Genomic DNA, 51,639 nt, shown 5'->3' on the forward strand with positions numbered 1-51,639 from the left:
GCTTTACATGATCGCCGATCGCGAGACTCGTGGCATGACAGTGCGTTCCGGTGTGGGGCTGTTTGGATCGGTGCGGGTCGGTGGCCGCGATGGGGATGAGTCCTACTCGGTCGGTGCGGTGGGCCATTGGGCGTCGGCGGGGATCGGTGGAAGTCGGCGCAGTGCTCGGATGGCTCGTCGGGCGAGCGGTAGGGCCATCGTCAGAACGGCGATGACTTCCGTTGCTGCGATCGTGACGAGTGTGGTGCGTTGTGTCTGGTCGATGTAGTCAGGCAGGGTGACGATTCGTAGGGCGAGGGTGGTCGCGGCGAGCAGGGTGAGCGCCAGTGACCACGGCAGCGTGCGAGCTGGCTGCCTGGGTGCCCGTCCGGCCAGCTGGACCGCGATGGCGGCGGCGACTATGGCGCAGGACAGGCCAGGCCAGTCCAGCAGCCTCGGTGCCTGGCTGGTGGTCTGGATGGCGAACAGCGGCAGGGGAACGAGCAGGATGCCGATCGGTATCGCGAGGAGCCAGGGGCGGCGCGGCACCGGTGGGGCGTCGCGGTGAAAGGCCGCCATGGCGAGTACCAGGACGACGTCGGTGAGCCGCAGCGCCCAGGGCGTCACGGATAGCGGTGCGTCACTGGCGGCCTGCTCGACGGCGGTGGTGACGGCGGGGGGCACGATGGCGAGCAGGGCGACGGCCTGGGCCACGCGGCGGTGTCCGAGGACGAGCGCGATGTAGGCCGGCAGCCAGGCGTAGCCGGCCAGGCTCCACGCGGTGTGCCAGATACTCCCCGACGGCGTGAGCGTCCACTCGGGTGCGGGCGTCGGCAGCCAGGCGATCTTCCCGGACAGCCACAGTGTGACGGCGACGCTGGCGGTGACCATGACGGCGTGGGTCAGCATCGCCATCAGGGTCGCCAATCGCACGGCTTGTCCCCAGGCGTAGGAACGGGCTGGCGCGTCGGGGCCCCCGAGACGCAACCGGACAGCCAGGGACACGATGCTGGCGATCTCCGCCAGGCTCGGCCGGCCGTAGTCTGCGATGTACGCGGCGGTTTCCGGGTCATCGTTGTCCATGCTGTCCAGGAAGGCGGCGACCATGTCGTCTTCCCATTGCTGCCGATAGGCGGCGGGCAGCAGCCGCAGCACGAGGCGGTAGCGCTCTTCGAGCCGGCTCATGACGGCGCCGGCCCCGTGATCGGGTTCCGCTGGCTACCTAGCCGGGTCGAGGCGAGACGCGCGTTCGCGGCCAGCCGTTGCGCCTCCGCGGCGAGGGCGTCGCGGCCCCGCTCAGTCAATCGGTAGTACCGGCGTAACCGCCCTTGCCATGCCTCCTCGCGGTCCAGCTCGACCAAGCCGTCGCCGACGAGCCGGTCCAAAGCCCCGTACAGGGAGCCGATCTTCAGCTGCACCCGCCCTCGCGACAGCTCTGCCACGTCCGCGACGATCCCGTAGCCGTGGCGTGGGGCGTCGATCAGCGCGGTGAGGATGAAGAAGGCGGGTTCCGTCATCACCCTAGAAGTCATCCACCGAATATAGTGGATGACAAGATATAGTGCGAGCATGGATCTCGATGGCTGGCGTGTAAGGATGCTTCCGTTCGTTCTCGGTTGCAGGCGAGGGCGTGTCCCGGCCATGAGGAAGAATGCGCCAGTGAACGATTACCGGCTGCGCCGCCTTTCAACGTCTGACGGCGACCTAGAGCTTGCCGGACCGCCGGCTGCTCTTCGTGCCCTCGCCCGGCTGCTCCGCGAGCCTCGGGAGCGGGTGGAAGCTCAGGTTTCGGGCGGAGTTGTCGTTCAGGAGCGGACAGCAGGACCGCTGACCGTCAGCCTTCGAGGCGAAGCAATGTTGCATCTTTCCGGCGGTCATCGGTATCTCGGCATCCTTTGGGACGCCCTCGACGGTGTGGCTGAGCAAGCCGAAAGCGCTGAGGATCGCGGAGTTCACCGGCATCAGCACATCGAGTACCTTCCGGATGATGAATACCGATCGCCGGAGTCTGTCCCTCTGGTCATCGTGTCCGATTGGCCAGAGGCGGCATAGCGGACGAGCGGTGACCGCAGTCTCGGACCATCGCGCCTCCCTCAGTACCGCGCGGCGAACGCCCTCACATCATGCAGGGACAGACGACGGCCGAGGCACCGACCAAAAGCTTGACACAAACCGACTTACGCTGATGTGCGGACGTTGCGGAAACTCGCAGACCGGTCGAATGTGCTCAGGATCGGTTGGCGCTGGTCGCGGACGAGCCGTAGCAGCAGCCGCCGCCGTTCGCGGAACACTCGCAGCGGATCTGGGCGCAGCTGCGGCGTGGTTACGCGTGGCCACCTATGGTCACGGTGCCGATGGTCGGCTGTGGTCTGCCTTCCAGGATCTCCCCGATGCGTTCCACCTGGTCGTCGAGATCCCGGCGCTCGGCGACGGTGAGCGGGGTAAGCGGTTCGATTGTGATGTGCAGCTTGCGTCCGGAGCGGTGGTAGTGCCAGATCCCGGCGACGGTGCCGTCGATGAGCAGTACCGGGAAGTTGCCGGCCTGGCCGCCGGAGAGCGCGCGTTGCGCGGCGGGGCCGGGGAAGAGCTGCTCACGCGGGTGGCAGCCGACGGTGTAGGCGTCGAAGTATGGCAGTAGCCGCACCCCGTGCGGTGGCACGGCTGCGGGCGCGGTGTCGCCGGCCAGGATCCAGGCGACGGTGCCGGCGATGTCGACCTGTTGCAGTTCGCCGGTGAGGGAGTCGAACAACTGGGTCGCCCAGCGGCGAGGCGCGGACAGCCACTGCGCGAACTGCTGCGGTGTGGCCGGCCCGTACGCGTGCAGGTAGCGCCGGACCAGGCCAGCGAGGGCGTCAGGTGCCGGGGCGGGCTGGAAGCCAGGCAGCGACCGCTGCGGGCTGGTGTAGGTGACCTTCCGTCCGCGGTTCGGGCCGAAACACAGTGCTCCGCAGTGTGCGGCCAGGTGCATCGCCTGCCGCCAGCGCGGCCACATGGCCCCGAACGCCGGCACCACGGGGTCGGCGGCCCAGGGGCCGGTGCGGGCGGCCACCTCCGCGGTGAGTTCGTCGATGGTCAGTTCCGCGTCGGCCAGTGCTTCCGCGATGGCCGCGACGACCTCGTCGGTCTGGTCTGGGGTCAGCCGTGCGTCGGCGGGCATGCTGTTCGGAGATGGTGGCAAGGCGCCGAGCGCGCCGGCCCACAGTGGCAGGTCACGGGTCGGTAGCAGGTGCACGGTACCGCGCGGGCCGAACGTCTTGATCAGGCTGCGTTCGTTCCACAGCGCGTTGCGGATGTCGTTGCGGGTGGCGCCGGCTACGCGCAGTCCGATGGACACCTCGGCGGCGGAGAGCACCTGGGCGTGTGCGCCGCACATGGCGGCAACGGCATCGGCTGGTCGGCCGAGTACCGGGGTGGACAGCGCGTGCCGGTCGAGTCGCCGGCCCCATACATCGGGCCAGGACAGCCGAGGCAGCGCAGTGGAACGGTTGGTCATCGAGCACCTCTCCCGGTGTCGTGGTTCGTGTGGGCGCTCACGCAATTCGCGGTCCGGGACTGTCCCGCCGGCCCGGATCAGGCGGTCCGGGTCGACGAGACGTCCGCCTTGTCTGGTTGCCGTCAGCGGAACCGGCGGAAGAACTCCCGCACGTCGCCGACCAGGAGGTCGGGTGCTTCCAGGGCGGCGAAGTGCCCGCCGCGATTGAATTCGGCCCAGTGCACCACGTTGTGGTCACGTTCGGCGAGGGGCCGGATGGTGATGTCGTTGGGGAACACCGCCACCCCGGTCGGTACTGATGAGCGTGGCTTGGCCTGGCCCCAGGTGCGGGCGTCCTCGTAGTAGATGCGGGCGGCGGATCCGGCGGTGCCGGTCAGCCAGTACATCGAAACGTCGGTGAGGATGAGGTCGCGGTCGACGGCGTCCTCGGGTAGGGCGGCGCTCGGGTCGGTCCATTCCTTGAACTTCTCGACGATCCACGCGAGTTGGCCGACGGGTGAGTCGGTGAGGGCGTAGGAGATCGTCCGCGGCCGGGTCGACTGGACGATGGCGTACCCGCTCATGTCCCGGCCCCAGGTCGTCATCAGCGCGAGGCGGGCCTGGTCGGCCTCGGTGAGGCCGACCAGCTCGGCCGGATCGCCGGAGGGAAAGGTGCCCAGGTTGTTGACGTGCACGCCGATCACGTGATCGGGGTCGATGCGGCCGAGTTCGGGGGAGACGATCGAGCCGGTATCGCCGCCCTGCGCGCCGTAGCGGTGGTAGCCGAGGCGGTTCATCAGTTCGGCCCAGGCGCGGGCCACCCGGTTGGTGTCCCAGCCAGGGCCGGCGAGCGGGCTGGAGAAGCCGAAGCCGGGCAGTGACGGGGCCACGACGTGGAAGGCGTCGGCGGGGTCACCGCCGTGTCGGGCGGGATCGGTCAGGGGGCCGATGGTCTTCATGAACTCCACGACCGAGCCGGGCCAGCCGTGGGTGAGGATGAGCGGCAGTGCGTCCGGCTCGGGCGAACGCACGTGCAGAAAGTGGATGTTCTGTCCGTCGATTGCCGTGGTGAACTGGGGAAATTCGTTCAGCCGTGCCTCGTGGGCGCGCCAGTCGTACTTGGCCTGCCAGTAGTCGGCCAGATCTTTCAGGTAGTCCAGCGGCACCCCGGCCTCCCAGCCGGCACCGGGCAGCTCGTCCGGCCAGCGGGTGTCGGCGAGCCGGTGGCGCAGGTCGTCCAGGCGGTCCTGGGGAATCTCGATCCGGAACGGGGTGATCTGTTCGCTCATGAACACCACGCTATCGGCGAGCTAGGACAGGTCCGGCCCTAGCTTGCTGGCAGACTTCGGGCATGTTGGAAACCTCCGCCCGGCTGCTGCGTCTGCTCTCCCTGCTGCAGACTCCCCGCGATTGGACCGGGACCGACCTGGCGCAACGTCTTGAGGTCGACGTGCGGACCGTGCGCCGCGACATCCAGAAACTGCGCGACCTCGGCTACCCGGTGCACGCCACCCCCGGCGCGGCCGGCTACCGACTCGGCGCCGGAACGAAGCTCCCGCCGCTGCTGCTCGATGACGAGGAGGCCGTGGCCGTCGCCATCGGGCTGCGTACCGCCGCCAGCGGCACGGTCACCGGCATCGAGGAAACCTCGCTACGCGCACTGGCCAAGCTCGAACAGGTACTGCCCTCGCGCGTACGCCGCCGTGTCAACCTGCTGCACTCGGTCACCGTCACGGTCCCCGCCACCGGCCCCACCGTGGACCCGGACGTGCTGACCGCCGTCGCCGCCGCCTGCCGCGAGCACCAACGGCTCCGCTTCGACTATCGCAGCCACGACGGCACCGACGCGGTACGCGACACCGAACCTCACCGGCTGGTCCACACCGGCCGACGCTGGTACCTGGTGGGCTGGGACACCGACCGGCGTGACTGGCGTACCTACCGGGTCGACCGGATCCGTCCCCGCATCCCGACCGGCCCTCGCTTCACACCCCGGCAGGCACCCGACGTCGACCTCGCCGGCTACCTGGCGCACGGTGTCTCCACCGCCCCCTACCGATACCAGGCCCGGATCACCCTCTATGCGGCCGCCGAGACGGCCGCCGAACGGGTCGCGCCCACCGTCGGTGTCATCGAAGCGGTCGACCCGCACACCTGTCTGCTGCACACCGGATCCAACTCCCTCAACGAAATCGCCGTCTACGTCGCATCGTTCGGCTTCCGCTTCCGAATCCACGAGCCACCCGAACTCATCGCGCACATCCAAGAGCTCGCTGCCCGACTCACCGACGCCGTCCGCTGACCGCCACACAACCCCACGGAACGGCCAGTCCCAGCGGCCTCGACCAGCTGCCGGCAACCTACTCAAATCGGCAGTTTCAACCGGCGGCCGACCGGCCTCGAGTCACGCTGCGTAACGCGGTCGGGTAGCCCCGATGCATTGCTGCACCGGGGCCCCCTCAGATCCGTACGTGCCACTCGTCGCGGCATACGGCTCAAGCAAGCCGGTGATAGCGATATGACAAGAAGCCAAGCGTGCTGGGCCTAGCGTAGTAGGCTGACGGGCATGGGCCGGTTCTCCGAGGATGAATTGCATGGGGTTGTCTCCAGGTATGAGGCGACGCGGGCGGCTGCGTTAACCGAACGGGACGAGCAGCTGCGGGCGTTTCATGCGGCCGGCTGGCGGCCGGTGGATCTACAGCGGGTCACCGGCTACAGCCGGGAGACGATCCGTCAGGCGCTACGACCGGAAGTCCGGCGGGCGACCAACATCAGCCGGCGCAGGACATCACCCCAGCCGCCGGCGGACTACCGGCCCTACAGCGACCGGAAGCCCTACATGGTGGCCGAGACCCTTGCCGCGCTGCACGGCCCCACCGAAGGCACGGTGACGCTTCCGCGTCACCTCGACTGGTCCGGGCACGCCGAGTACGACCTGAACCGGGCGGCACGCCTGGCCAGCATGTACAAGGTGGTGCTCACCGAAGCCAGTACCGTCGAGGATCTGAACACCTGGCTCGACGCCGACCTCCTCCGGCGGCTCTGGCCCACCCTCTGGCTGCCATCCCAGCTCCGCCGGCGCTGGGAGGACGCCTTTCCCGAACTCGCCGCAACCCGCAGCAACGCGGCATAACGGTGGACCCCTTCCACGAACGCCTCGCACGAACCGGGCTCGGCGCGGCCGATCGATACGGCTTCGCCCTGGCCGGCGGCTACGCGGTCCAGGCCGCCCGGCTTCTGGATCGGCCCAGCGAGGACGTCGACCTGTTCACCGCCTGGGATCGCCGCAACGAGTTCACCGCTGCGGTCGCCGCCGTCGTGCCCGCCTACCGAGACGACGGCCTGACCGTCGAGATCGAGCGGCAGTATGACACCTTCGCCCGGCTGTCCGTAACCGACGGCATGCGGGTCTCCAAGGTCGAACTCGGCGTGGACTGGCGCGCCAACGAACCGATCCTCATGGCGATCGGACCGGTACTCCACCCTGACGACGCGGTCGCGAACAAGATGAGCGCACTCTACGGGCGAGCGTTCGCTCGTGATTTCATCGACATCGACGCCACGCTCCGATCCGGCCGCTACACCCGCGACGCCCTCCTCACCCTCGCGCAGCGCGCCGACCGTGGCTTCGACCGACGCGTCTTCGCCGACGCCCTCGGACAAGCCACCATGCTCGACCCCGACGACTTCGCCCAGTACGGCGTCACCGGTCGAACGCTGGACAAGCTCCGGAGCCGATTCGCCGAATGGCGCCGTGAACTGCTTGGCGAAGAGCAACCCGCCGAGGATGATCCGGCTCCCGACTCGCCGCGGCGATAAGCCTGCATGGCCCGCAGCAGCGCTGTCTCGCAGCCGACCAGGTCGACCGCCCACACCACCTCGTCATCCGAACTGACGCGGCCGACCAGGTCCGCGATCGCCTGCTGATCGTTGGCTACTCGCGTCGACCACAGCACCCGCCCGGCCACGTCCGCTGCCGCTGCGTGGTGAGCCTGCTTGCCAGCGTCAACGCCTACCCATACCTGCGCCAAGCCGTCCTCCCGAAGCACCCAGATCCAGGTCACCTCGGACGACCCCGCCGGCAGTTCCTTAGCAAGCGACGACTCGCAGATCTCAATCAGCGGTCAAGGCGCCCTGGGCTGGCTGGGCGGCCGCTCGTCCATGGCCACCTGACGGCAAACGACCTTGAGCCACACCCAACCAACCCGGCGGCCCGGAACACCATCCAGACGCAGAAACCCTGAGGTACGACCTTGGCACCCTGGCCCTGGTCTGCTCGGCTTGCCTGGGTCGGTGGTAGACGGGATGGCAGCTCCCCCACCACCCACCCACCGCAACCGTTCGGCAACTCCATCCTGGAGTCGTCTGGCCCCGCCGGAGGCACAGCCCTAACCCCGCCCCTCCCTCACCTCTCACCCCTCCCACCACCTCCACCCCTCCCCCTCCCTGGGGCTCCAGCGGCCCCGCGCGAACCGTTCGGCAAACTCCGTCCGCCCATGGTGACCGCCTGCCTTCGTGGGTCTCTGGACTGTCGAGAACGGGTGAGAGCATGTCCGCCTGGCCCTGGTCGTTCTTCGGACTCGTCACCGGGTCACCTCACTGACCCAGGCTGACGCGCGGGGCGGGGCGTGGGTTTCGGGCCGGCTGACTTTCCGCCCCGGCGCTGTGGCGCCGGGGCGGTGGCTCCCGCAGGAGCCGTTTGCCGCGCCCCGGCCCGCCCCGCGCGGAGCGCCTTGATCCAGTACAGGCCAATTCGGCAACAGATCACCAGAAGCGCTCCGAGTCGACCAAGCCGACACGAACACAACACCCACCCCGGCCGTCGCCGTCCGCTGCCGCCTCGGGGATCGCTGTGGCTCGTCCGCGCGTGACGCTGGTTGCCTTGTCCGCTCCGCTCGTGGCCGCCCTGTCTAACCTTCTCCTTGATCGGCCCGCGGGCCCCTCCCGGCCTGTCCGCTCGGGAACCCACCTCCTTCACGCCATCCGCCACTACCGCGTCAGAACGCTTGCACGATCACTGCGTAGGGAAAGACCTGGTGACGTGTTGGTGGAACAACAGCGGGCGTGACGTGTGGCTCGCAAGAGTTCGGGTGCCTGGCTGCCCACTCAAGCAAAACGATGCTGGGGCCGGTCCGAGGACCGGCCCCAGCAGGGTCAGGCTGGCGGCGTCAGCTGCCGCAGTTCTCGTAGTAGTCCCGGATGCCCCAATAGTCTACCGAGCCGGACCTCACGTAACCCTCGTACTTTACGCAGCGGCCGGCCGCTTTGTACTTCACCGCGGCGTAGTACTTGTAGTTGCCTTGGTCATGCCAGTAGCCCGCTACGGCGTAGATAAATAGGTTCGCGCCCACCAGCGTTTCCGTGCCGACGTAGATCCGCTTGATCGTGGCGACGCAGTTTTCGCCGGTCGCGCTGTTGTATGTCAGGTAGACGTCGCCGATCGTCGCGGTGCCTTTCTTGATCGCCCGGTGCCCGTCGGTCACGACGGTCCAGGAGCCGCCGAAGTCGTTGGCGCAGGCGCTAGGCCCGGTGTAGGGGTTGGTTGCTGCCTGGGCCGGTGCGGCGGAGATCCCGACTACCACCGCAGTCGATGTGACCAGGACCGCTAGCCTTTGCGCAAACTTACGCATTTGCCCTCCTTTGTCTTAGGGATGCGGCTTCATGCTAGCTCTCCACTTTGGAAGCTGATCATGGGGGCCGTCCCCGCCAGCCGTGCCCAGCCCTGATCAGTCGCACCGGCCCGACGGCGTTGGCGAACCGCGAGGTCCAGGGGCACGTCGTCGCCAGGGCAGCTGGCTGCCCCTGTACTACGAGAAGGAGGCTGCAAGCTTGTCGCGGATCGAGGGCCACTCGGAGTCGATGACGCTGTAGAAGACGCTGTCGCGGTATCGCCCAGTGCTGAGTAGCCGATGGTTGAGCCACACGCCTTCACGGTGGGCTCCAAGTCGCTCGATGGCCCGCTGGGACCTCACGTTGCGCAGGTCGGTCTTGATCACTACCCGTCCGACGCCTAACACCTCGAACGCGTGCCGCATCAGCAGGAACTTAGCTTCGGCGTTGGCGCCGGTTCCCCAGGCGCCGGGCGTAAGCCAGGTCCAGCCGATCTCGAGCGTACGGTCGCTCGGGCGGAGGTCGATGTAGCTCGTGCTACCGATCGCCTTGCCGCTGCGAAGATCCACTAGGGCGAAGGGCAGTCGTTGGCTGCGATCCTGGTCGCGTAGCGCGTCGCTGATGAACGTATCGATTGCCTCGCGGGTGCGGGGTGTTGGCTCATCGAGGTACGTCCAGATCTCGTCGTGCGCTGCGGCGGCTAGCAGGTCGTCGGCGTGCTGCGGCCCGAGCGGTTCGAGTCGGATCAGGCGGCCTGTGAGTGTTGCCGGCGTCGGCTTCATTCGGCGTCAACCTCGTACAGCAGGACATGACGGTCCCCGGGAAGGATCACCTGATACACCTCGATCGGCCGGTCCTCCTGGTCGAAGCTCGTGCGCAGGAGTCGGCCAACTGGCGTCGCGGGACCGAGGTAGAGCTTCGTCGCCTCCTCCGCGCTCGGCATCCGCCAGGTGATCTCGTCCTCATAGCGCGTCGGGACGTGCCCCAGGTCTTCAAGCACCTGGTCCGTGCCTTCCACGACCGGGGCAGGGTCCATGATCTTGCTGTCTTGCACGATGCTCAGCGGGTAGTAGCTGTCCCCGAGCTGCAATGGCTGATCGTCGGCGTGCATTACTCTGCGCCGCACGGCTACGGCTTCGCCCGGCTGGACCTGCAAGTGCGATGCGATCTCGGCGTCTGCGGGCACAACCTCGACGGTGCTGTCCTGCCGGGCCGTCTTGCCCTGGGCTTCGATCTGCTGCCTGAAGGTGTCCCGTCGCCGGCCTTCTTCCAGTCGCTTGCGTCGGGAGCCGGTGAGTGAGGCGTAGTAGCGCATGGGCGGCTCGGAGCGTACGAAGCTGCCGCGTCCGCGTCGGGACACGATCAGTCCTTCATTGCGGAGGACGTCCAGGGCGAGACGCACGGTGTTCCGGCTGATGTCGTGGCGCTCGGAAAGCTCGCCTTCGGTGGGGACCGGTCACCCGGTGCAAGCTCGCCGCTCTGGATCTGCTGCCGCTGTTCCGGATCGATCATCTGGCGGTTCAGTCCTGGGTGACCGAGCTGGCGCCCGACGTTCGCCCGCCACGGTGGCGGTGTGCTTCCGCCTGTTCTCCTCGATTCTCCGGGCGGCCGTGCGCGACCAGCTGATCAGCGCCAATCCGTGCGAGGGCGTGAAGGTGCCATCTCGGCGGAAGAAGGACACCGATGGACATGTACTGACCCCTGACCTGATCGGCCGACTCCTAACGGCGGTCCCGGATCGCTACCGCTCCCTGGTCGCGTTGGCCGGAGGGACCGGCCTACGGTGGGGCGAGTGCACTGTGCTCCGCTGGAAATCGCTCGACCTGATCACGAAGACGATCGAGGTCGTCCGGGTCGCCGTCGAGGTTGCGCGCACGGTCACGATCAAGCCCTACCCGAAGTCACGGGCAGGCCGCCGTACCGTCCCGGTGCCGGACTTCGCGGCCGAGCTGCTGGCGGCGCATCGTGAGGCGTTCCCGGCCGGCCCTCGCGGTGAGGTGTTCACCAACTCGTCCGCCGGCCCGTTGCGTCGGACCCTGTTGCGGGCTCGCGTCTGGCGGCCGTCGCTGGTCCGCGCCGGGTTACTTGGGGACGTGAGCCGCCTCGGCCACTTCAAGTGGCGGGCAGCCTGGGTCAACACGGGGGGCGTCAAGTGGAGCGCAGAGTTCACCACCGAGCGGGAAGCGGTCGCACACGTGGCGAAGATGACGCCGGGTGGGCTGCGCTTCCACGACCTGCGCCACTCGTACGCGACCGAGCTGGTGTCGCGCGGCGTCCCGGTCAACGACGTCCAGGCCGTGATGGGCCACGAGAACCGTCGACCACGCTGAACCTCTACACCCACCGGTCGGGCGGACGAGATCAACGCATCCGTGACGCGTTCGCTGACGATCCGCTGACTTCCAACGACGACTAGCGATTCAATCAGCAAGAGGCACCCTCTCGCGAGGGTGCCTCTTGCTTCGCTATTTCGATGGTGGGCGATACTGGGATCGAACCAGTGACCTCTTCGGTGTGAACGAAGCGCTCTCCCGCTGAGCTAATCGCCCTCAGCGCCGATGACTCTACCTGATCGAGAACGCAGACCAAAAATCCGGGGTCGGCAGGTCGTCAGTTCGCCGCGAGGTAGTGCAGGATCCGCGCCACCACGTCGATGCCGAGGCTGTACTTCAGCGACAGCCACAGCACGACGGCCACGAACACCAGCCCGACCGCGCCCAGCACGAGGCGCACCGGCAGCGACCGTCTGGTCACCCATCGTGTCCAGGCGTGGACGTTCCGCCGGGTGAAGGTGAGCAGCCGGCGCGCCCAGATGAACTCGATCGCCCAGATGCCGAGCCCGGCGATCACCAGCAGCCAGCCGGGCCCCGGCAGCGGGATGAGCACGATGCCGACGGTGACCACTATGGCGCCGGCGACGGCGATGGCGATCTTGAGGGTGACCCGGCCGGTGGGGTTGGCGCGGATCAGGTCGAGGGTGGTGTGCACCCGATTCCGCCATCGACCCCGGCGCCGCGGCTCGACGGCGACGCCGGAAACGTCCCGGGGGGCGTCGTTCGAGCCCCGGGAGTCATGATCCACAGGCACCTCGAACCCCCGCCTTTCGGCTGTTCGGGCTGCTCCTTTCGGCGGCCCGGCCGTGGCCCTCGGCTCCACTGAGGAACCCTTCGTGACCATTTCCACCCCTAGTGTCGCCCGGGACCGTCACCCTCGTTGAGGACTGGACGTTACCGGAGTAAGTCGACGACTGAACCACCCGTTGCCGGGCGGGATCGCGGAACTGGGCAGAAGCGGAAATCCTACAAGAATTTTCACATTCTCGAGGCGCCTTCGACCCCCTTCCCACCACTGGGTGAAGTCAGCGTATGGCGGAGCGTAGCCAGGAGTAGCGCCTGAGTATGGGAAAAGCGGGACACGCGCGTTCCGCAGCGGTGCCGGGGGGAGAACGTCCATGAGTGTGATTCGACCGACGACCGTAGAGGTCGAGACGTCGCTAAGGCTCGTCGCGCCTGACGCCACCGCCTTGCCGGTGCGTGCCAGTCTGCGTTACGACCCTGCTGACCCGTATGCGGTCCATGTCCTGTTCCACGCCGAATCAGCCGGCGGCGAGGCGGTGAGCTGGTCGTTCGCCCGCGAACTGCTGGTCACCGGGCTCGACGAGCCAGCCGGCATCGGCGATGTCCGGGTCTGGCCGTGGGCCACCCCGCGCGGCGACTTCGTCGCGCTCGCGCTGTCGTCCCCGGACGGCAACGCTCTCTTCGAGGTCCCACGCAGCGTGCTCGTGCGCTTCCTGCGCCGGACCTACGTCGTCGTCCCGCGCGGCCGGGAGGCCGAGCACCTGGACGTCGACACGGCGGTGAACCGGCTGCTCGCCGGCCGCTGACGACGCACACCGGTGCCGCGCGGATCTGCCGAGTCCGCGCGGCTCCGGCTACCCGGCTCCGGGTGCGCCACGAGTCACCCGTGCGTGGTGATGCCGCCGTCGACCGGAATCACCGCCCCGGTCAGGTACGCCCCGGCCCGGGACGACAGGTAGATCGCCGTGCCCGCCATGTCCTCGGGACGGCCGATCCGGCCCAGCGGCACCTGCCGCTCGATGGCCGCCCGGGACGCCGGCTCGTCCAGGGCGAAGGCCATCATCTTGCTCTCGAACGGCCCGGGCGCTATCGCGTTGACCGTGATCTGCTCGCCGGCGAGCTGGTGGGCGAGGCTGCGGGTGAGCATGTGCACGGCCGCCTTGGTGGCCGAGTAGGCGTACACCTCCATCCACGGCACGCGGAGGCCGTCGATCGACCCGATGTTGATCACGCGGGCCGGGTCGTCGGCGCTGGCTGCCGCGCGCAGCGCCGGCAGCAGCGCGGTGGTGAGCCGGAAGACGGCCTTGACGTTGACCGCCCAGAGCTTGTCGAACGCGCTCTCCGGGTATGACTCCAGCGGCGCGCCCCAGGTGGCACCGGCGTTGTTGATCAGCACGTCGAGCCGGTCGGTGCGCTCCCGGACGGCCGCGGCCAGCCCCAGCGCGCCCTCGTCGCGGCTCAGGTCGGCGGGGATCGCCTCGCAGCGCCCCTCGGCGGAAAGCTCCTTGGCCACCGTCTCGCAGACGTCGGCCTTCCGCGACGAGATGATGACCTTCGCGCCGGCCCGCACGAAACCCTGGGCGATCATCAGCCCGATCCCTCGTGAACCGCCGGTGACCAGGACCGTCTTGCCTTCGACCGAGAACAGATCCGTCATACCCATCCCATCGCGAGTCGGCCGGGGCCGCGGATCGGTCCGGCGACCCGGGCGCTACCGATCGGTAACCTAACCGGCCCGCGTCCCCGGCGACAAGACCCGCTCCTACCGCCCGAAAACGTCGAAGTGCACAATGCGTCGCGGGCGGTTAACGTCGGGACGATGGTCACTACCGGTCAGCTCTCCCCGGCAACCCGCACCGACCTGCCCGCCTTCGGATACGAGACCGAGGACGTCACCACCGGCGCGCTCGGCGACCTCGCGTCCGAGCCTGGCTGGCGCCGCCCGGTCCTGCTCGACGCCGACCTGCTCATCCTGGTCTCAAGCGGTCACGGCAGCGCGGAGCTGGACTTCCGGGCGCTGCCCTGCCGGCCCGGCACTCTGCTGCGGGCCCGCCCGGGCCAGGCGCTGCGCTGCCGCGGCCCGCAGCTCGACGCGACGGTGGTGAGCTGGGGTACCGACGCGCTACGCGGCCTCGACGTGGACCCGGACGCGGTGCCGGCGTACCGGCAGCTCGCCGGGGAGGACGAGGACGCGGTGATCAGCGAGGTGACCCAGTTGACGGTGGACGCGGACCGGCACGCCGGGGTGCCGGCCGCCGCGGCACTGCTGCGCCACCAGCTCGCCGTGCTGCTGCTGCGGCTGGCACTGCTCCCCGGTACACAGCGGCCGGCTCCGCGGACGGATACGGAGACCTTCCAGCGGATGCGCCGGGAGGTGGAGCACGGCTACCGGCACACCCGACGGGTGGAGGACTACGCCGCCCGGATCGGCTGCTCGGTGCGTACGCTCACCCGCGCCTGCCTCGCGGCGACCGGGCGCAGCGCCAAGCAGGTGATCGACGAGCGGGTGGCGCTGCAGGCCTGCCGGTTGCTCGCCGCCACCGACGAGCCGATCGCCGGGATCGGCCGGGAGCTCGGCTTCCCCGAGCCGACCAACTTCGGCCGGTTCTTCAGCCGCGAGATCGGGGTGAGCCCGGGGGCGTTCCGGGCCGCCCGGGAGCAACCCCTGCCCGTCCGCCTGGTGCGCCCCCGTCCACCCGCCGATTCCGCCGCCCGGCCCGGCTCGGCATGATGACGGGGTGCAGATCTCCGCGCGCGGCGACTACGCGGTCCGGGCCGCACTGAGCCTGGCCACCGCGTACCCCACCCTGCTGTCCACCCAGGCCATCGCGGCGGAGCAGGACATGCCCCGCAAGTTCCTGGAGGCGGTCCTGGCCGACCTGCGCCGGGCCGGGATCGTCCGGGCGCAGCGCGGTGCCGAGGGCGGTTACACCCTGGCCCGGCCACCGCGTGAGATCACCATCGGGCAGATCCTGCGCGCGGTCGACGGCCCGCTCGCCGGGGTACGCGGGCTGCGCCCCGAGGAGACCCGGTACGAGGGCGCGGCGGAGAACCTGCCCCGGCTGTGGGTGGCCGTCCGCGCTGCCGTGCGGCAGGTCGTCGACGAGGTGAGCCTGGCCGAGATGGTGAGCGGGAAGCTTCCCGGCCACGTCCGCAAGCTGATCGCCCGCCCCGACGCCTGGGAACCGCGCTGACGGGGTGCGGCGTCGCCGGGTGAAGCAGCACTGTCCAAAGCGGATCCCCGTGTTTCCGGACGCGCGGCGTCGGGCATGTTCGTCGCCGTCAGCGGCACGGAGACGACGAGAGGAACCCCGATGGGCATTCAGTTCCGCAAGCGGCAGAAGTTCGGCCCGCTGATCCTGAACTTCACCCAACACGGCTTCTCCTCGTGGAGCATCAAGATCGGCCGATGGTCCTGGAACTCGCGGTCCCGCGCCCATCGCGTGGACCTGCCGGGGCCGCTGTCCTGGAAGCAGGACAAGTCCCGGGCATGACGCGCCGAGGCCGAGCGGGGGCAGATGGTGGTCAGGCAGTTGGCCCGGCAGCCGTGTCCGGGACGGCGCTGATCACCACGTCCCCGCCGAGCCGGCCGTGCTCGGGCACCCGGGTCACCGCGCCCGAGGCGAGCAGCGAGGTCACGGCGCGGTTGGCGTCGGCGGCCCGGTAGACCGTCGAGGTGACCGCGAAGCGGCGCAGCTCGGTCACCGTACGCGGGCCGGAGCGGGCGAGCTCGGCGAGCAGTTCGCGACGCAGCGGACCCGGCTCCGGGGCGAGGGTGATGTCCACCGGGCGACCGGCCGGGTCTGCCGGGTCGCGGTAGCGCACCCCGGCGTACTCGTCCACCGCCCAGAGCGCGTCCTTGAGCGCCTCCAGCCCCCGGTCGGAGGCGGTGGCGTAGCCGACCAGCCGGACCGGCGCGTCGGCGTCCGGCACCAGCTCCACCTCGGTGACCAGCGGGAATCCGGCCGCCGTCAGCACCGGCCGCAGGGACCGGCCGGGCTCGGTGATTATCAGCAGCTCGGCCGGGCGGCCGGAGGCGGCGGCGGCCAGCACGGCCGGGTCGGGCTCGCCGCCGTCGATCACGGTCAGCAGCGGGGCGCCCGCCGCACCGGCGGCCTTGAGCGCCACCGGCAGCCGGTCGGGGTGGCCCGGCACCACGTGCACGGCGACGTCCGCCGGCAGCGCCGTCCCCGCCGCGCCGAGTTGGGGGGGCAGCGCCGCGCCGCCGTCGGCGAGCACCAGCACGGTCAGCCGCCGGCCGCGCAGCCGGTCGGCGAACTCGGCCACCACCCGCAGCGCCGCCTCCGCGCCGGTGATGTCGCTCCCGGCGTACGCGAGGGCGAGGGTGGCCCGCCGGGAACGGTGCAGCGCTCCCGGCAGCCAGTGGTCGAGCTGCCGGACGAGCAACTCGCGCAGGACGGTGTCGGTCGACATCCTGCCGTTCTACCGCACCGGCGTTCAGGCCGGAACGGAGATCCCCACCCCGCCGCGGGTCTGGCCGCCGTAGCGTCGCCGTTCCCGGTCGAGGTCGAGCCGGCCGATCCGCTTGCGGGCGGCGAAGGCGCCCTCGTCGAGCAGGTCGGCCGGGACGATCCAGACGATCTCGAACTCCAGGCCGTCCGGGTCCTGCCCGTAGAGGCTCTTGGTGGTGCCGTGGTCGGAGCTGCCGACCAGGGCGCCGGCGGCGGCCAGCCGCTCGGCCGTGGTGGCCAGCTCGTCGAGGGTGTCGAGCTCCCAGGCCAGGTGGTAGAGGCCGACCGTGGCCCGGCCGGCCGGCGACGGGCCGGCGGCGGCACCGATCTCGAACAGGCCGAGGTCGTGGTCGTTGGTGGAGTCGGGCGCCTGCAGGAAGGCGGCGCCGCGGAAGCCGTCCGGCGTCATCGGGACCGGACGGAAGCCCAGCACGTCGCGGTAGAAGGCGACGCTGCGCGCGAGGTCACGGACGTAGAGGACGGCGTGGTTGAGCCGGTGGATTCCCATGACGCCGACGGTAGCGCGAATTGGTTGAGCGTTCAACAAGTTGCGCTATTATGGGCGTCATGACCCGGTGGCTGGACCCCGACGAGCAGCGGACCTGGCGCGCCTTCCTCAGCGCCTCCCGGGCGCTGATGGACACTCTCGACCGCGAGCTGCAACGCGACGCCGGAATGCCGCACGCGTACTACGAGATCCTGGTCCGGCTCTCCGAGGCCCCGGAGCGGCGGCTGCGGATGAGCGAGCTCGCCGACGCCACCGGCTCCTCCCGCAGCCGGCTGTCGCACGCCGCCTCCCGGCTGGAGGCCGCCGGGTGGATCCGCCGCGAGGAGTGCCCGACCGACCGACGGGGGCAGCTCGCCGTCCTCACCGACGCGGGCTACGCCACCCTGGCCGCCGCCGCGCCCGGCCACGTCGAGGGGGTACGCCGGCACCTCTTCGACGCGTTGAGTCCCGCGCAGGTGGACCAGCTCCGCCGGATCAGCGAGACCCTGGCCGACCATCTGACCGGATCCTGACCAACCCGATCCACTCCAGGGGTTGTACTTACCGTTGTCGAATGAGCACGATGGGGCGTGTCCTCCGGCTTCGGCGAACTGACTGTCCAGGCGCACCACCTGGTGGCCGAAGGTGACCTCGCCGGTGCCCGGCGGCTCCTCGCCGACGCGCTGACCGACGCCGATCTGCGCCTCGCCAACGCCTCCGCCGAGCTGGCCGAGGCCGCCGGGCTCCAAGCCCGCGTCCTGGTCGCCCTCGGTGAGCCGCACTCCGCGCGCGGCTGGGCCGCCTTCGCGCACGCGGCGGCCACCCGGCTGTACGGCCGCTCCGACGAGCGGACCGTCACCACCGCCGCCACCCTGGCCGCGGTGCTGCACCGGGTCGGCAGCGACGCCCGGGCCGCCCGGCTCTACTCCGACGTCATCATCGAGCTGACCGCCCGCGACGGGCCGGAGTCGCCGCGGGTGCTGGCCGCCCTCGCCGACCTGGCCACCGTGGAATACGCCCGCGGCCACTGCGACGTCGCCCGCGACCGGTTGCAGGACGCCTGGGAACTGCACCGCGAGGTCTACGGCGACGGCCATCCGAGCGGCATCAAGATGCTGGCCAAGCTCGGCGAGATGGAACGCGACTGCGGCCGGTACGCCGAGTCCCACGAGCACCTGACGCTCGCCGAGGAGCTGTGCCGGCTGCACCTGCCCGCCGACGATCCGCTCGCCGCGCAGGTGGCCGGGCTGGCTCGGGCCGTCGCCGACCCGGACCACGTCTGCGTCGCTGCGGAGCCGCCCGTCCGGGAGACGCCGGTCGTGCCCGCCGCGCGGGTTCCACCGGCCGCCGAGGGCCCGCCCGAGCCGCCCCGCCCCGACCAGCCGCTCTACCGGCCGCCCGACCGGGCGGAGGGCGGGCACCCGAGCGTGCCCACGCCGCGCACCCCGCCCGAGGCCGCCGACGACCCGCTCGACGACCACCCGTGGCCGCCGGACGAGCCGGCCGAGGAGCCCTGGCGGCCCGAGAAGAGCGCACCGCCCCCCACCGTGGTCGGGCGGGCCGAGAGCGAGCCGGAGGGCGTACGCCGGGTGCCGCGGGCCGCCGAACCGGAGGCACCCCCGCACCACCTGCCGGTGCACCTGCCCCGGCCGCCGGAGCCCGAGGGGCGGACCACCCCATGGCTCCCGCTGGTGGTGGCCGGGGTGATCGTGGTGCTGCTGCTCGGCACCATCGCCGTGGTCGCCGGGGTGTCCCGGGGGGACCGGTCCCCCCGGGCGACGCCCGGCCCCTCCCCCACCACCGGCCGCGCCGCGACCGAAACCCCCTCCGGCAGCGCCCCGACCGAAACCCCCTCCGGCGCGTCGAGCGCCGCGCCGGCAGCCTCCCCCGGCACCCCGCCGCAGCAGGTGCGACTGACCGACCGGCGGGACAGCATCCTGCTGAGCTGGACGTACCCGACCGGCGCGGAGGGACCGGTGGTGGTCGCCGGGGGCCGCGCGGGGCAACCGCAGCACACCTTCCTCGAACTGCCCGCCGGCACCGACAGCTACATCGCCTACGGCCTCAACCGCAGCACCGACTACTGCTTCACCGTCGCGCTGGCGTGGTCCACCGACACGGTGGCCCGGGCCCCCTCGGTGTGCACCGACCGCGGCTGATCCCCGCGACGACGACCGGGTGGGCCGGCGATCAGACGTCCGCGTCCGGGTCGAGCAGCGCCGGCAGCCGTACGGTCACCCGCAGTCCCGGCCCGGTGGCCGTCGTGGCGTCCGCCGGCCCGGCATCGGCGAGGTCCACGGCGCCGCCCGCGCGGCGGACCAGCTCACGCACGATGGCCAGGCCGAGGCCGGCACCGCCGGCGTCGCGCGCCCGAGCGTCGTCCAGCCGGGTGAACCGCGCGAAGACCCGCTCCCGGTCGGCGGCCGGGATGCCGGGCCCGTCGTCAGTGACGGTCACCAGGTGGTACGCCCGCTGCCCCGGGCCCGCCCCGCGCTGCCCGGGCACCGGCGGGTCGGGGTGCGGGCCGCTGACGTCGAGTCGCACCTCGCCGTGGGCGTGCCGCAGCGCGTTCTCCACCAGGTTGGCGAGCACCCGCCGCAGCTCCTCCGGGTCGCCCTCGGTCCAGAGTGGCCCGGGTGCCGGCGCGAGGCCCACCGGCGGGGACGGGTAGCGGTCGGCGACGTCGCGCAGCAGCTCGCCCAGCTCCACCGGGCCCACCGCCCGCGACGGGGGCCCGTCCGGCCGGGCCGGCTGCTCGTCGAGGCGGGCCAGCAGCAGCAGGTCGTCGACGAGCCGGGCCAGCCGGTCGGTGTCCGCGAGCAGGTTCTCCGCCACCGCCGGCCACTCCGTCGCGTCGCCCAGCCGCCGGGCCACCTCCAGCTCCGTACGCATGTTGGTCAGCGGGCTGCGCAGCTCGTGCGCGGCGTCGGCCACGAAGGCCCGCTGCCGGGCCCGGGCGGCCGCCAGCCGGTCGAGCATGTCGTTGAGGGTGATCGCCAACCGCTGGATCTCGTCCGACGCGGCCGGTACGGGCAGCCGCCCGGGCCCGGCCCGGCCGGTGATCTCGGCGGCGCCGCGGCGCAACGACTCCACCGGGCGCAGGGTCGCGCCGATCACCCGCCAGGCGACCGCGGCGAGCCCGGCGACCAGCAGCGGGAAACCCACCAGCAACAGGATCCCGACCACCCGCAGGCTGTGCCGCACGTCCGTCATCGACTTGGCGACCAGCACGGTGAGCGGCTCGGCGGGGGTGCCCGCCGGCACGGCCACCACCCGGACCGGGCCGGTGAGGCCGACCCGCCGCCCGTCCACCACCAGCCGCTGGCGCTGCCCGGCGCGCAGCTGGTCGGAACGGAGCATGGGCACGAGCCGGTCGGCGTCGATCGAGGCGGCGCGGACGCGGCCCTGGGCGTCGACCACCTGGACCCGAAGCTGGCCGCCGGCCACCGGGAGTGGATCGGGCAGCGCCTCCTCGGCGGCGAGCAGCGCGACCGCGTCCGCGGTCCGGAACGCTTCGGCGTCGACCGTGCGCTGCACCGTCCAGCCGAGCGCGCCGAGCAGCAGCATCCCGCCGAGCGCGAACCCGGCGGCCAGCCCGAGCACCCCGATCGCGGTCAGCCGGGCCCGCAGGCCGAGCGTGGGCAGGCGGCCCTTCCCAGGCCAGAGGCGATGGGAGGCTGCCCTTCCTTTCCGGGTCACGTGGCGAGCCGGTAGCCGGCGCCGCGGATCGTCTCCAGCCGGTCCCGGCCGATCTTGCGGCGCAGGTAGCCGACGTAGACCTCGACGGCGTTCGGGGCGGTGTCCAGGCTGGCGTCCCAGACGTGGTCCAGCAGCTCCGTCTTGGAGACCACCTGTCCGGGCCGGCGCATCAGGTAGTTGAGGAGGGCGTACTCGCGGGTGGTCAGGGCCACCTCGAGGTCGCCCCGGGTCACCCGCCGCCGCGCCGGGTCCAGCCGCAGGTCGCCGACCGCGAGCACGGTGGGGCGTTCCGGCGCGCCCCGGCGCAGCAGCGCTCGGAGCCGGGCGAGCAGCACCACGTACGAGAAGGGCTTGGTGAGATAGTCGTCCGCGCCACAGTCCAGCCCGTCGGCCTGGTCGTACTCGCCGTCCTTGGCCGACAGCATCAGCACCGGCAGCCAGTGCTCCTCCGCCCGCAGCCGGCGCACCACCTCGTACCCGGAGAGGCCGGGCAGCATCACGTCGAGGATCATCGCGTCGTAGCCGCCGTGCCGGACGGCGTCCAGCCCGGCCGGTCCGGTCGACTCGACGTCCACCGCGAAGCCCTCGGCCTGCAGGCCCCGCTGCAACGCCGAGGCGAGCCGCGACTCGTCCTCCACCACCAGCAATCGCACGCGTCCAAGGGTGCCACCAGGTGACACCCCGTAGGGGATCTCCTCAGCGCCCTCACAGCGGCCGACGTGCACCATTACGGTCAGGAGGTGCCCATCATGCCCATGCCCATATTCAAGAACCGAGCCGCACTGCGCTGGCTGGTCCCGGTGACCGCGGGGGTCGCCGTGATCGGCGGCGGCGCCGCGGTCGGCACGCTCGCCGCCGGGGCCGATCCGGCCCTGCCGCCACGGACCGCGGCGCAACTCCTGGACGACCTGCGCACGTCCCGCCTCGACGGGCTCTCCGGCACGGTGGTGCAGCGCGCCGACCTCGGGTTGCCGCCGATCGCCGACCTGGCCGGACTGGCCAGCGGCAACGAGCTGACCAGCCTCCTCACCGGCACCCACACCCTGCGGGTCTGGTACGGGGGCCCGGAGCGGCAGCGGCTCGCCCTGGTCGACACGCTCGGCGAGCACGACATGCTGCGCAACGGCCGCGACGTGTGGACGTGGAACAGCCGGAGCAACACCGCCTCGCACCGGACGCTGCCGGCAGGCGAGGCGGCGACGCCGTCCGCGCCGGCCACCCCGGCCGATGCCGCCGACCGGGCGCTCGCCGCGATCGACCCGAGCACCGCGGTCACCGTCGGCCGCTCCGCGAGGGTGGCCGGGCGGGACGTGTACGAGCTGGTGCTCACCCCGCGCGACGCCGACTCCCTGGTGCATCAGGTCCGCATCGCGCTGGACGCGAAAAAGCACGTGCCGCTGCGGTTCGAGGTGCTCGCCGACGGCGCCGACAAGCCGGCGTTCGAGGTGGCGTTCACCCAGGTCGACTTCCGCACCCCGGACGCGGACCAGTTCCGGTTCAACCCACGGCCGGGGGTGACGGTCGCCGAGGAGAAGGCGGAGAAGCCCGAATCGACCGGGAAGCGCCTTCCGGGCGCCGCCGCTGACCGGCGACCGAACGGTACGGACGTGCGTACCGTCGGCACCGGCTGGACCACAGTGGTGGTGGCGCGGTTCGACGCGTCAGCGCCTGCCGGCCTGGCGGACCCGGACGCGCTCCGGGGCGACAAGGGCCAGGGCGGTCCGGCGGCCGGCGCCGACGCGGTGGCCAAGGTGCTCGGCGGGTTGCCGAAGGTGAGCGGTGACTGGGGCAGCGGTCGACTGATCAGCGGGAAGCTGTTCAGCGTGCTGCTCACCGACGACGGCCGGGTGCTGGCCGGCCTGGTGACGCCCGAGCGGCTCTACCAGGCGGCCAGGGGCTGACCCGGGAGCGGGGACCCGTCGGGGGTCCGGTCGGCACGAGCCGATCGGGCCCCCGTTCCGTCTTCGGGGGACCGCGGCGCGGCGGGGTGACGTGGCCGTGGGCGGCCGGGCAGGCTTGGTCCGGCGGCGGGCCACACGGTATCTTTCTCAGTTCAAACACAAAAAGGAATGGCTGTTTAAGGCCACTCCTGCACGAATTTTAGCCAACGAGGAGCCGGTTTGTCAACGCACTCCGACGTATCGGGTGAGCTGCACCAGGACGACGAGATCGGCCGCGAGCAGGAGTACGTCTCGATGCTCTACGACCGGCTGGACGGCATGCGGGAGCAGGCCGCCCGACGGCTCACCGAGGAGCTGCGCACCACCGGCGGCACGTTGCAGGCCCGCTCGCAGCGCGACTACACCGTCCGGATGTACGCCGAGCAGGTCGAACAGTTCTCCGCGGTGGAGACCGGCCTCTGCTTCGGCCGCCTCGACGGCGACGACGACTCGCGCCGCTACATCGGCCGGATCGGCATCTTCGACACCAGCGGCGAATACGACCCGCTGCTGATGGACTGGCGGGCCCCGGCCGCCCGGGCGTTCTATCTCGCCACCGCGGCCAACCCTCAGGGCGTACGCCGGCGTCGGCACCTGCGGACCCGGGAGCGGAAGGTCACCGGGCTCAACGACGAGGTGCTGGACATCGCCACCGCCTCCCCCACCGCCCACGAGGAGCTGACCGGCGAGGCTTCCCTGCTCGCCGCGCTCAACGCCGGCCGCACCGGCCGGATGCGCGACATCGTCGAGACCATCCAGGCCGAGCAGGACCGGATCATCCGCGCCGACCTGCCGGGCGTGCTGGTGGTGCAGGGCGGGCCGGGCACCGGCAAGACCGCGGTGGCGTTGCACCGGGCCGCGTACCTGCTCTACACCCATCGGCTGCAGCTCTCCACCCGGGGCGTGCTGCTGGTCGGTCCGAACGCCACCTTCCTGCGCTACATCTCCCAGGTGCTGCCGGCGCTGGCCGAGACGGGCGTGCTGCTGCGTACCCAGGCCGACCTCTTTCCCGGGGTGCAGGCCCGGCGGACCGAGCCGGCGCGGACCGCCGCGCTCAAGGGGCGCGCGGTGATGGCCGAGGTGCTGGCGAACGCCGTACGGGACCGACAGTGGGTGCCCGACGAGCCGCTGGAGATCGAGCTGCCGCAGCGGGAGATCCTCACGCTCGACCCGGTCGTGGTCCGGGAGGCCCGGGAGCGGGTACGCCGGTCGGACCGCCCGCACAACCTGGCCCGGGCACTGTTCGACATCGAGATCGTGCACGCGCTCGCCACCCAGGTGGCCGAGCGGATCGGCGCCGACCCGCTCGGCGGGGAGAACCTGCTCTCCGAGGCCGACCTCGCCGAGATCCGCCGGGAGCTGCGCGAGGAACCCGAGATCCGCGCCACCCTGGACGAGCTCTGGCCGGTGCTCACCTCGCAGCGCCTGCTCGCCGACCTGTACGCCGACCCGGAACGGATCGCCGCCGCCGCGCCGATGCTCACCGACGCCGAGCGGGCGTCGCTGCACCGCCAGCCGGGCGGCTGGACGCCGGCCGACGTGCCGCTGCTGGACGAGGCGGCCGAGCTGCTGGGCGAGGACGAACGCGCCGCGGCGGCCCGCCGGGAACGGATCCGGTCGCTGCAACGCGAGTACGCCGAGGGCGTGCTGGAGATCGCCCGGGGTTCCCGGTCGATCGACGTCGAGGACGAGGCGGACGGCGGCGAGATCCTCGGCGTCACCGACCTGATCGACGCCGACCGGCTGCTGGAACGGCAGGAGGAGGCCGAGCGGCTGACCACCGCGCAGCGGGCCGCGGCCGACCGGAGCTGGGCGTTCGGGCACGTCATCGTCGACGAGGCGCAGGAACTGTCGCCGATGGCGTGGCGGCTGCTGATGCGCCGCTGCCCGAGCCGGTCGATGACGATCGTCGGCGACGTGGCCCAGACCGGTGCCCTCGCCGGCACGCCCTCCTGGTCGGAGGCCCTGGCCCCGTACGTGGCAAACCGGTGGCGGCTGGAGGAGCTGACCGTCAGCTACCGCACCCCCGCCGAGATCATGGCGGTCGCCGCCGACGTGCTCGCCGCGATCGACCCGGCGCTGCGCCCGCCCCGCTCCGTACGCGCCAGTGGGGTGCCGCCGTGGGACCGCACCGTCGACGCGGACCGGCTCGCGGCGGAGCTGGTCGAGGCGGCGGCGCGGGAGGCGGCCGGGCTGGACGACGGGCGACTCGGGGTGATCGTGCCGACCGGCCGGGTGGCCGAGCTGGGCGCCGTCGTCACCACCGCGTTGCCGGAGGCCGCCGTCGGCGAGCAGCCGGAGCTGGCGAACCGGGTGGTCGTGCTCACCACCGAGCAGGCCAAGGGCCTGGAGTTCGACTCGGTGCTGGTGGTCGAGCCGGAGCGGATCGTCGCCGAGTCGCCGCGCGGCCACAGCGACCTCTACGTCGCCCTCACCCGCGCCACCCAGCGCCTGGGCATCTTGCGCACCACCTGACCCAGCTGCGGGCCGGCGGCGCGGGATCCCGCCGATCCCGAAGAGTGGTGGCCTCCCGATCTCGGGAGGCCACCACTTTCCATGGTCCGGTCGGGACCGGTGACTCACTCGTCGGTGAAATTGCCGACCTGGCTGCCGCTCGACGAGGCGTCGCTGGTCGAGCCGCCGGCCGGGGTGCTCAGGCCGCCGGTGGTGGCATCGCCGGTGGTGGTCGGAGCCACCTTGCCGCGGTGCCGCTCCGGCTGCCGGGCCACCCGGCGGGCACTGGCCGGGCCCGCGGTGCCCCCGGTCGTGGTGACCGCGCCCTGACCCCGGGTCGGGCCGCCGTCACGCAGCACGTTCGGGTCCACCCGCACGTGCGCCGGATCGCCCGGATCCTCGTCCTGGATGACCCGTTCCACGTCGGTCTGCGGCACGGTGACCTCGTCGAGCGCGCCCTTGGCGTACACGCCGCCGGCGATTCGCTCCTCGGCCCGTCGGGCGGCGTCCTGCCGCATGTCGTCCTCACGCACGTCAACCACCTCGCAGATCTCTCGGGATTCTCGTTGCGTGCCCGACGACCGCCGACCCAAACCGACCACCGCCCGCCCCCCAGCGCGGCACCCGTTGTGCGACCTGGTGTCCGGTTCATGCGCCTTGGCGGGGAGGAATCGGTGCCGGCTCTCGCGCGGTGCTGCTATTGGGCCGATGGCCGGTGTTACCTCGCCAGCACGCCGGGGTAGACGCAGGGTGCCCCCGCCGGCAACGCGAACCGTGCCGTGGCCGACACGCGGTAGCGGGGCGAGGGGTTGGCAGGGAACGACTCATCGACATCCTGAGGAGGACCAGATGAGCACGCAGGCTGCATCCACCAGGGCCATCAACCGGCCGCAGGAAGCGCCCAACCGGGCGGCGATGCAGGAAGCCCCGACCCGGCCGATGCCGATGATGGAGGACGGGCACCGGGAGCGGATGCCGTCGCCGGGCACCGAGACGAAGCAGGCGTTCCTCACCACCGAGTTCTGGGTGTACGCCGCAGCGGTCGCGGTCGTGGTGATCACGTCGTACTGGCACAGTTCCATCACCAGGGGGTTGGCGATCACCAACCCGAACCTGACGTGGTGGTACCTGACCGTGCTGACCGGCGCGTACCTGTTCAGCCGTGGTCTGTCCAAGGCTGGTTCGTCGCGGCGGTCCTTCGCGGAGCGCCGAGCAATGCGGCGCTGAGTGAGCAACACCTGAGAGCGGCGGTGGCCCCGGGATTCGTCCCGGGGCCACCGTCGTGCGTCGTCCTATTCGAAGTCGCCGAAGTCGCCGAAGTCCCCCTCGAAGGCGTCCCCGATCAGCTCGCCGGCGACCAGGCCGCCGGCCACGCCCAACGCGGCACCCGCCACCATGCCGCCGACCCCCGGCCCACGGCGCCCGTGGTGGCCGTGCGGGGCGCCGAAGCCGCGGGCGCGCAGGTTGCCGTAGCGCGAGGTGGTCTCCCGCAGCCAGCCGTCCACCACCTGGGCCCAGTCGGGGCGGCCCGCGTCGCTGTGCGGGACGGTGTACCGGCCGAAGACGTCGTGCCCGGGGCTGAGGAATCCACCGCGCTTGTCGCACTCCAGGATCACCTCGACGCCCCGCTGGCTGGTCACGAAGGTCAGCTCGACCTCGTTGACGACCTGCGCGTACTGCGGTGCGGCGAAGAACTCGATCTCCTGGTAGAACGGCAGCGTCTGCTGCACGCCGTGGATGTGACCGCGCTCCAGGTCGGCGTGCTTGAACCGGAAGCCGAGCGTCTGGAAGGCCTCGAGGATCCGCTCGTGGATCGGCAGCGGGTGCACCGCGACGTGGTCCAGATCGGTCTTGTCGACCGCCCGGGCCACCGCCAGCTCCGTACGCAGCCCCATGGTCATGCCGCGCAGCCGCTGCCCGTAGACGTCGGTGACCGGGGTCTCCCACGGCATCGGGAGCTGGAACGGGATGGCGAGCTGCTGCTTCGGGGCCAGTTCCAGCGGGCCGCTGACCGGCATCCGGTGGAACTCCATGGTGCCGGCGTACTCGGAGTCGCCGCGCTCGACCTCCACCCGGGTGACCAGGCCGACGGTGATCTGCTCGATGCTGGCCGGCACGTCGCCGCCGACCAGGTTGACGTGCCCGTCGAGGGCCAGGCCGGGCCGGGTGTTCGGGTTGGCCAGGACGGTGTCGACGCTCGGGCCACCCACCCCGAACGCACTCAGCATCTTCTTGAAGACCATCGCCACTCCCGCTTCCACCGTCGGCACGCTCCAAGCTGGAACGCGTGGGCCACGAGAGGCACCGTAAACTGGGCGGCTGGGAAGTGTCTGTGAGGGAAGTCGGTCGACTCGGAATTTCTCTTCGCCGCGGATGTCGAGAACCGGGGTGGCAGCTTCTACCTGAGGGTGGAAGCACCGAGAATCGGTGCAGAGGCGTGAGGAGCGAACCGTGAAGTACATGCTGCTGATGCAGTTCAGCGCCGCCGGGGCCGACTTCCCGTCGATCGACACCTGGACCCCGGAGGAGATCCAGGCGCACATCGGGTTCATGGGGGAGGTCAACGCGAAGCTCACCGCCGACGGGGAGTGGGTCCAGGCGGAGGGCCTGGGCGGGCCACAGCAGGCGCGGATCGTCCGGGCGGGTGAGGGCGGTGCCCCGGTGGTCACCGAGGGTCCGTTCGCGGAGACCAAGGAGTTCCTCGCCGGCTGGTGGATCGTGGATTGCGAGACCCCGGAGCGGGCGGTCGAGATCGCCGCGTACATCTCCACCGCGCCCGGCCCCGGCGGGCGACCGCTGAACATGCCGATCGAGGTGCACCCGGTCATGTCGGCGCCGCCGCAGGAGATGTGACAGCTGGGCACGCCGGAACGGACCGTCGAGGACCTGCTGCGCGAGCTGGCGCCGCAGGTCCTCGGCGTGCTCGCCCGCCGGTTCGGTGACTTCGCCACCGCCGAGGACGCGGTGCAGGAGGCGCTGCTGGACGCGGCGACCCAGTGGTCGGCCGAGGGGCTGCCGGACAACCCGCGTGGCTGGCTCGTCCAGGTCGCGTACCGCCGGATGATCGAGCTGGTCCGGGCCGAGGCGGCCCGCCGCGACCGGGAGGACCGCGCTGCCCGGCGGGAGGGCGACGACCGACGGACCGCGCCGGGGGCGGACGAGCCGCTGATCACGGACCGGGACGACACCCTGGTCCTGCTCTTCCTCTGCTGTCACCCGACGCTGTCGGCGGCCTCGGCGATCGCGCTGACCCTGCGGGCGGTGGGCGGGCTCAGCACCGCCGAGATCGCCCGCGCCTTCCTCGTCCCGGAGGCCACCATGGCGCAGCGGATCAGCCGCGCCAAGCAGCGCATCCGCGCCTCGGGGCTGCCGTTCCGGATGCCCGACGAGGCAGAGCGGCAGGCCCGGCTCGCGGCGGTGCTGCACGTGCTCTACCTGATCTTCACCGAGGGGCACACCGCCAGCCTCGGCGCGGACCTGCGCCGGCTGGACCTGTCCGAGGAAGCCGTCCGGCTGACCCGGGCGATGCACGCGTTGCTGCCCGACGACAGCGAGCTGACCGGGCTGCTCGCCCTGATGCTGCTCACCGACGCCCGCGCCGCCGCCAGGACCGGCCCGTCGGGCGAGCTGATCTCCCTGGCCGACCAGGACCGCGGCCGATGGGACGGGGCGGCGATCGCCGAAGGGACCGCGCTGGTCACCGGGGCGATGGCTCGGGGACCGGTCGGGCCGTACCAGCTCCAGGCCGCGATCGCCGCGCTGCACGACGAGGCGCCCACCGCCGCGCAGACCGACTGGCCGCAGATCCTCGCCCTCTACCAGGTGCTGGAGCGGCTCTCCGGAAACCCGGTGGTCTCGCTCAACCGGGCGGTGGCGACCGCGATGGTGCACGGCCCGGCCGCCGGGCTGGACGCCCTTGCCGCCCTGGCCGCCGATCCCCGGTTGGCCGGGCACCACCGCCTCGACGCGGCGCGGGCGCACCTGTACGAGATGGCCGGCGACCGGGAGGCGGCGGTCGCGCACTACCGGGCGGCGGCCGGACGCACGACCAGCCTGCCCGAGCAGCACTACCTGACGATGCGCGCGGCGCGGCTGGCCTCCGCTCCCGGCTGATTCCGGCCCGGGAAGGTGGCCGGGCCAGCGCGGACCCGGCCACCGATGGTGCCCGGGCGATCAGCTAACGGTGCAGGTCACCGCGGGGATCGAGTTCGTGCCGTTCCAGCTGCCGAGGAAACCGAAGCTGGTGCTGGCCCCGGCGCCGAGCTTGCCGTTGTAGTCGACGTTGCGGGCGGTGTACGCCGAGCCGCTGTTGGTGACCGTGGCGCTCCAGACCTGGGTGACCGTCTGGCCGTTGGCGAAGGTCCACTTCACCGTCCAGCCGTTGATCGCCGACGAGCCGGCCTTCACCTGGACCTCAGCCTGGAAGCCGCCCGGCCACGAGTTGGTGATCGCGTAGCTCGCCGTGCAGCCGCCGTTGGCCGGCGGCGTGGTGGGCGGCGGGCTGCTCGGCGGGGGCGTGGTGGGCGGCGGGGTCGAGGGCGGCGGCGAGGACGGCGGGGTGGTGCCGGAGTAGACCGACGCCTCCTTCGCGGTCGACCTGATGCCGTTGGCCCCGTTGAAGATCCGCTGGCCCCAGCTGGTCAGACTGTTCGGGTTGAAGTTGGTGGTCATGTCCAGGTACTCCACGCCGCCGCCGTTGCCGCTCCACGACCAGCCCAGGTAGCCGATCCCGTTGGCCTGGCTGTACGCCATGATGGCGTCCTCGTCGGGGTCGCCGTCGGAGTGGAGGTTGCCGAACTCGCCGACCAGGATGGGCAGCTTGGCGGTGCGGAACCGGTCGAGGTAGTCGTTGACCTTGGCGACGGTGTTGAAGACGCCGTACATGTGGATCGAGAAGATCGTGTTCTTGGCCGGGTCGGCGTTGAAGACCGTGGCGGCGTTGTCGCGCATGGTGAAGGACCAGTCCTGACCCCAGTTCGGGCCGTCCACCATGATGGTGTGGGTGAGGCCGCCGGCGCGCAGCCGCTTGATGGCGTTGGCGGTGTCGGTGGCCCAGGTGCCGTAGCCCTGGTTGCCGTACGGCTCGTTGCCGATGTTGACGATGACGTACTTCTCCTGGCCCTGCAGGGCGCTGGCGATGCTCAGCCAGTAGGTGACCGCCCGGTCCAGGGTGATCGCGCCGCTCTGCTCGCCGTAGCCGGTGGTGTCGTGCACCTCCAGGACGCAGATCAGCTTGTTGGCCTTGCACAGCGAGACGACGTTGGCGACGTCGGCGGTGTCGTTCTTGGCCCAGCGGTCGCCGCTGGCCAGCACCACCCGCACGCTGTTCGCACCGAGTGCCTTGATGTTGGCGAACGAGCTGGTCTGCTGCGGATACCAGGTGTGCGCGTGGTTGACGCCACGCATGATGAACTCGTTGCCGTTGGCGTCGTAGAGCCGACCGTTCGAGACGGAGAAGCCGGCCGCGGCGTGCGCCGGCTGCCCGAAGGCGAAGACGGCGGCGAGGACCGTCAGCAGGGCGGCGCCCGCGACGGAGAGCAGTTTCTTCATGACTGTCCTCAGGGAGGTCTCCCCCGTGCCCAGATGGGGGTGCGGTGGTGATGACAAGGCGGCTGAGCCCGACAGCCGCCGCCCGGCTCCCGGCGGACGCAGGCATCAGCGTAGGGCGATGGAGCGCGGGAGGCAACCGGTTAAGTTGATCGCCCCCCCTCGGGCGGCGGACTGTGGCGGCCCGGGTCGCCCACGAGCCGCCACAGGAGCGATCACCCCCACCACAGGATGGTGCGCCAACCGGCCTGAACCGGTTAAGCCCGGACGGTAGGCAGCGCGCCTCCCGCCGTCAAGGAGCCCCGGACCGGAAGGGGACACCACGGTTGGCCGCCCTCCGCCGGGGTATCTGGTGACGATCTGCCCCGGGAAGGAGATGCGCCATGGTGAACGTCGGCTACACCCTCATGTGCGAACAGGCCGGCCCGAAGCACCTGGTCGACCATGCCGTACGCGCCGAGGCCGCCGGCTTCGACCACCTGGTGATGTCCGACCACTACTACCCCTGGCTCGACGCGCAGGGCCACTCCCCGTACGCCTGGTCGGTGCTCGGCGCCGTCGCCCACGCCACCGGCCGGGTCGGGCTGATGTCCTTCGTCACCTGTCCGATCCGTCGCTACCACCCGGCGGTGGTGGCGCAGAAGGCGAGCACGGTCGGGGTGCTCTCGGACGGCCGGTTCACCCTCGGTCTGGGCGCCGGAGAGAACCTGAACGAGCACGTGATCGGCGGCTGGCCGCACGTGCAGCAGCGGCACGAGATGTTCGAGGAGGCACTCCAGATCATCCGGCCGCTGCTCAACGGCGAGACGTTGACCTTCTCCGGCAACCACTTCGACGTCCCCGACGCGTACGTCTGGGACCGGCCGGAGCGTCCGGTGCCGATGGCCGTCGCCGCCTCCGGCCGGCAGTCCGCCACCCTCGCCGCCGAGTACGGCAACGGCCTGATCGCCACCGAACCCGACCGGCGCCTCATCCAGATGTACGACGACGCCGGCGGCGCCGGCCGGCCCCGCTACGGCCAGGTGGCGATCTGCTACGGCCCGGACGAGGCCGAGTGCCGCAAGATCGTGCACGACCAGTTCCGCTGGTTCGGCCTGGGTTGGAAGGTCAACGCGGAACTGCCCGGGCCCGATTCGTTCGCCTCGGCGACCCGGTTCGTCCGCGAGGAGGACGTGGCCGACGCCATCCCCTGCGGCCCGGACGTGGACCGGCATGTCGAGGCGTTCAAGAAGTTCGTCGATGCCGGCTTCACCCACGTGGCGCTCGTCCAGGTGGGCGGCGACAGCCAGCCGATGTTCCTGGACTGGGCGCAGGAGGAGCTGCTGCCCCGGCTCCGCGAGCTGTGACCCGCTGAGAGGGTGGAGTCCATGCGTATCGGGAACACGGAGATCCGCCCCGCCGGGGGCGGTCTCGGCTGCCTGCTGATGATCCTCTTCTCGGTGCTCGCCTCGGTGGTGCTGACCGTGCTGCTGAACCTGATCCTTTGAGCCCCGGGGGCGGGCGTCAGCGGCGCAGGCCCAGGGCGGACGGCCGGCTCAGTCGGGGGCCAGCGCCAGCTCGGCGACGACCGGATAGTGGTCGGAGGCGGTGTCGGCGTCCCCACCCCGGACCACCCGGACCGCGCGGGTAAGGGTGGCCAGCTCCGGGGTGGCGAGCAGGTAGTCCAGGCGCGTCGCGGCGAACTCGGCCCCGCCGTACCGGGTCGGCACGGTCGGCCCGTCCGGCTCGCCGCGCCCGGCGTGGTGCCACAGGTCGACCAGACCGGCGTCGAGCAGCCGGGACACCGCGCGGGTGTCGACGGTACGGCCGTCGCGGCGCAGGTGCCGCCGCCGGTAAAGGGTGGGCAGGCCGGCCAGCCGCGCGGTGTGGTCGACGGCCGGGTCGAGCGTGTTCAGGTCCCCGGCGAGCAGGGCGAGCGGGCCTCCGGTGCGCCGGATCGCCACCGCGAGCCAGTCCGCCTCCATCCGCCGCCGCCCGCCCGAGTACGGGTTCAAGTGGGTGCTGAACACGGTCAGCGGCCCCGCCCCGGTGGCCACCTGCACCCGGGCGGCGGCGTGGTGGAAGGGTCGGCGTACCCGGCCGGAGCGGAGCACCCGCAGCGGCGCGCGGACCAGCACCGCGACCGGCTGCCCGAAGCAGGAGCGGGCCAGGTGGGGCACCATCCCCAGCCGGCCCGCCAGCTCCGCCATCCGCCGGTCCCGGTGGAGGCCGCGCAGCTCCTGCAGGGCCAGCACGTCGGGGCGCTGCGCGGCGACGACCGCGACGATCCGGTCCCACCGGTCGGTCCCGTCCCGGTCCCGCCCGCCGGTCAGGATGTTCCAGGTCATCACCCGCAGCATCGGCGTCCGGTCATTCCTCGCGGCCGGCCCTGGCCAGCTCGTCACCCAGCTGGTGCACCTGCTCCGACTCGATGGCCGGCCGGTTGCCGTCGCGCAGGTCGGCGTTGGGGCGGACCACCCAGTGGAGCAGCCCGATCCAGAGGGCGCCGAGCAGGATCGCGCCCATGAAGTCGGTCGGGTGGTGCATGCCCCGGTACATCCGGGAGACGGCCACCCCGACCGGCATGATCACGGCCAGCGCCACGAAGAGCCACCGCCACCAGCGGTCGGTCCGGGGGAAGACGATGAGTGCGATGGCGGCCCACAGGCAGATGGTGGCCGCGATGTGCCCGGACGGGTAGGACGAGGTCGGCAGGTGGCCGTCCAGGTTCGCCACCGGCGGGCGGGGTCGCTCGACCACCCGCGCGGTGACGAGGAAGAGGCTCAGCTCGCCGAACATCGCCAGCACCACGAAGAGCACCGGCCGCCAGCGCTTCCAGACGGCCAGCACCAGCGGGCAGAACACCAGCGAGACCAGCAGGATGGCGTGGGTATCGCCGAACTTGCTCCACCACCAGCTCAGCTCGGTGAGGGGGTCGGTGCGCCGGGCCGCGAACCAGCGCGGCACCTCGGTGTCGAGGGTGTCGAAGAACGTGCCCTTGGCGTGGTAGCTGACGTACATGCCGAAGGCGTAGAGGACGCCGAAGACGAGCACCCAGCCGACCAGCAGCTCGGCGACGGACGAGCGGGGGTGCTCCAGCACGCGCTCCTCGTCCGGCGCCGGGGTGATCTCCTCCCCCGCCTCCGGCTCCAGGCCCTCGCTGATCGGCGGCACCGGGCGGCCGCGCTCGCGCCGCCACAGCCGGAAGGCGTACGCGGAGACACCGAGCCAGGCCGCCCCGAGCAGCCAGCCGCCGAGCACGTCGGAGACGAAGTGCACGCCCAGCGCGATCCGGGTCAGCCCGATCAGGAAGACCAGCACGCCGACGACGGCGATGGCCGGCTTGCGCCAGCGCGGCGCCATGGCCGGCAGGAAGACCAGCAGTAGCGCCCCGTACGCGACGAACGAGCCGAGCGCGTGCCCGCTGGGGAAGCTGTTTCCGGGTGCGTGGGTGATCGGCACGTCGACGACCGGGCGAAGCCGTCCGACCAGCGCCTTCAGGGACGGGTCGAGGATCAGCCCGCCGACCCCGGTGATGATCAGGTAGACCGCCAGCCGGGCCTGGCGACGGATGAGCAGGCCGACCACCGCGATGGTGACCAGCCAGATCAGCACCGGCCGGCCGCCCAGGTCGGTGATCGCCCGGAGCACGGTGACCAGGGCGTGGTGCGGAGCCACCAGCCCGTTGAACCACGCCGCCGCCTCCCGGTCGGCGTGGTAGAGCGGCCCCCAGTGGAACCGGACCAGCATGAGCAGCACGCCGAACCCGACGCCCGCGCCGGCGACGGCGAGCAGCCCGGCGACGCTGCGCCCGGCGAACTGGCCGAACGGCCGTCGCGTCATCTCTCTGACCGCAGTCACCCCGCACCTCCCCTTGTCTGCCGCGAGGCGCGCTGTACCCGGTTCGAGGTCCACGTACACCCTCGCGGATCGTCAGCGGGCGGTTGTCTCGCCGACGCCGACGGGCTCCGGGCGCTCGGCCTCCGGCTCCCAGTGGTCGGGCTGGGCGGGCTCCGCCACGCCGATCCGCATCGCCTCCAGCTGGGCGGCGAAGGCCAGCCCGCCGAAGAGGGCCATCCCGGTCAGGTTGGCCCAGAGCAGCAGGGCCATCATCCCGGTCAGCGCGCCGTACGTCTGGCCGAAGCCGCCGCCGAACTTGACGTACGCCGCGAGCAGCAGGCTCGCCAGCCACCAGAGCACGGTGGCGAATCCGGCGCCGAAGAGCAGCCAGGACAGGCCTGGCTGCTTGCGCCGGGGCGCGTGCCGGAACAGCACCGCCACGGCCAGCACGGTGAGTCCGAGGCTGAGCGGCCAGCGGATCACGTCCCAGCCGGCGTTGGCGACGGCACCCCACTCGTAGTGCCGCTGAACGGAGTCGCCCATCGCCCGGCCGCCGACCAGGATCAGGAATCCGGCCAGCGCGGGCACGCCGGCGGTCACCGCGAGGACGGCGGCGCGGACGTACTTGGCCAGGGCGGGCCGGTCCCGCTCGACGCCGTAGATGCGGTTCGCGCCCCGCTCGATCTGGGCCATGGTGCTGGTGAGCGCGACCAGCCCGGTCAGCAGCCCGAGGAACAGCGCCAGCTCACCGGCGCGCTCGGTGTGCTCTCCGTCGGCGAGCAGCTGGTGCACGACGGACTCGCTCTGGCCGGGGGTGAGCGCGAGAACGGTGTCGGCGACCACCTTGCCGCCCTGCTCGGCACCGAGGTCGGTGATCAGGCCGGTGAGCGCGATCAGGAACGGCACCACGGCCAGGCAGAGCTGCAACGCCAGCGCCCGGGAGTGGCTGAAGCCGTCGCCGTAGCGGAACCGGATGAAGGCGTCCCGCAGCAGGCACCAACCGCCGTGGCGGCGCAGGGTGTGCCAGGCGTCGTCGGCGGAGAGCTCGTACTCCGCCATCAACCCGGTCTCGGGGACCAGCTTGGTGCTACTCACGGCGGGCCTCCTCGACCAGGCGCTCGCCGCGCTCGGCCGCCGCGCCGGCGTCCACCGACAGGTCGGGGTCGCGCTGCGGCCGCGGTACGCACAACCACAGCGCCCGGGGTCGGATCTCGGCCGTCAGCGACCGGCCCGGGTCGATCAGGTCCCCGTCGAGCTGCCGGGGCTGGGCCCGGTTACTGGTGATCACGACCTTCCGGGCCCGGAACACCTCCATCCGGGGCACGGAACCGCGCCGGCGGACCAGGGCCCACGCCATCGCCAGCCAGTGACCGAGCGTACGGGGGGTGAGCACCGCGACGTCGAACCAGCCGTCGTCGGGCTCCGCGTCGGCGAGCAGGCGTACCCCGCCCTGGAGCCGCCCGACGTTGGCGACCAGGACCGAGCGTGCCCGCCGGCGCAGCGACGGGCCGCCGTCGAGCCGGATGGCGACCCGCATCGGCCGGTCCCGCAGGTGCTTCGCGGCCCCTACGAGGTAGGCCGGCCAGCCGATCCGCTGCTTGGTCGTCTCCGAGGTGGCGTCGAGCATCTGCGCGTCGAAGCCCATCCCGGCCATCACGGCGAAGGACTGCTCGCCGACCGCGCCGACGTCGAGCCGCCGCCTCCCGCGTTCGACGGCGACCTCCAGCCCGGCGGCCAGCTCGTTGGCGAGGCCGAGGTTGGCGGCGAGCAGGTTGCCGGTGCCCTGGGGCAGCACGGCCAACGCCACGTCGGTGCCGGCGAGCGCGGTGACGCAGGCCCGCACCGTGCCGTCGCCACCGCACGCGAAGACGACCTCGGCCCCGGCCCGTACCGCCTCCCCCGCCTGGCCGCGACCCGGGTCCTCGACCGTGGTCTCGTACCAGGCCGGCGCGGGCCAGCCGGCCGCGGCGAGGGCGCCGTCCACCGTCCGGCGGAACTCGTCGAGGTCGGCCACCTTCACCGGGTTGACCACCACCGCCGAGCGCGGCGCGGGATTGTCCGCGGGCACCGGGCCCTTGTCGTCTCCACCGTCCACGGCGTCAGTGTGCGGCACCTGCGACGGGTCGGCGAGTCGACGGAGGCCGATGTTGCGTGGACCGCAAACAGGTTTCAACCGGGGCGCCGCCGGGTGACGCGCTCCGCGTCGTGGGGCGTCAGGCCGCCGTCCGCAGTGCCGCCTCCACCCGCCGGCGCAGGTCGTCGAGCTCGACGCCGGCCTCGGTGAGCACCAGCGCGGCCAGACCGTTCCCCTCTCGGAGCAGCCCGAGCAGGATGTGCTCGGTGCCGATGTGGCGGTGGCGCAGCCGGATCGCCTCGCGCAGGGAGAGCTCCAGTGCCTTCCGCGCCCGGGGCGAGAACCGGCCGTCGTCGTGGCGGCGACCCCAACGGCGGCGCGGCGCGGGTGCCGCCTCGCGCAGCGCGTCGGGGCCGAAGGACTCCTCGATCCGCGCCACGATCGCCGCGAGATCGATGCCGATCTCGCGCAGCGCCGCGGCGTCGGCCTCGCCGAGACCGTCGACTCCGGGGGCGACGTGCCGGGCCACCGCGGCGCGCAGTTCTTCGGCCCGGACGCCACACTGCGCCAGCACCCGGACGGCCAGGTTGTCGCCGTCGGCGAGTACGCCGAGCAGCAGGTGCTCGGTGCCGACCGGACGCCGGCCCTCGGCGCGGGCCTCGTCGAGCGCGTGACGCACCACCGTCCGGGACCGGTCGGTGAACCGTTCGAACATCACGCCTCCCAGCTTCCGGGCACCGCCGGTCGCCCGGCGTGCTTCTTGTGGACCGCCTGCCGGCTGACCTCGAGCGCGTCGGCGATCTCCTGCCAGGACCAGCCCTGCCGTCGGGCGTTGTCCACCTGGACCACCTCCAGCCGCTCGAGCAGCCGGCGCAGGGCGAGCACCGCCCGGAGCCCGACCTTCGGGTCGGTGCTGCCGGCGGCCGCCGCGAGTTCCGTCGCCTGACTCATGCTGTCAACATAGGTTGACAGCGAGGGTTTGTCAACCCTGGTTGACAAACGCCGTGTGCCGACACGGCGGCGACGCGCCGGGCAGAGCCGCTGGGCGGTGTTACGGTCCGCTGATGTTCCGCCACCGCTCCCTGGACCGCCCCGTCGAGGCCGCCCGCCGGCTGACCGTCGGGCGGCTCACCCTGGAAGTCGCCGGCGGCAGTGTGGTGGGGCACCACTACCCGGAGAACTTCGACGTCCTGCACGTCGACCCCGAGCTGCCGCTCGCCGCCGTCGCCGACGGCATGGGCGACGGGGAGGGCAGCCGGGCCGCCGGCGCCACCGCGATCGCCACGTTCGTCGAGCGGATCCACGCCGGCTGGCCGGCCGTCGGTGCGCGCGAGCTGCGCGCCGCCACCGCCGAGACCCAGCTCCGGGTACGCCAGGTCGGGGCGGGCCTGGCCGGGCTGACCGGCTGCACGCTGACCGCCCTGGTGGCCGAGCCCGACGGCGGGCAGGGCTGGCTCGTCCAGCTCGGCGACTCGCGGGCGTACCGGCTGCGCGACGGGCTGCTGGAGCTGATGACGGTCGACCACACCATGGCCTGGCTGGGCGTGCTGCACGGCTGGTGGCCGGCGAACTCACCGGAGGCGGCCCGGGCCCGCTACCAGCTGCTGCGCTACGTCGGGCACCCGGACAAGCCCGAGCCGGACGTGCTGGCCGTCCCGCTGCGTACCGGCGACACCTGGCTGCTCTGCACGGACGGGGTCAGCGACCAGCTCGGTTACCACCAGCTGCGGGACCTGCTGGCCGAGCGGGACCCGGCCCAGGTGGCCCGCACCCTGCTCACCGCCACCCTGAACGAGGGCGGCGACGACAACGCCACCGCCGTGGTGATCCGCATCCACCCCACCGTCCCCACCCCCCGCTGACCCACCCCGCAGGCCTGTCTCGGCGACCTGCGCGGCACCGGCTTCACGATCACCGAGGATGGCGGCCGGGACGGCGGGTTCCGGAGTCTTGGTCCGGGTGGGGGGGCTGCGCGACTACCGTGGGTGAGGGGAAGGCGGTTGGGAGGTGAGGCGGGATGGCCGCACCCACCCGGAGCCCGGTGGTGGTCGGTGTCGGCTGGTCGGAGGAGGACCTCCAGGTGGTCCGGACGGCCGCCGGAGAGGCCGCCGCCCACGACCGTCCACTGCACCTGCTGCACGCCTTCAACTGGGCGGCCGCCCTGGCCGAGCCGTCGGCGGGCGGACCTCGCGCCGCCGCCGAGGAGCTGCTCGAACGCGCCGGGCAGGCCGCCGCCGAGGTCGAGCCGACGCTGCCGGTGACCGATGAGATCGTCGAGGGCGCACCGGTCGAGGCGCTGATCCGGGCCGCCGAATCGGCGTTCCTGGTGGCCCTCGGTGACGGCGGGATGGCGAACTGCACGGGCTGCGTACCGACCGACGCCCCGGCCGTGCAGCTCGCCGCGCGGGCCGACTGCCCGGTGCTGGTGGGCCGGGCCGAGCCACCGCCGCAGGGGCCGGTGCTGGTGGGCGTGGACGGGTCGGAAAGCTCCGACGCCACCCTCGGCTACGCCTTCGACTGCGCTGAGCAGCGCGGGGCACGGCTGGTCGCGATCCGGGTCGTCGAGCCACACCGCCACGACGACGGCGACGACCTGCTCGCCGAGGCGGTCGCCCGCCACGGCCGCCAGCACCCCACGGTGGCCGCCGAGTGCCACACCGTCCGCGGTGAACCCGGCACCGTCCTGCTCGAACAGTCCCGCTCGGCGCAGGTCGCCGTGGTCGGGGCGCGGGGCGAGGAACCGTGGCGGGGCATGCTGGGCCCGGTCAGCCAGACCCTGCTCTACCACTCGCCGGCGCCCGTGATCGTCGTCCGTGGACTCGACACCGAGAAGGGGACATGACGCCCGCGCCTCCCGGGACCAACGGCCCTGATCAATTCCCCGGCCAGGGGGCGACGCTGGACCGGCCCGGACGGATGTTCCGCCTTCGGGTGGCAGAAGACCCCGAGCCGCGAGAGGCTATTGCAGCATGGACACCGCTCTCGACCTGCACGGCCCACTGACCGAAGACGAGCTGCGCCGGCTTGACGCCTACTGGCGGGCGGCGAACTACCTGACCGTCGGGCAGATCTACCTGCTCGACAACCCGCTGCTCCGCGAGCCGCTCAGGCCGGAGCACGTCAAGCCGCGGCTGCTGGGCCACTGGGGCACCAGCCCGGGGTTGAACCTGATCTATGCCCACCTCAACCGGGTCATCGTCAACCGCGACCTGAACGCCATCTACATCACCGGCCCGGGGCACGGCGGTCCGGCCATCGTGGCGAACACCTGGCTGGAGGGCACCTACAGCGAGCTCTACCACTCGGTGACCCGGGACGAGACGGGGATGGCCCGGCTCTTCCGCCAGTTCTCCTTCCCCGGCGGCATCCCCAGCCACGTCGCGGCGGAGGTGCCGGGTTCGATCCACGAGGGCGGCGAACTGGGGTACGCGTTGAGCCACGCCTACGGCGCCGCGTTCGACAATCCCGACCTGCTGGTGGCCTGTGTGATCGGGGACGGCGAGGCGGAGACCGGCCCGCTGGCCGGGAGCTGGCTGTCCAACGTCTTCCTCAACCCGGCCCGGGACGGGGCGGTGCTGCCCGTCCTGCACCTCAACGGCTACAAGATCGCCAGTCCGACGGTGCTGAGTCGGATCCCCGCCGAGGAGCTGCTCGAACTGATGCGCGGCTACGGCTACCAGCCGTACGTCGTCGAGGGCGACGACCCGACGCAGGTGCACCAGAGCCTCGCCGCGACGCTGGACCGGGCGGTCGACGAGATCGCCGAGATCCAGCGCCGAGCCCGCACCGGCGGCGTGGTCGAACGCCCCCGCTGGCCGATGATCATCCTCCGTACGCCGAAGGGCTGGACCGGCCCGCAACAGGTCGACGGCAAGCAGGTCGAGGGGACCTTCCGGGCCCACCAGGTGCCCGTCGACGGGGTGCGAAAGAGCCCGCAGGCCCTTGCCGAGCTGGAGCGCTGGATGCGCAGCTACCGACCGGAGGAGCTCTTCGACGCCACCGGCGCCCCGGTCGCCGAACTGACCGAACTGCCCCCGCGGGGTAACCGGCGGATGAGCGCCAACCCGGTCACCAACGGTGGCATCGTGCAGCGCGACCTGGACCTGCCGGACTTCCGCGCCTACGCGGTCGACGTCGAACAGCCGGGCCAGCCCGTGGCCGGCTCCACGGGCGTGCTCGGCCCGTGGGTCCGCGACGTGATCACCGCCAACCCGCAGAATTTCCGCCTGTTCGGCCCGGACGAGGTCGCCTCCAACCGGCTGGGTGCCGCCTTCGAGGTCACCGACCGGGCATTCGTCGGCGGCACGGTCCCCGGCGACGACCACCTCTCGCCCGACGGCCGGGTGATGGAGGTGCTCTCCGAACACCTCTGCCAGGGCTGGCTGGAGGGCTATCTGCTCACCGGCCGGCACGGCATCTTCACCAGCTACGAGGCGTTCATCCACATCGTCGACTCGATGGTCAACCAGCACGCCAAGTGGCTGAAGGTGACCCGCGGCATCCCCTGGCGGGAGCAGCTCGCCTCGCTGAACTACCTGCTGTCCAGCCATGTCTGGCGGCAGGACCACAACGGCTTCTCGCACCAGGACCCGGGCTTCATCGACCATGTGGTCAACAAGAAGGCCGAGGTGGTCCGGGTCTACCTGCCGCCGGACGCCAACACCCTGCTCTCCACCATGGACCACTGCCTGCGCAGCCGGCACTACATCAACGTGGTGGTGGCCGGCAAGCAGCCGGCGCCGAACTGGCTGACCATGGACGAGGCCATCCAGCATGCTCGGCGCGGGCTGGGCATCTGGGACTGGGCCAGCACCGACCAGGGCACCGAGCCGGACGTGGTGCTCGCCTGCGCCGGTGACGTGCCGACGCTGGAGACGCTCGCCGCGGCCGACCTGCTCCGCCAGCGCCTGCCCGAGCTGAAGGTCCGGGTGGTCAACGTGGTCGACCTGATGCGCCTGCAGCCACCGTCGGAGCACCCGCACGGCCTGCCCGACAACGAGTTCGACACCATCTTCACCCGCGACAAGCCGATCATCTTCGCGTACCACGGCTACCCGTGGCTGATCCACCGGCTCACCTACCGGCGGACCAACCACGACAACCTGCACGTCCGCGGCTACAAGGAGGAAGGCACCACCACCACGCCGTTCGACATGGTGATGCTCAACGACCTGGACCGCTTCCACCTGGTCATCGACGTCATCGACCGGGTGCCGGGGCTCGCCCCGCGCGCCGCCCACCTGCGCCAGGAGATGGTCGACGCCCGGCAGGCCGCCCGCGACCACACCCGCGAGCACGGCGAGGACGATCCCCGGGTCGCCGAGTGGCGCTGGATCCGGGAGACCGAGCCCGGCCTGCGGGGCGGACAGTGAACCCGGAGGCGGCCGTTGCGGCCGACCGCGACGCGATCCTGGTCGGCTACGACGGCTCGCCCGACGCCATGGTGGCCCTGAACTGGGCGCTGGACGAGGCGGGCCGCTCGGGCCGTCCGGTCCGGCTGGCGTACGTCTTCGAATGGCTGACGGTGGCCGGCTGGGTCGGCCCCGGGGTGGCTCCCGGGATCTGGCCGGACGAGAACGCCCGGCGGCAGATCGAGGACCTGGTCCGTAAGGCGGCCGCGAAGGCCGCCGCCGAGCGGCCGGGTCTCACCGTGCAGGGCGAGGTCTTCGACGGCCCGCCCGCCCTGGTGCTGCAGGAACGCTCGGCGGAGGCGGAGATGCTGGTGCTCGGCAGCCGCGGGCGCGGCGGCTTCGGCGGCCTGCTCGCCGGCTCCACCTCGGTCTCCGTCACCGCCCACGCCCACTGCCCCGTGGTGGTGGTACGCGAGGGACAGCTCGCCACCTCCGGTCCGGTGGTGGTCGGCGTGGACGGTTCCGAGCCGTCGTTGCTGGCGCTCGGGTTCGCCGTCGAGCGGGCCGCGCAGCGGGACGTGCCGCTGCGGGTGCTCCGGGTCTGGGGGCCACCCGGTGACCGGTGGGTGGCGTCCGGCTTCGACCGGGAACAGGCCACCGACACCGAACGGGCGGCGGTCGAGGAGGAGCTGACCCAGTGGCGGAAGACCTTCCCGGACGTGCCGGTCGAGGTCCGGGTGACCCCGGGCAACCCGGCCGAGCTGCTGGTCGACGCGAGCCGGGAGGCGCAGCTCGTGGTGGTCGGCAGCCGGGGCCGGGGCGGGCTGCGGGGCATGCTGCTCGGCTCGGTCAGCCAGCAGCTCATCCACCACTCGCACTGCCCGCTGGCGGTGGTCCGGGAACGCTGAACCGCACCACTCGCGGCTCGCGGCGGCGCCCCGACCCTCACGGGCCGGCGGGGGCCGAGCCCTCCTCCGGGTTCAGCGAGAAATACTCCTCCTCTTCCTGGGCCAGGTGCAGCCGGAGCAGGGCGTCCAGCCCGTACAGGGCGGCGAGCAGGTCGGGGACCTCCTCGGGGCGCAGCCGGCCGTCCGGGTGCTGGGCCAGGTGACCGCCGATCCGGTCCACCATCCGACCGATCTCCACATGCCCCCGGCTCATCGTCGAGGTCGCCTCCTCGCTGCCGAGTGGGCCGGCCAGGGCCGGATAGAGGTGCCGTTCCTCGGCCGCCTCGTGCGGCAGCACCTCGTCGACCAGCCGGCCGTGGACCTCGCGCAGCGCCGGTACGCACTCCGCCGCGTCGGGGCGGGTCGCCACCAGGTCGGCGGTGTCGCGCAGCCGGTCCAGCACGTCGCGTACGCCGCCGTGCTCGGCGGCGTACCGCTCGAGAAGCTCCCGGGTCTCCGGCGGGAGGTCCCGGCGGCGCAGTCCACCCCGGAGGGCGCGCAGCGCGTTGAGGATCACCAGCACGTCGATGCCCTCCTGGAGGAACGCGCCGGCGAGCGGGGGCAGCCCCCCGGCAGCGGCGGCCACCATCGCGACGACGGCCAGCCCCATCCCGACGGTGGCACTCTGCACCGCGATGCGGCGCACGTAACGGGCGATCTCGACGGCGTCGGCCAGCCGGTCCAGCCGGTCCACGGTGAGCACCGCGTCGGCCACGTCGGCGGAGGCGGTCGCCCCGGTGGCGCCCATCGCCACCCCGACGTGCGCCTCGGCCAGCGCCGGCGCGTCGTTCACGCCGTCGCCGACCATCACGGTCACCGCCCGCCCGGACTCCTCCTTCACCCGCGCCACCTTCGCCTGCGGCGAGCACTGGGCGATCACGTCGTCCACGCCGACGATCCGGGCGACCTGCTCGGCGGTGCGCGGCCGGTCGCCGGTGACCATGATCAGCCGCCCGAGGCCGGCCTGCCGCAGCCGCCGTACGGTACGTCGGGCGTCGGGGCGTACCGGGTCCTCGAGCAGGATCGCGCCGAGCGGGGCCCGGTCGTCGCTGACCCAGACGGTGGAGCGGCCGGCCAGCTCGGCGCGCTCGCGGACCCGGCGGGCCCACTCGGGGGGCTCGCCGGCGAGCTGGCCGACGCGGACCAGGCGGCCGTCCACCCGGCCGGTCACCCCCCGCCCCGGCTCCTCCGTGACGTCGGTCGGCTCGACCAGCGGCAGCCGCTGCTCGCGGGCCTGCCGGACCAGGGCGGCGGCCAGCACGTGCGGGGAGAGCTGCTCGACGGAGGCGGCCAGCCGTAGCACCTCGTCCCGGTCGCCGCCGGGCGCGACCACCGTCTCGGCGGCGCGCGGCCGGCCGGCGGTGAGCGTGCCGGTCTTGTCCATCAGCAGGGTCCGGGCGCGGCCGAGCTGCTCCAGCGACCCGCCGTCGCGGACCAGCACGCCGCGGCGGGCCACCCGGGACAGCCCGGAGACGATCGCGATCGGAGTGGCCAGCAGCAGCGGGCAGGGGGTCGCCACCACCAGCACCGCCACCGCCCGCAGGAACTGGCCGGAGAGCAGCCAGGCCGCCCCGGCCAGCAGCAGGGTGAACGGCACGAAAGCGGCGGCGTACCGGTCGGCGAGCCGGACCATCGGGGCCTTACGCGCGGTGGCCTCCTCGGCGAGGCGGACAATCCCGGCGTACGTGCTCTCCGCCGCGCTCTTGCGGGCCCGCAGGCCGAAGCCCGCGCCGGCGTTGACCACGCCGCTGGCCACCTGCTCGCCCACACCGCGGGTGACCAGCTGCGACTCGCCGGTGACCACCGACTCGTCCAGCGTCGCCGGCTCCTCGACGGTCCCGTCCACCGGCACCACGTCGCCGGGACCGACCACCAGCCGGTCCCCCACCGCCACCCGGTCCAGCGACACCACCTCGATGCCGCCGTCCGGGGTACGTCGGCGCGCCTGCCGGGGGGCGCGTTCCAGCAGCGCCCGCAGGTCCCGGGTGGCGCGGCGCTGCGCGTAGCCCTCCAACGCCTGCCCGGTGGCGACCATCACGGCGATCACCGCGCCGGCCAGGTACTCCCGGACCAGCAGCGCGCCGACCAGCGCCAGCACGGCGATCACGTCCACCCCGAACTGCCGGCGCCACAGCTGCCGCAGGGTCGTCCACCCGGCCGGCAGCAGCGCCACCAGGGTCACCGCCACCCAGACCAACTGGGCCGCACCCCGCAGCCCGGCGACCCACAACCCGGCGCCGACCAGCACGGCCAGGGTGAGCAGCGTCAGCGGTGCCCACTCGACGACGCCAGGTCGCGGCGCGGCGTCAGACGCGCCGAGCTGGAGTCGTCGCAGCCAGTCCACCCGGCGCCGCCGCACCGGCCGCTCCGGTACGCACTCGCGCGGTTCCGCTCCCACCTGCGGATCGTTTCAGCGGCGCACGTGGTCGGGCAGGGCAACACGGGTAATCCGGCGCGGGCCGAAGGGCCCGGATGCGGCGGGCCCTGCGGGCCGTGCCTCCGAGCGCCGCATGCCAGAGGATGGGGGAGGCAACACCCGGACTGGGCCGGGGTGGGGCACGATGGGAGAAACGGAAAGGGCGTGACGATGAGCCACGAGACGCCGGCCACGGGCCGCGCGCTGACCACCGCGCTCGCGGAGGCCGCCGCGACGTCCGGTCGTGCCCCCTCGGTGCACAACACGCAGCCGTGGCGCTGGAAGGTCCTCCCCGACGCGCTGGAGCTGCGGGTGGTGCGGGAGCCGCGGCTCTCCGCCACCGACCCGGAGGGCCGGCTGGTGACGCTGAGCTGCGGCGCGGCGCTGCACCACGCGTGCGTGGCGCTGGCCGCCGAGGGCTGGACGGCGGCGGTGGAGCGGATGGCCGACCCGAAGCAGCCGGAGCTCCTCGCCCGGCTCACCGGGTTCCGGCGAACCGGGGCGGACCCGGACGCGATGCGCCTCGTGCAGTGCATGCAGGTCCGGCACACCGACCGCCGACCGGTGAGCGACGAGCCGGTGCCGGGCGCGACGCTCGACGCGGTCGTCGAGGCGGCCCGCGCGGACGGCGTGCGGCTCCAGGTGCTCAACTCGGACCAGGTGATGGATCTGGCCGCCGCCGCCTCGCAGGCCGGCACGGTCGCGGCCGAGGATCCGGAAACGCGCGAGGAGCTGGACTACTGGACCAGCCGGGCCGACACCGGCACCGGGCTGCCGCCCGAGGTGCTGCCCGAGCAGGCCCCGCAGACCACCGTGCCGGGCCGGGACTTCGGCCGTCCCGGCACCCTGCCGGTCGGCCCCGGGCACGACCGGGCGGCCTCCTACGGGATCCTCTGGGGCATCGAGGACGAGCCGGACAACTGGCTGCGCGCCGGCGAGGGGCTCTCCTCCGCCTGGCTGACCGCCACCCGGCTCGGGGTGTCCGTGGTGCCGCTCAGCGGCGTGGTGGAGGTGGAAGGCACCCGGCAAACCGTGCGCCGGCTGCTGGCCGGGCTCGGCTTCCCGTATCTGGCGCTGCGGCTGGGGCTCGCGGACCCGGCGCACGCGGGGCCGCCGCACACCCCGCGGCTCCCCACCGAGCAGATCGTCGACACCTCCGCGGTCCGCGGCGGCGCCTAGCGGGTTCGTTCCCGACGGACACCGGGCGATAGCATCGGCCGGTGTCCAGCGCACCGAATTCACGGCACGAGCACCTCACCCCGTCACTGGGGCTGACCCCGCTGTCCCGGGTGCAGCTCGACGAGCTGCTCCAGGAGATGCTGGATCGGGTCGGGGAGGTGGTCACCAGCCGGGAGCGGCTGCGCGCCCTGCTCGACGCGGTGGTGGGCATCAGCACCGACCTCGACCTGCGCAGCACCCTCCAGCGGATCGTGCAGTCGGCGTGCGAACTGGTCGGCGCCCGGTACGGCGCGCTCGGGGTGATCGGCGCCGACCGGCTGCTGCACGACTTCATCATCCACGGGATCAGCCCGGACGTGCACGCGAAGATCGGCGACCTGCCGCACGGTCGGGGTGTGCTCGGCCTGCTCATCGACGACCCCCGGCCGCTGCGCATGCCGGACATCACCCAACACCCCCGGTCGTACGGCTTCCCGCCGCACCACCCGCCGATGCACAGCTTCCTCGGCGTGCCGGTGCGCATCCGCGAGCAGGTCTTCGGCAACCTCTACCTCGCCGAGAAGCAGGGCGCGGCCGAGTTCACCGAGGACGACGAGGAGATCGTGGTGGCGCTGGCCGCCGCGGCCGGCGTGGCGATCGAGAACGCTCGCCTCTACGCTCTCGCGCACCGACGGGAACGCTGGCTGGCCGCCACCGCCGAGATCACCTCGGTACTGCTCGGCGAGGTACGGCGTACCGACGCCCTGGCCCTGGTGGCCCGCCGGGCCCGGGAGGTCGCCGAGGCGGAGCTGGCGCTGGTGCTGCTCTACGACGAGGACGAGGGCCAGTTCACCGTCGAGGTGGTCGACGGCGCGGACAAGGCCGCCCGGGAGCTGGTCGGTGCGGTGCTGCCGGCCGTCGAGACCACCTTCGCCGCCTCGGTCACCGAGCGCCGGCACGAGCTGCTGCCGGACCTCGCCGAGGCGGCCCCCTGGCCGGGGCCGGTGGTCTCCGGCCCGGCGGTGGTCTCCCCCCTCGCGGCGGCGGACACCCTGCACGGCGTGCTGGTCATCGCCCACCGCCCGGACAGCGGCCGCGCCACGGACGACGACGTGGCGCTGCTGGGCAGCTTCGCCGGCCAGGCGGCGCTGGCCATGGAGCGGGCCCGCGGCCAGGAGGAGCGGGAGCTGCTGGTGGTCCTGGAGGACCGCGAGCGGATCGCGCGGGACCTGCACGACGTGGTGATCCAGCGACTCTTCGCCACCGGCCTGCAGTTGCAGAGCGGGGCGATGAACGCGCGCCCCGAGGTGGCCAAGCGGATCAACGCGGCCGTCGACGACCTGGACGCCACCATCCGGGACATCCGGCGGACCATCTTCGAGCTGCGCACGCCGATGAGCGCCGCACTGCGCACCGAGATCCGCGAGGCGATCGAGGTGGCCGCCGAGTCGCTGGGCTACCGGCCGGGCCTGGACCTCGTCGGCCCGATCGACAGCGCCGTCCCGGACGAGCTGCGCCCCGAACTCACCGCCGTGCTCCGGGAGGCGCTCTCCAACGCCGTACGCCACGCGGACGCCGACAGGGTGTCGGTGACGGTGCAGGTCGACGCCGGCCGGCTGACCGTGACGGTCACCGACGACGGGGTCGGCTGCGACCCGGAGGCGGCCCGCAGCGGCCTGGTGAACCTGCGCGAGCGGGCCGAACGCCTCGGCGGGGATTTCCAGCTCAGCCGGGTGACCCCGCACGGCACCGAGGTGCGCTGGAGCGTCCCGCTGGGCGACTGAGCCGCGCCTGGGCCGGGCGTCGACCGTTCGGCGCCGTGAGTGCCGCCGAGCGCCGTCAGTGCCGTTGGCCGAGCAGCCGGGTGGCCAGCACCGCCGCCTGCGTACGCCGCTCCAGACCGAGCTTGGCCAGCACGCTGGAGACGTAGTTCTTCACGGTCTTCTCGGCCAGGAACATCTTGCCGGCGATCTCCCGGTTGGTGAGCCCCTCGGCCACGTACTCCAGGATCCGCCGTTCCTGCTCGGTGAGGGACTTCAGCTCGCGCGGCTGCTCGACGCCACTGCGGATCCGCTCCAGCACCCGGGTGGTGATCGCCGGGTCGAGCAGGGACTGCCCGGCCGCCACCCGACGGACCGCGTCCACCAGGTCGGTGCCCCGGATCTGCTTGAGCACGTACCCGGCGGCGCCCGCCATGATCGCGGCGAAGAGCGCCTCGTCGTCCTCGTACGAGGTGAGGATCAGCCCCTTGATCGAGGAGTCCACGGCCCGGATGTCCCGGCACACGTCGATGCCGTTGCCGTCGGGCAGCCGGGCGTCGAGGATCGCCACGTCGGGGTGGAGCGCCGGGATGCGGCGGGCCGCCTCCTGGGCGGAGCCGGACTCGCCGACCACCTCGATGTCGCCGCTGCTGGTGAGCAGGTCGGCAAGGCCACGGCGGACGACCTCATGGTCGTCGAGCAGGAACACCCGGATCATCCGTCCTTTCTACCGCGCCGCCCCGGCTTCGCGCACGGGTCGAAGGTCCCGACTGCGACGCGGCGGCGGCGGGCAGTCGGGCCCGCCGAGATGGGGACCTCCGGCCCTGCTCACGAAACCCCTGGTTGCCGCACTGTTGGAGGGGAATCGACCCGGGTCGGCACGGCCTGCCACGGAAGGAGCAGCACCATGACCATCGGCTTCACCGTCGAGCAGTTGACGGCCGTCGCCAGCGACGCCGTCCGGGCGCCGTCCCTGCACAACACCCAGCCGTGGCGGTTCCGGCTGCGCGACGGCGGGATCGAGTTGTCCGTCGACCCGCTGCGCCGGCTGCCGGCCACCGATCCCAGCGGCTGGGGCGCCCGGATGGCCTGCGGGGCGGCCCTGTTCAACCTGCGGCTGGCGCTCGCCGTCGCGGGCACCCCGGCGTCGGTCCGGCTCCGCCCGTACCCCGCCGACCCGAACGTGGTGGCCCGGCTGGTCCCGGACGTGCCGCGCCGGCCCACCCCCATCGAGCAGAGCCTGTACGGGGCCATCGGCCGCCGATTCAGCAACCGCGCCCCGTTCTGGCCCGACCCGGTCCCCGCCGAGGTGCGGTGGCGACTCGGCGAGGCCGCCCGGGCCGAGGAGGGCTGGCTGGAGCTGCTGATCGGCACCGGCGCGGTCAACGCGTTCGCCGAGATCGCCCGCAGCGCGCACCGGGTCCTCGAACGCGACCCCGCGTACGTGGCCGAACGGGTCGCGTGGATCCGCTCCGAGCCCTCCTCCGACGGCGTGCCGGCTGCCGCCGGCGGGCCGCAGGGCGAGCCGCAGGACCTGCTGCCGCAGCGCGGGTTCGGGGGCCGCAACCGGGCGCCGGGCCGGGACTTCGAACCGGAGCCGCTGGTCGCGGTGCTCGGCTCGGCGGGGAACACCGCCACCGACCAGATCATCGCCGGCCAGGCCCTGCAGCGGGTGCTGCTCACCGCGACCGACGCCGGGCTGAGCGTGTCGATGATCTCCCAGCCGATCGAGGTGCCGGGGGCGCGGGAGGCGCTGCGGCTGTCTCTGGGCCGGTTCGGCACCCCGCAGATGGGGATGCGGATCGGGTACGGGCAGCCCGGCGCAGCCACCCCGCGCCGCCCGGTCGACGAGGTGCTCGACCTGCCGGTGGCACAGGCCTGAGACCGTACGTCGGCCGGCACCAAGGCCTGGGAGCCCTCGGGACCCCGGCGGGTCCGGTACCGGTCAGGCCGCCCGGGCGACGGCGGCCAGCAGTTCCGCCTCGCGCTCCGGGTCGAGTCCCACCGGGGCCCGGGCCGGCCGGCCGGCGCGGGGCGGCACCTGGCCCACCTCGCACAGCCAGCGCCAGGTGTCGGCCACCGTCTCGGTCACCGGCCGGCAGGCCAGCCCCGCCGCGTACGCCCGCTCGACGCCCCGCTCCTGCAACCAGCGGTACTCGTGCCCCGCTGGGACCCAGATCGGCAGGTCGTTCCAGGGCACCACGCCCGCGGCCAGGATCGGCGCCGGATCCGTCCAGCGCAGCGTCGCGTCCGAGCCGGTCACCGCCATCGCCGTGTCGAGCAACTCACCCATCGTCGTGTGCCCGGTCCGGCTGACCACGTTGTATGCCCCGCCGATGCCCTCGGCGCACCTGTCGAGCAGCCAGATCGCCAGGTCCCGGGCGTCGACGTACTGCACCGGCAGGTCGTGCGGGCCGGGGGCCAGCACCTCCCCACCCCGGGCGATCCGCCGCAGCCACCACGGCAGCCGGCCGATGTCCTCGCCCGGTCCGAGGATCAGTCCGGCACGGGCCAGCAGCGCCCGCTCACCGAAGACCTCGACCGCGGCCCGCTCCCCGCCCGCCTTGAGCTGCGGATAGTCGCCGTCGACCGCATCGGCCGACGCCTCGACGACCGGCGCGTCCTCGGCCGAGCCCGGCTGCACCGGCTCCGCGTAGACCGAGCCGCTGGAGACGTAGCCGTAGTGTCCGACCGAGCCGGCCAGGGCCCGCGCGGCGTCCCGCACCGCCCGGGGCGCCCCGTCCCAGGTGTCCACCACCAGGTCCCACTCGCCGCCGGCGAGCGCCGCCAGCCCGTCCGGCACCGTGCGGTCACCCCGCAGCCGGTGTACGCCCACCGGCACTGCACCGTGCCGGCCGCGGTTGAACAGCGTCACCGACCAGCCGCGACGTACCGCCTCGGTCACCACGGCCCCACCGACGAATCCCGTTCCGCCCAACACCAACAGCCTCATGCGTCCCACCATGCCCGGTGTCGTACGGATCGGTGAGCGATGTTCACGGTGAGCGGATCTGCCCAGGGCAGAAGCTGGCCGGCTCTCCCTGTCGCCGATGTGGGGTGGGTTTCCGGTGGGCGCGGCTGTCCTCAGGTCGGGTCTGGCACCGGGTGTCCGGTTTCCGGGTGGCGGGCGGCATCCCGGGGCTGGAATGGTGGGCGGCCGGGGGTCGTTGAACCGGGTGCACGGCCGAGGAAGACGCCCCCGCGAGGCCGGGGTGTGCGGGCCCGGAATGATGCTGGGCCGCCGGTCGTTGTACATGGTCCCGGCGCCGCGAAGAGGCGATCTCGCCCCGCAGGCCGCTGGTTGAAGACTTTCCCCCCTTTGCTTTTTGGCGCCTGACGGTGCTTGCGCACGTGCTGGTTCCCCCCGGGACCGGTGC

Annotated in this window: 49 protein-coding genes, 1 tRNA gene and 2 pseudogenes; 24 read left to right on the forward strand and 28 right to left on the reverse strand. The window is 72.4% G+C overall.

Going from position 1 to position 51,639, the window contains the following annotated elements; genetic code table 11:
- Nucleotides 1-102: 102 nt before the first annotated feature.
- Both ACNAVT_RS28170 and ACNAVT_RS28175 read right to left on the reverse strand, forming a co-directional pair.
- The gene (locus ACNAVT_RS28170) at nt 103-1,164 is read right to left on the reverse strand and encodes a hypothetical protein (RefSeq protein ID WP_416300569.1); all 1,062 of its coding nucleotides are present in this window, start codon (nt 1,162-1,164) and stop codon (nt 103-105) included.
- Entirely contained in the window at nt 1,161-1,496 is a 336-nt protein-coding gene (locus tag ACNAVT_RS28175) for a PadR family transcriptional regulator (RefSeq protein ID WP_416300571.1), read from the reverse strand. The genes ACNAVT_RS28170 and ACNAVT_RS28175 overlap by 4 nt, the downstream gene beginning before the upstream one ends.
- Before the next feature lie 142 nt (nt 1,497-1,638).
- Here ACNAVT_RS28175 and ACNAVT_RS28180 point away from each other — a divergent pair, with 142 nt between their 5' ends.
- On the forward strand, nt 1,639-2,031 hold the full coding sequence (locus ACNAVT_RS28180) for a hypothetical protein (protein WP_416300572.1): 393 nt from the start codon (nt 1,639-1,641) through the stop codon (nt 2,029-2,031).
- 271 nt (nt 2,032-2,302) lie between these two features.
- Here the strand turns inward: ACNAVT_RS28180 and ACNAVT_RS28185 are convergent, their stop codons facing one another.
- Both ACNAVT_RS28185 and ACNAVT_RS28190 read right to left on the reverse strand, forming a co-directional pair.
- Entirely contained in the window at nt 2,303-3,472 is a 1,170-nt protein-coding gene (locus tag ACNAVT_RS28185) for a winged helix DNA-binding domain-containing protein (RefSeq protein WP_416300574.1), read from the reverse strand.
- Nucleotides 3,473-3,594: 122 nt separating this feature from the next.
- Nucleotides 3,595-4,740 carry an epoxide hydrolase family protein gene (locus tag ACNAVT_RS28190; RefSeq protein ID WP_416300576.1) on the reverse strand — a complete coding sequence of 382 codons (1,146 nt, stop codon included), beginning with the start codon at nt 4,738-4,740 and terminating at the stop codon, nt 3,595-3,597.
- 62 nt (nt 4,741-4,802) lie between these two features.
- On the opposite strand from ACNAVT_RS28190, the gene ACNAVT_RS28195 reads away from it, so the two are divergent.
- The 3 genes from ACNAVT_RS28195 to ACNAVT_RS28205 all read left to right on the forward strand — a co-directional run bounded on the left by ACNAVT_RS28195 (nt 4,803) and on the right by ACNAVT_RS28205 (nt 7,270).
- On the forward strand, nt 4,803-5,753 hold the full coding sequence (locus tag ACNAVT_RS28195; protein ID WP_416300578.1) for a helix-turn-helix transcriptional regulator: 951 nt from the start codon (nt 4,803-4,805) through the stop codon (nt 5,751-5,753).
- A 264-nt stretch (nt 5,754-6,017) separates the two neighbouring features.
- Nucleotides 6,018-6,584, forward strand: a complete 567-nt coding sequence (locus ACNAVT_RS28200; protein ID WP_416300580.1) for a hypothetical protein — start codon at nt 6,018-6,020, stop codon at nt 6,582-6,584.
- A gap of 2 nt (nt 6,585-6,586) precedes the next feature.
- The gene (locus ACNAVT_RS28205) at nt 6,587-7,270 is read left to right on the forward strand and encodes a nucleotidyl transferase AbiEii/AbiGii toxin family protein (RefSeq protein WP_416300582.1); all 684 of its coding nucleotides are present in this window, start codon (nt 6,587-6,589) and stop codon (nt 7,268-7,270) included.
- 17 nt (nt 7,271-7,287) lie between these two features.
- On the opposite strand, the pseudogene ACNAVT_RS28210 reads toward ACNAVT_RS28205, so the two are convergent.
- The 5 genes and pseudogenes from ACNAVT_RS28210 to ACNAVT_RS28230 form a co-directional block, all read right to left on the reverse strand.
- Nucleotides 7,288-7,515: pseudogene (locus tag ACNAVT_RS28210) on the reverse strand (IS110 family transposase); the annotation flags it as partial.
- A 1,104-nt stretch (nt 7,516-8,619) separates the two neighbouring features.
- Nucleotides 8,620-9,081, reverse strand: a complete 462-nt coding sequence (locus ACNAVT_RS28215) for a hypothetical protein (RefSeq protein WP_416300584.1) — start codon at nt 9,079-9,081, stop codon at nt 8,620-8,622.
- Nucleotides 9,082-9,258: 177 nt separating this feature from the next.
- Nucleotides 9,259-9,843 (reverse strand): GNAT family N-acetyltransferase, encoded by a 585-nt coding sequence (locus ACNAVT_RS28220; protein ID WP_416300586.1) that lies wholly within the window; start codon nt 9,841-9,843, stop codon nt 9,259-9,261.
- Nucleotides 9,840-10,376: a GntR family transcriptional regulator gene (locus ACNAVT_RS28225; RefSeq protein WP_416300630.1), complete on the reverse strand. Its 537-nt coding sequence runs from the start codon at nt 10,374-10,376 to the stop codon at nt 9,840-9,842. The genes ACNAVT_RS28220 and ACNAVT_RS28225 overlap by 4 nt, the downstream gene beginning before the upstream one ends.
- A gap of 27 nt (nt 10,377-10,403) precedes the next feature.
- A pseudogene (locus tag ACNAVT_RS28230) lies at nt 10,404-10,502 on the reverse strand (hypothetical protein); the annotation flags it as partial.
- Nucleotides 10,503-10,860: 358 nt separating this feature from the next.
- Here ACNAVT_RS28230 and ACNAVT_RS28235 point away from each other — a divergent pair.
- Entirely contained in the window at nt 10,861-11,391 is a 531-nt protein-coding gene (locus tag ACNAVT_RS28235) for a tyrosine-type recombinase/integrase (protein WP_416300588.1), read from the forward strand.
- Nucleotides 11,392-11,535: 144 nt separating this feature from the next.
- Here the strand turns inward: ACNAVT_RS28235 and ACNAVT_RS28240 are convergent.
- Nucleotides 11,536-11,610: transfer RNA gene (locus ACNAVT_RS28240), tRNA-Val, on the reverse strand.
- Between the two features lie 61 nt (nt 11,611-11,671).
- Nucleotides 11,672-12,238, reverse strand: a complete 567-nt coding sequence (locus tag ACNAVT_RS28245) for a TIGR02611 family protein (RefSeq protein ID WP_416300590.1) — start codon at nt 12,236-12,238, stop codon at nt 11,672-11,674.
- 274 nt (nt 12,239-12,512) lie between these two features.
- Between ACNAVT_RS28245 and ACNAVT_RS28250 the strand changes: the two genes are divergently transcribed.
- Nucleotides 12,513-12,944, forward strand: coding sequence for an SsgA family sporulation/cell division regulator (locus ACNAVT_RS28250; protein WP_007457244.1), 432 nt, complete (start codon nt 12,513-12,515; stop codon nt 12,942-12,944).
- Nucleotides 12,945-13,018: 74 nt separating this feature from the next.
- On the opposite strand, the gene ACNAVT_RS28255 is transcribed toward ACNAVT_RS28250, so the two are convergent.
- On the reverse strand, nt 13,019-13,795 hold the full coding sequence (locus ACNAVT_RS28255) for an SDR family oxidoreductase (RefSeq protein WP_416300592.1): 777 nt from the start codon (nt 13,793-13,795) through the stop codon (nt 13,019-13,021).
- Between the two features lie 162 nt (nt 13,796-13,957).
- Here ACNAVT_RS28255 and ACNAVT_RS28260 point away from each other — a divergent pair, with 162 nt between their 5' ends.
- The 3 genes from ACNAVT_RS28260 to ACNAVT_RS28270 all read left to right on the forward strand — a co-directional run bounded on the left by ACNAVT_RS28260 (nt 13,958) and on the right by ACNAVT_RS28270 (nt 15,632).
- A complete protein-coding gene (locus ACNAVT_RS28260; RefSeq protein ID WP_416300594.1) occupies nt 13,958-14,869 on the forward strand; it encodes a helix-turn-helix domain-containing protein in 912 nt (303 codons plus the stop codon).
- Nucleotides 14,870-14,876: 7 nt separating this feature from the next.
- The gene (locus ACNAVT_RS28265; protein ID WP_416300596.1) at nt 14,877-15,332 is read left to right on the forward strand and encodes an RrF2 family transcriptional regulator; all 456 of its coding nucleotides are present in this window, start codon (nt 14,877-14,879) and stop codon (nt 15,330-15,332) included.
- A gap of 120 nt (nt 15,333-15,452) precedes the next feature.
- Nucleotides 15,453-15,632: a DUF4236 domain-containing protein gene (locus tag ACNAVT_RS28270; RefSeq protein WP_416300597.1), complete on the forward strand. Its 180-nt coding sequence runs from the start codon at nt 15,453-15,455 to the stop codon at nt 15,630-15,632.
- 31 nt (nt 15,633-15,663) lie between these two features.
- Here the strand turns inward: ACNAVT_RS28270 and ACNAVT_RS28275 are convergent, their stop codons facing one another.
- Together ACNAVT_RS28275 and ACNAVT_RS28280 are read right to left on the reverse strand one after the other, a co-directional pair.
- Nucleotides 15,664-16,572 carry a hypothetical protein gene (locus tag ACNAVT_RS28275; RefSeq protein WP_416300598.1) on the reverse strand — a complete coding sequence of 303 codons (909 nt, stop codon included), beginning with the start codon at nt 16,570-16,572 and terminating at the stop codon, nt 15,664-15,666.
- A gap of 24 nt (nt 16,573-16,596) precedes the next feature.
- Nucleotides 16,597-17,118, reverse strand: coding sequence for a VOC family protein (locus tag ACNAVT_RS28280; RefSeq protein WP_416300599.1), 522 nt, complete (start codon nt 17,116-17,118; stop codon nt 16,597-16,599).
- 50 nt (nt 17,119-17,168) lie between these two features.
- On the opposite strand from ACNAVT_RS28280, the gene ACNAVT_RS28285 reads away from it, so the two are divergent.
- Nucleotides 17,169-17,630: a MarR family winged helix-turn-helix transcriptional regulator gene (locus tag ACNAVT_RS28285; protein WP_416300600.1), complete on the forward strand. Its 462-nt coding sequence runs from the start codon at nt 17,169-17,171 to the stop codon at nt 17,628-17,630.
- 57 nt (nt 17,631-17,687) lie between these two features.
- Nucleotides 17,688-19,256 (forward strand): tetratricopeptide repeat protein, encoded by a 1,569-nt coding sequence (locus ACNAVT_RS28290; protein ID WP_416300601.1) that lies wholly within the window; start codon nt 17,688-17,690, stop codon nt 19,254-19,256.
- 31 nt (nt 19,257-19,287) lie between these two features.
- Here the strand turns inward: ACNAVT_RS28290 and ACNAVT_RS28295 are convergent, their stop codons facing one another.
- Together ACNAVT_RS28295 and ACNAVT_RS28300 are read right to left on the reverse strand one after the other, a co-directional pair.
- Nucleotides 19,288-20,664, reverse strand: a complete 1,377-nt coding sequence (locus tag ACNAVT_RS28295; RefSeq protein ID WP_416300631.1) for a sensor histidine kinase — start codon at nt 20,662-20,664, stop codon at nt 19,288-19,290.
- A gap of 128 nt (nt 20,665-20,792) precedes the next feature.
- Complete coding sequence (locus tag ACNAVT_RS28300; protein WP_416300602.1) at nt 20,793-21,449, reverse strand: response regulator transcription factor; 657 nt, start codon at nt 21,447-21,449, stop codon at nt 20,793-20,795.
- Nucleotides 21,450-21,551: 102 nt separating this feature from the next.
- Between ACNAVT_RS28300 and ACNAVT_RS28305 the strand changes: the two genes are divergently transcribed.
- A complete protein-coding gene (locus ACNAVT_RS28305; protein WP_416300632.1) occupies nt 21,552-22,697 on the forward strand; it encodes a LolA family protein in 1,146 nt (381 codons plus the stop codon).
- Nucleotides 22,698-22,991: 294 nt separating this feature from the next.
- Complete coding sequence (locus ACNAVT_RS28310) at nt 22,992-25,211, forward strand: HelD family protein (RefSeq protein ID WP_416300633.1); 2,220 nt, start codon at nt 22,992-22,994, stop codon at nt 25,209-25,211.
- A gap of 104 nt (nt 25,212-25,315) precedes the next feature.
- Here the strand turns inward: ACNAVT_RS28310 and ACNAVT_RS28315 are convergent, their stop codons facing one another.
- Nucleotides 25,316-25,723: a hypothetical protein gene (locus tag ACNAVT_RS28315; protein ID WP_416300603.1), complete on the reverse strand. Its 408-nt coding sequence runs from the start codon at nt 25,721-25,723 to the stop codon at nt 25,316-25,318.
- A gap of 316 nt (nt 25,724-26,039) precedes the next feature.
- Between ACNAVT_RS28315 and ACNAVT_RS28320 the strand changes: the two genes are divergently transcribed.
- Nucleotides 26,040-26,417 (forward strand): hypothetical protein, encoded by a 378-nt coding sequence (locus tag ACNAVT_RS28320; RefSeq protein ID WP_416300605.1) that lies wholly within the window; start codon nt 26,040-26,042, stop codon nt 26,415-26,417.
- 65 nt (nt 26,418-26,482) lie between these two features.
- Here ACNAVT_RS28320 and ACNAVT_RS28325 read toward each other — a convergent pair whose 3' ends face one another.
- A complete protein-coding gene (locus ACNAVT_RS28325) occupies nt 26,483-27,433 on the reverse strand; it encodes a sporulation protein (protein WP_416300634.1) in 951 nt (316 codons plus the stop codon).
- 217 nt (nt 27,434-27,650) lie between these two features.
- On the opposite strand from ACNAVT_RS28325, the gene ACNAVT_RS28330 reads away from it, so the two are divergent.
- Together ACNAVT_RS28330 and ACNAVT_RS28335 are read left to right on the forward strand one after the other, a co-directional pair.
- Nucleotides 27,651-28,043: a YciI family protein gene (locus tag ACNAVT_RS28330; RefSeq protein WP_416300635.1), complete on the forward strand. Its 393-nt coding sequence runs from the start codon at nt 27,651-27,653 to the stop codon at nt 28,041-28,043.
- Nucleotides 28,044-28,109: 66 nt separating this feature from the next.
- Nucleotides 28,110-29,303, forward strand: a complete 1,194-nt coding sequence (locus ACNAVT_RS28335) for an RNA polymerase sigma factor (protein WP_416300607.1) — start codon at nt 28,110-28,112, stop codon at nt 29,301-29,303.
- 60 nt (nt 29,304-29,363) lie between these two features.
- Here the strand turns inward: ACNAVT_RS28335 and ACNAVT_RS28340 are convergent, their stop codons facing one another.
- Nucleotides 29,364-30,740 (reverse strand): cellulase family glycosylhydrolase, encoded by a 1,377-nt coding sequence (locus ACNAVT_RS28340; RefSeq protein ID WP_416300609.1) that lies wholly within the window; start codon nt 30,738-30,740, stop codon nt 29,364-29,366.
- A gap of 380 nt (nt 30,741-31,120) precedes the next feature.
- Between ACNAVT_RS28340 and ACNAVT_RS28345 the strand changes: the two genes are divergently transcribed.
- Nucleotides 31,121-32,083, forward strand: a complete 963-nt coding sequence (locus ACNAVT_RS28345) for a TIGR03557 family F420-dependent LLM class oxidoreductase (RefSeq protein WP_416300611.1) — start codon at nt 31,121-31,123, stop codon at nt 32,081-32,083.
- A gap of 189 nt (nt 32,084-32,272) precedes the next feature.
- Here ACNAVT_RS28345 and ACNAVT_RS28350 read toward each other — a convergent pair whose 3' ends face one another.
- The 6 genes from ACNAVT_RS28350 to ACNAVT_RS28375 all read right to left on the reverse strand — a co-directional run bounded on the left by ACNAVT_RS28350 (nt 32,273) and on the right by ACNAVT_RS28375 (nt 37,581).
- Nucleotides 32,273-33,076, reverse strand: a complete 804-nt coding sequence (locus ACNAVT_RS28350) for an endonuclease/exonuclease/phosphatase family protein (RefSeq protein ID WP_416300612.1) — start codon at nt 33,074-33,076, stop codon at nt 32,273-32,275.
- A 10-nt stretch (nt 33,077-33,086) separates the two neighbouring features.
- Entirely contained in the window at nt 33,087-34,577 is a 1,491-nt protein-coding gene (locus tag ACNAVT_RS28355) for a phosphatase PAP2 family protein (protein ID WP_416300613.1), read from the reverse strand.
- Between the two features lie 72 nt (nt 34,578-34,649).
- Entirely contained in the window at nt 34,650-35,651 is a 1,002-nt protein-coding gene (locus tag ACNAVT_RS28360; RefSeq protein ID WP_416300615.1) for a YihY/virulence factor BrkB family protein, read from the reverse strand.
- Entirely contained in the window at nt 35,644-36,651 is a 1,008-nt protein-coding gene (locus ACNAVT_RS28365; protein ID WP_416300617.1) for a diacylglycerol/lipid kinase family protein, read from the reverse strand. Before ACNAVT_RS28365 ends, ACNAVT_RS28360 begins: the two co-directional genes overlap by 8 nt.
- 118 nt (nt 36,652-36,769) lie before the next feature.
- On the reverse strand, nt 36,770-37,345 hold the full coding sequence (locus tag ACNAVT_RS28370; protein WP_416300636.1) for a Clp protease N-terminal domain-containing protein: 576 nt from the start codon (nt 37,343-37,345) through the stop codon (nt 36,770-36,772).
- The gene (locus ACNAVT_RS28375; protein ID WP_073836364.1) at nt 37,345-37,581 is read right to left on the reverse strand and encodes an HTH domain-containing protein; all 237 of its coding nucleotides are present in this window, start codon (nt 37,579-37,581) and stop codon (nt 37,345-37,347) included. The genes ACNAVT_RS28370 and ACNAVT_RS28375 overlap by 1 nt, the downstream gene beginning before the upstream one ends.
- Before the next feature lie 113 nt (nt 37,582-37,694).
- Between ACNAVT_RS28375 and ACNAVT_RS28380 the strand changes: the two genes are divergently transcribed.
- From ACNAVT_RS28380 to ACNAVT_RS28395, 4 genes are all read left to right on the forward strand, one after another.
- Nucleotides 37,695-38,492 (forward strand): PP2C family protein-serine/threonine phosphatase, encoded by a 798-nt coding sequence (locus tag ACNAVT_RS28380; protein WP_416300619.1) that lies wholly within the window; start codon nt 37,695-37,697, stop codon nt 38,490-38,492.
- 155 nt (nt 38,493-38,647) lie between these two features.
- Nucleotides 38,648-39,472 (forward strand): universal stress protein, encoded by an 825-nt coding sequence (locus ACNAVT_RS28385; RefSeq protein WP_416300621.1) that lies wholly within the window; start codon nt 38,648-38,650, stop codon nt 39,470-39,472.
- A 127-nt stretch (nt 39,473-39,599) separates the two neighbouring features.
- On the forward strand, nt 39,600-42,002 hold the full coding sequence (locus tag ACNAVT_RS28390; protein ID WP_416300623.1) for a phosphoketolase: 2,403 nt from the start codon (nt 39,600-39,602) through the stop codon (nt 42,000-42,002).
- Nucleotides 41,999-42,889: a universal stress protein gene (locus ACNAVT_RS28395; protein WP_416300625.1), complete on the forward strand. Its 891-nt coding sequence runs from the start codon at nt 41,999-42,001 to the stop codon at nt 42,887-42,889. The genes ACNAVT_RS28390 and ACNAVT_RS28395 overlap by 4 nt, the downstream gene beginning before the upstream one ends.
- A 37-nt stretch (nt 42,890-42,926) precedes the next feature.
- Here the strand turns inward: ACNAVT_RS28395 and ACNAVT_RS28400 are convergent, their stop codons facing one another.
- The gene (locus ACNAVT_RS28400) at nt 42,927-45,263 is read right to left on the reverse strand and encodes a heavy metal translocating P-type ATPase (protein ID WP_416300637.1); all 2,337 of its coding nucleotides are present in this window, start codon (nt 45,261-45,263) and stop codon (nt 42,927-42,929) included.
- A gap of 252 nt (nt 45,264-45,515) precedes the next feature.
- On the opposite strand from ACNAVT_RS28400, the gene ACNAVT_RS28405 reads away from it, so the two are divergent.
- Both ACNAVT_RS28405 and ACNAVT_RS28410 read left to right on the forward strand, forming a co-directional pair.
- Nucleotides 45,516-46,523 carry an Acg family FMN-binding oxidoreductase gene (locus ACNAVT_RS28405; RefSeq protein ID WP_416300627.1) on the forward strand — a complete coding sequence of 336 codons (1,008 nt, stop codon included), beginning with the start codon at nt 45,516-45,518 and terminating at the stop codon, nt 46,521-46,523.
- 92 nt (nt 46,524-46,615) lie between these two features.
- On the forward strand, nt 46,616-48,286 hold the full coding sequence (locus ACNAVT_RS28410) for a GAF domain-containing protein (protein ID WP_416300638.1): 1,671 nt from the start codon (nt 46,616-46,618) through the stop codon (nt 48,284-48,286).
- Nucleotides 48,287-48,341: 55 nt separating this feature from the next.
- Here the strand turns inward: ACNAVT_RS28410 and ACNAVT_RS28415 are convergent, their stop codons facing one another.
- The gene (locus ACNAVT_RS28415; RefSeq protein ID WP_387420642.1) at nt 48,342-48,980 is read right to left on the reverse strand and encodes a response regulator; all 639 of its coding nucleotides are present in this window, start codon (nt 48,978-48,980) and stop codon (nt 48,342-48,344) included.
- 189 nt (nt 48,981-49,169) lie between these two features.
- Between ACNAVT_RS28415 and ACNAVT_RS28420 the strand changes: the two genes are divergently transcribed.
- A complete protein-coding gene (locus ACNAVT_RS28420; protein WP_416300628.1) occupies nt 49,170-50,144 on the forward strand; it encodes an Acg family FMN-binding oxidoreductase in 975 nt (324 codons plus the stop codon).
- A gap of 63 nt (nt 50,145-50,207) precedes the next feature.
- Here ACNAVT_RS28420 and ACNAVT_RS28425 read toward each other — a convergent pair whose 3' ends face one another.
- A complete protein-coding gene (locus ACNAVT_RS28425) occupies nt 50,208-51,215 on the reverse strand; it encodes an NAD-dependent epimerase/dehydratase family protein (protein WP_416300629.1) in 1,008 nt (335 codons plus the stop codon).
- Between the last annotated feature and the right edge of the window lie 424 nt (nt 51,216-51,639).

Source organism: Micromonospora sp. SL4-19 (genome assembly GCF_047921475.1).
Classification (GTDB): Bacteria; Actinomycetota; Actinomycetes; order Mycobacteriales; family Micromonosporaceae; genus Micromonospora.

Excerpts from the sequence above, each read along its gene's own strand:
- ACNAVT_RS28280 (WP_416300599.1), bottom strand. The coding sequence starts at position 17,118 with ATGGGAATCCACCGGCTCAACCACGCCGTCCTCTACGTCCGTGACCTC.
- ACNAVT_RS28275 (WP_416300598.1), bottom strand. The coding sequence starts at position 16,572 with ATGTCGACCGACACCGTCCTGCGCGAGTTGCTCGTCCGGCAGCTCGAC.
- ACNAVT_RS28375 (WP_073836364.1), bottom strand. The coding sequence starts at position 37,581 with ATGAGTCAGGCGACGGAACTCGCGGCGGCCGCCGGCAGCACCGACCCG.
- ACNAVT_RS28385 (WP_416300621.1), top strand. The coding sequence starts at position 38,648 with ATGGCCGCACCCACCCGGAGCCCGGTGGTGGTCGGTGTCGGCTGGTCG.
- ACNAVT_RS28250 (WP_007457244.1), top strand. The coding sequence starts at position 12,513 with ATGAGTGTGATTCGACCGACGACCGTAGAGGTCGAGACGTCGCTAAGG.
- ACNAVT_RS28305 (WP_416300632.1), top strand. The coding sequence starts at position 21,552 with ATGCCCATATTCAAGAACCGAGCCGCACTGCGCTGGCTGGTCCCGGTG.
- ACNAVT_RS28420 (WP_416300628.1), top strand. The coding sequence starts at position 49,170 with ATGACCATCGGCTTCACCGTCGAGCAGTTGACGGCCGTCGCCAGCGAC.
- ACNAVT_RS28370 (WP_416300636.1), bottom strand. The coding sequence starts at position 37,345 with ATGTTCGAACGGTTCACCGACCGGTCCCGGACGGTGGTGCGTCACGCG.
- ACNAVT_RS28325 (WP_416300634.1), bottom strand. The coding sequence starts at position 27,433 with ATGGTCTTCAAGAAGATGCTGAGTGCGTTCGGGGTGGGTGGCCCGAGC.
- ACNAVT_RS28220 (WP_416300586.1), bottom strand. The coding sequence starts at position 9,843 with ATGAAGCCGACGCCGGCAACACTCACAGGCCGCCTGATCCGACTCGAA.
- ACNAVT_RS28200 (WP_416300580.1), top strand. The coding sequence starts at position 6,018 with ATGGGCCGGTTCTCCGAGGATGAATTGCATGGGGTTGTCTCCAGGTAT.
- ACNAVT_RS28170 (WP_416300569.1), bottom strand. The coding sequence starts at position 1,164 with ATGAGCCGGCTCGAAGAGCGCTACCGCCTCGTGCTGCGGCTGCTGCCC.
- ACNAVT_RS28390 (WP_416300623.1), top strand. The coding sequence starts at position 39,600 with ATGGACACCGCTCTCGACCTGCACGGCCCACTGACCGAAGACGAGCTG.
- ACNAVT_RS28175 (WP_416300571.1), bottom strand. The coding sequence starts at position 1,496 with ATGACGGAACCCGCCTTCTTCATCCTCACCGCGCTGATCGACGCCCCA.
- ACNAVT_RS28310 (WP_416300633.1), top strand. The coding sequence starts at position 22,992 with ATGCTCTACGACCGGCTGGACGGCATGCGGGAGCAGGCCGCCCGACGG.
- ACNAVT_RS28330 (WP_416300635.1), top strand. The coding sequence starts at position 27,651 with ATGCTGCTGATGCAGTTCAGCGCCGCCGGGGCCGACTTCCCGTCGATC.
- ACNAVT_RS28195 (WP_416300578.1), top strand. The coding sequence starts at position 4,803 with ATGTTGGAAACCTCCGCCCGGCTGCTGCGTCTGCTCTCCCTGCTGCAG.
- ACNAVT_RS28350 (WP_416300612.1), bottom strand. The coding sequence starts at position 33,076 with ATGCTGCGGGTGATGACCTGGAACATCCTGACCGGCGGGCGGGACCGG.
- ACNAVT_RS28415 (WP_387420642.1), bottom strand. The coding sequence starts at position 48,980 with ATGATCCGGGTGTTCCTGCTCGACGACCATGAGGTCGTCCGCCGTGGC.
- ACNAVT_RS28320 (WP_416300605.1), top strand. The coding sequence starts at position 26,040 with ATGAGCACGCAGGCTGCATCCACCAGGGCCATCAACCGGCCGCAGGAA.
- ACNAVT_RS28255 (WP_416300592.1), bottom strand. The coding sequence starts at position 13,795 with ATGACGGATCTGTTCTCGGTCGAAGGCAAGACGGTCCTGGTCACCGGC.
- ACNAVT_RS28295 (WP_416300631.1), bottom strand. The coding sequence starts at position 20,664 with ATGCTGCTGCTCGGCGCGCTCGGCTGGACGGTGCAGCGCACGGTCGAC.
- ACNAVT_RS28380 (WP_416300619.1), top strand. The coding sequence starts at position 37,695 with ATGTTCCGCCACCGCTCCCTGGACCGCCCCGTCGAGGCCGCCCGCCGG.
- ACNAVT_RS28345 (WP_416300611.1), top strand. The coding sequence starts at position 31,121 with ATGGTGAACGTCGGCTACACCCTCATGTGCGAACAGGCCGGCCCGAAG.
- ACNAVT_RS28405 (WP_416300627.1), top strand. The coding sequence starts at position 45,516 with ATGAGCCACGAGACGCCGGCCACGGGCCGCGCGCTGACCACCGCGCTC.
- ACNAVT_RS28285 (WP_416300600.1), top strand. The coding sequence starts at position 17,169 with ATGGGCGTCATGACCCGGTGGCTGGACCCCGACGAGCAGCGGACCTGG.
- ACNAVT_RS28245 (WP_416300590.1), bottom strand. The coding sequence starts at position 12,238 with ATGGTCACGAAGGGTTCCTCAGTGGAGCCGAGGGCCACGGCCGGGCCG.
- ACNAVT_RS28260 (WP_416300594.1), top strand. The coding sequence starts at position 13,958 with ATGGTCACTACCGGTCAGCTCTCCCCGGCAACCCGCACCGACCTGCCC.
- ACNAVT_RS28340 (WP_416300609.1), bottom strand. The coding sequence starts at position 30,740 with ATGAAGAAACTGCTCTCCGTCGCGGGCGCCGCCCTGCTGACGGTCCTC.
- ACNAVT_RS28425 (WP_416300629.1), bottom strand. The coding sequence starts at position 51,215 with ATGAGGCTGTTGGTGTTGGGCGGAACGGGATTCGTCGGTGGGGCCGTG.
- ACNAVT_RS28270 (WP_416300597.1), top strand. The coding sequence starts at position 15,453 with ATGGGCATTCAGTTCCGCAAGCGGCAGAAGTTCGGCCCGCTGATCCTG.
- ACNAVT_RS28190 (WP_416300576.1), bottom strand. The coding sequence starts at position 4,740 with ATGAGCGAACAGATCACCCCGTTCCGGATCGAGATTCCCCAGGACCGC.
- ACNAVT_RS28215 (WP_416300584.1), bottom strand. The coding sequence starts at position 9,081 with ATGCGTAAGTTTGCGCAAAGGCTAGCGGTCCTGGTCACATCGACTGCG.
- ACNAVT_RS28185 (WP_416300574.1), bottom strand. The coding sequence starts at position 3,472 with ATGACCAACCGTTCCACTGCGCTGCCTCGGCTGTCCTGGCCCGATGTA.
- ACNAVT_RS28225 (WP_416300630.1), bottom strand. The coding sequence starts at position 10,376 with ATGCGCTACTACGCCTCACTCACCGGCTCCCGACGCAAGCGACTGGAA.